This is a genomic window from Microvirga arsenatis (genome assembly GCF_009910705.1).
In the GTDB taxonomy this organism is placed as follows: domain Bacteria; phylum Pseudomonadota; class Alphaproteobacteria; order Rhizobiales; family Beijerinckiaceae; genus Microvirga; species Microvirga arsenatis.
On record NZ_JAAAXJ010000022.1, the window covers coordinates 1 to 42,698 of the forward strand.

Annotated in this window: 42 protein-coding genes and 1 tRNA gene; 29 read left to right on the forward strand and 14 right to left on the reverse strand. The window is 64.6% G+C overall.

What is annotated here, in order from left to right:
• Nucleotides 1–782 precede the first annotated feature (782 nt).
• The 3 genes from GR303_RS21615 (at nt 783) to GR303_RS21625 (ending at nt 3,402) form a co-directional block, all read left to right on the forward strand.
• Nucleotides 783–2,321, forward strand: coding sequence for a PAS domain-containing sensor histidine kinase (locus GR303_RS21615; RefSeq protein WP_161726157.1), 1,539 nt, complete (start codon nt 783–785; stop codon nt 2,319–2,321).
• Nucleotides 2,311–2,922 (forward strand): response regulator FixJ, encoded by a 612-nt coding sequence (gene fixJ / locus GR303_RS21620; RefSeq protein ID WP_161726156.1) that lies wholly within the window; start codon nt 2,311–2,313, stop codon nt 2,920–2,922. The genes GR303_RS21615 and fixJ overlap by 11 nt, the downstream gene beginning before the upstream one ends.
• A 96-nt stretch (nt 2,923–3,018) precedes the next feature.
• Nucleotides 3,019–3,402, forward strand: a complete 384-nt coding sequence (locus tag GR303_RS21625; protein WP_246205812.1) for a response regulator transcription factor — start codon at nt 3,019–3,021, stop codon at nt 3,400–3,402.
• A gap of 174 nt (nt 3,403–3,576) precedes the next feature.
• Here the strand turns inward: GR303_RS21625 and GR303_RS21630 are convergent, their stop codons facing one another.
• The 11 genes from GR303_RS21630 to GR303_RS21680 form a co-directional block, all read right to left on the reverse strand.
• Entirely contained in the window at nt 3,577–4,257 is a 681-nt protein-coding gene (locus tag GR303_RS21630; protein WP_161726155.1) for a helix-turn-helix domain-containing protein, read from the reverse strand.
• Between the two features lie 139 nt (nt 4,258–4,396).
• A complete protein-coding gene (locus tag GR303_RS21635; protein ID WP_161726154.1) occupies nt 4,397–5,512 on the reverse strand; it encodes a hypothetical protein in 1,116 nt (371 codons plus the stop codon).
• Entirely contained in the window at nt 5,509–5,658 is a 150-nt protein-coding gene (gene ccoS, locus GR303_RS21640) for a cbb3-type cytochrome oxidase assembly protein CcoS (RefSeq protein WP_161726153.1), read from the reverse strand. Before ccoS ends, GR303_RS21635 begins: the two co-directional genes overlap by 4 nt.
• Nucleotides 5,659–5,662: 4 nt before the next feature.
• Nucleotides 5,663–7,900 carry a heavy metal translocating P-type ATPase gene (locus GR303_RS21645; RefSeq protein WP_161726152.1) on the reverse strand — a complete coding sequence of 746 codons (2,238 nt, stop codon included), beginning with the start codon at nt 7,898–7,900 and terminating at the stop codon, nt 5,663–5,665.
• A 13-nt stretch (nt 7,901–7,913) separates the two neighbouring features.
• Entirely contained in the window at nt 7,914–8,411 is a 498-nt protein-coding gene (locus GR303_RS21650; protein WP_161726151.1) for a FixH family protein, read from the reverse strand.
• Nucleotides 8,412–8,415: 4 nt separating this feature from the next.
• Nucleotides 8,416–9,891, reverse strand: a complete 1,476-nt coding sequence (ccoG, locus tag GR303_RS21655) for a cytochrome c oxidase accessory protein CcoG (RefSeq protein WP_161726150.1) — start codon at nt 9,889–9,891, stop codon at nt 8,416–8,418.
• A gap of 133 nt (nt 9,892–10,024) precedes the next feature.
• Nucleotides 10,025–10,909 carry a cytochrome-c oxidase, cbb3-type subunit III gene (ccoP, locus tag GR303_RS21660; RefSeq protein ID WP_161726149.1) on the reverse strand — a complete coding sequence of 295 codons (885 nt, stop codon included), beginning with the start codon at nt 10,907–10,909 and terminating at the stop codon, nt 10,025–10,027.
• Nucleotides 10,910–10,912: 3 nt separating this feature from the next.
• Entirely contained in the window at nt 10,913–11,068 is a 156-nt protein-coding gene (locus GR303_RS21665) for a cbb3-type cytochrome c oxidase subunit 3 (RefSeq protein WP_161726148.1), read from the reverse strand.
• Between the two features lie 12 nt (nt 11,069–11,080).
• Nucleotides 11,081–11,815 (reverse strand): cytochrome-c oxidase, cbb3-type subunit II, encoded by a 735-nt coding sequence (ccoO, locus tag GR303_RS21670; protein WP_161726147.1) that lies wholly within the window; start codon nt 11,813–11,815, stop codon nt 11,081–11,083.
• A gap of 12 nt (nt 11,816–11,827) precedes the next feature.
• Nucleotides 11,828–13,462, reverse strand: a complete 1,635-nt coding sequence (gene ccoN, locus GR303_RS21675) for a cytochrome-c oxidase, cbb3-type subunit I (RefSeq protein ID WP_425487135.1) — start codon at nt 13,460–13,462, stop codon at nt 11,828–11,830.
• 329 nt (nt 13,463–13,791) lie between these two features.
• Complete coding sequence (locus tag GR303_RS21680) at nt 13,792–14,574, reverse strand: IclR family transcriptional regulator (RefSeq protein WP_161726145.1); 783 nt, start codon at nt 14,572–14,574, stop codon at nt 13,792–13,794.
• 178 nt (nt 14,575–14,752) lie between these two features.
• Between GR303_RS21680 and GR303_RS21685 the strand changes: the two genes are divergently transcribed.
• The 13 genes from GR303_RS21685 to GR303_RS21745 all read left to right on the forward strand — a co-directional run bounded on the left by GR303_RS21685 (nt 14,753) and on the right by GR303_RS21745 (nt 25,894).
• Complete coding sequence (locus tag GR303_RS21685) at nt 14,753–15,934, forward strand: ABC transporter substrate-binding protein (protein ID WP_161726144.1); 1,182 nt, start codon at nt 14,753–14,755, stop codon at nt 15,932–15,934.
• Nucleotides 15,935–16,016: 82 nt separating this feature from the next.
• Nucleotides 16,017–16,880: a branched-chain amino acid ABC transporter permease gene (locus GR303_RS21690; RefSeq protein WP_161726142.1), complete on the forward strand. Its 864-nt coding sequence runs from the start codon at nt 16,017–16,019 to the stop codon at nt 16,878–16,880.
• A gap of 28 nt (nt 16,881–16,908) precedes the next feature.
• The gene (locus GR303_RS21695) at nt 16,909–17,895 is read left to right on the forward strand and encodes a branched-chain amino acid ABC transporter permease (RefSeq protein ID WP_343038493.1); all 987 of its coding nucleotides are present in this window, start codon (nt 16,909–16,911) and stop codon (nt 17,893–17,895) included.
• Nucleotides 17,892–18,656, forward strand: coding sequence for an ABC transporter ATP-binding protein (locus GR303_RS21700; protein WP_161726139.1), 765 nt, complete (start codon nt 17,892–17,894; stop codon nt 18,654–18,656). The genes GR303_RS21695 and GR303_RS21700 overlap by 4 nt, the downstream gene beginning before the upstream one ends.
• Nucleotides 18,637–19,353, forward strand: coding sequence for an ABC transporter ATP-binding protein (locus tag GR303_RS21705; RefSeq protein WP_161726137.1), 717 nt, complete (start codon nt 18,637–18,639; stop codon nt 19,351–19,353). Before GR303_RS21700 ends, GR303_RS21705 begins: the two co-directional genes overlap by 20 nt.
• Nucleotides 19,354–19,361: 8 nt before the next feature.
• Complete coding sequence (gene pcaD, locus GR303_RS21710; protein WP_161726136.1) at nt 19,362–20,156, forward strand: 3-oxoadipate enol-lactonase; 795 nt, start codon at nt 19,362–19,364, stop codon at nt 20,154–20,156.
• On the forward strand, nt 20,149–20,556 hold the full coding sequence (pcaC, locus tag GR303_RS21715) for a 4-carboxymuconolactone decarboxylase (RefSeq protein WP_161726134.1): 408 nt from the start codon (nt 20,149–20,151) through the stop codon (nt 20,554–20,556). The genes pcaD and pcaC overlap by 8 nt, the downstream gene beginning before the upstream one ends.
• Before the next feature lie 47 nt (nt 20,557–20,603).
• Complete coding sequence (gene pcaH, locus GR303_RS21720) at nt 20,604–21,329, forward strand: protocatechuate 3,4-dioxygenase subunit beta (protein ID WP_161726132.1); 726 nt, start codon at nt 20,604–20,606, stop codon at nt 21,327–21,329.
• Nucleotides 21,329–21,955, forward strand: a complete 627-nt coding sequence (gene pcaG / locus GR303_RS21725) for a protocatechuate 3,4-dioxygenase subunit alpha (RefSeq protein WP_161726130.1) — start codon at nt 21,329–21,331, stop codon at nt 21,953–21,955. The genes pcaH and pcaG overlap by 1 nt, the downstream gene beginning before the upstream one ends.
• A gap of 21 nt (nt 21,956–21,976) precedes the next feature.
• Complete coding sequence (locus GR303_RS21730) at nt 21,977–22,822, forward strand: CoA transferase subunit A (protein ID WP_161726128.1); 846 nt, start codon at nt 21,977–21,979, stop codon at nt 22,820–22,822.
• A 1-nt stretch (nt 22,823) separates the two neighbouring features.
• Nucleotides 22,824–23,621: a CoA-transferase subunit beta gene (locus GR303_RS21735; RefSeq protein WP_161726126.1), complete on the forward strand. Its 798-nt coding sequence runs from the start codon at nt 22,824–22,826 to the stop codon at nt 23,619–23,621.
• Nucleotides 23,614–24,819, forward strand: coding sequence for a 3-oxoadipyl-CoA thiolase (gene pcaF, locus GR303_RS21740; protein WP_161726125.1), 1,206 nt, complete (start codon nt 23,614–23,616; stop codon nt 24,817–24,819). Before GR303_RS21735 ends, pcaF begins: the two co-directional genes overlap by 8 nt.
• Nucleotides 24,820–24,859: 40 nt before the next feature.
• A complete protein-coding gene (locus GR303_RS21745) occupies nt 24,860–25,894 on the forward strand; it encodes a 3-carboxy-cis,cis-muconate cycloisomerase (protein ID WP_343038492.1) in 1,035 nt (344 codons plus the stop codon).
• A gap of 9 nt (nt 25,895–25,903) precedes the next feature.
• Here the strand turns inward: GR303_RS21745 and GR303_RS24415 are convergent, their stop codons facing one another.
• Both GR303_RS24415 and GR303_RS21750 read right to left on the reverse strand, forming a co-directional pair.
• Nucleotides 25,904–26,071 (reverse strand): hypothetical protein, encoded by a 168-nt coding sequence (locus GR303_RS24415; RefSeq protein WP_201752183.1) that lies wholly within the window; start codon nt 26,069–26,071, stop codon nt 25,904–25,906.
• Between the two features lie 59 nt (nt 26,072–26,130).
• Nucleotides 26,131–27,066, reverse strand: coding sequence for a helix-turn-helix domain-containing protein (locus GR303_RS21750; protein ID WP_161747606.1), 936 nt, complete (start codon nt 27,064–27,066; stop codon nt 26,131–26,133).
• A 98-nt stretch (nt 27,067–27,164) separates the two neighbouring features.
• On the opposite strand from GR303_RS21750, the gene pobA reads away from it, so the two are divergent.
• The 4 genes from pobA to fhuF all read left to right on the forward strand — a co-directional run bounded on the left by pobA (nt 27,165) and on the right by fhuF (nt 32,600).
• Nucleotides 27,165–28,334 carry a 4-hydroxybenzoate 3-monooxygenase gene (gene pobA, locus GR303_RS21755; protein ID WP_161726120.1) on the forward strand — a complete coding sequence of 390 codons (1,170 nt, stop codon included), beginning with the start codon at nt 27,165–27,167 and terminating at the stop codon, nt 28,332–28,334.
• 161 nt (nt 28,335–28,495) lie between these two features.
• On the forward strand, nt 28,496–30,598 hold the full coding sequence (locus GR303_RS21760; protein WP_161726118.1) for a TonB-dependent siderophore receptor: 2,103 nt from the start codon (nt 28,496–28,498) through the stop codon (nt 30,596–30,598).
• Nucleotides 30,599–30,612: 14 nt separating this feature from the next.
• On the forward strand, nt 30,613–31,869 hold the full coding sequence (locus GR303_RS21765; protein ID WP_425487134.1) for an MFS transporter: 1,257 nt from the start codon (nt 30,613–30,615) through the stop codon (nt 31,867–31,869).
• Entirely contained in the window at nt 31,866–32,600 is a 735-nt protein-coding gene (fhuF, locus tag GR303_RS21770; RefSeq protein WP_161726114.1) for a siderophore-iron reductase FhuF, read from the forward strand. Before GR303_RS21765 ends, fhuF begins: the two co-directional genes overlap by 4 nt.
• A gap of 162 nt (nt 32,601–32,762) precedes the next feature.
• On the opposite strand, the gene GR303_RS21775 is transcribed toward fhuF, so the two are convergent.
• A tRNA-Ser gene (locus GR303_RS21775) sits at nt 32,763–32,852 on the reverse strand.
• Between the two features lie 600 nt (nt 32,853–33,452).
• Between GR303_RS21775 and GR303_RS21780 the strand changes: the two genes are divergently transcribed.
• The 9 genes from GR303_RS21780 to GR303_RS24955 all read left to right on the forward strand — a co-directional run bounded on the left by GR303_RS21780 (nt 33,453) and on the right by GR303_RS24955 (nt 42,543).
• On the forward strand, nt 33,453–34,379 hold the full coding sequence (locus GR303_RS21780) for a septal ring lytic transglycosylase RlpA family protein (protein WP_343038490.1): 927 nt from the start codon (nt 33,453–33,455) through the stop codon (nt 34,377–34,379).
• A 122-nt stretch (nt 34,380–34,501) separates the two neighbouring features.
• Entirely contained in the window at nt 34,502–35,713 is a 1,212-nt protein-coding gene (locus GR303_RS21785; RefSeq protein ID WP_161726111.1) for a D-alanyl-D-alanine carboxypeptidase family protein, read from the forward strand.
• Nucleotides 35,713–36,387 (forward strand): dTMP kinase, encoded by a 675-nt coding sequence (gene tmk / locus GR303_RS21790; RefSeq protein ID WP_161726109.1) that lies wholly within the window; start codon nt 35,713–35,715, stop codon nt 36,385–36,387. Before GR303_RS21785 ends, tmk begins: the two co-directional genes overlap by 1 nt.
• Nucleotides 36,377–37,441, forward strand: coding sequence for a DNA polymerase III subunit delta' (locus tag GR303_RS21795; RefSeq protein ID WP_161726107.1), 1,065 nt, complete (start codon nt 36,377–36,379; stop codon nt 37,439–37,441). Before tmk ends, GR303_RS21795 begins: the two co-directional genes overlap by 11 nt.
• A gap of 56 nt (nt 37,442–37,497) precedes the next feature.
• Nucleotides 37,498–39,048 (forward strand): methionine--tRNA ligase, encoded by a 1,551-nt coding sequence (gene metG, locus GR303_RS21800; RefSeq protein WP_161726105.1) that lies wholly within the window; start codon nt 37,498–37,500, stop codon nt 39,046–39,048.
• A gap of 47 nt (nt 39,049–39,095) precedes the next feature.
• A complete protein-coding gene (locus GR303_RS21805; protein ID WP_161726103.1) occupies nt 39,096–40,427 on the forward strand; it encodes a family 1 glycosylhydrolase in 1,332 nt (443 codons plus the stop codon).
• A 66-nt stretch (nt 40,428–40,493) separates the two neighbouring features.
• Nucleotides 40,494–41,303 carry a TatD family hydrolase gene (locus GR303_RS21810; RefSeq protein WP_161726101.1) on the forward strand — a complete coding sequence of 270 codons (810 nt, stop codon included), beginning with the start codon at nt 40,494–40,496 and terminating at the stop codon, nt 41,301–41,303.
• Entirely contained in the window at nt 41,300–42,100 is an 801-nt protein-coding gene (locus tag GR303_RS21815; protein ID WP_161726099.1) for an MBL fold metallo-hydrolase, read from the forward strand. The genes GR303_RS21810 and GR303_RS21815 overlap by 4 nt, the downstream gene beginning before the upstream one ends.
• Nucleotides 42,101–42,195: 95 nt before the next feature.
• On the forward strand, nt 42,196–42,543 hold the full coding sequence (locus tag GR303_RS24955; protein WP_246205808.1) for a hypothetical protein: 348 nt from the start codon (nt 42,196–42,198) through the stop codon (nt 42,541–42,543).
• Nucleotides 42,544–42,698 lie beyond the last annotated feature (155 nt).

Consider the following 42,698-nt stretch of genomic DNA (forward strand, 5'->3'; position numbering starts at 1 on the left):
CAAAGAGCAAAACCCATCCCAGCAGGGACGGAAAAGAACCTCAAACACCCCGGCCGTCCCGAGCGGACCAGCCAGAGCCCGAAGCTCCCCACAGCACAAGCTCAACAAAGAACCGCGCCGCCGATGAAGCCTATTTAGGCGAGGCCCGGGCTGCTGTCAACGGCCCTCGAAAAGAATTCTGAAGTTCTTTTCGAGACAATGCCCTGCCGGCACAAGTACAGACACAGTCATCCCGTCCGCAGAAACGATGCCGCTTCCGCGCCAAACCCGCCGCAAGGCCAAAACCCCGCAAGCCAATACCAGGCAAAACTCCAGAGGAGCAGGAGGTATGTTCGACAAACCTTCGAACCCCCGATGCTCATAGCATAGCCGGAGAAAGCCTCCGGCCGGACACCAACACGCAAGATCCAGCCGGAGTTTGCACCCCAGGCCAAACGATCCCGCCGTGTTGGAAAAACCCTCAGGCCCAAACAGCCCGAAGATCGCGCCGATATAAACAGTTCGCCGCAAGTTGCAAGAGGGAGCTGCATCGGACGAGGATCATGGAATGAATCGCCTCACCCAGTGTCCGGAGCGAACCCTAAGAGGGATATAATGACGTTCGCGAGACTTACAAGATGCCGTCTTTGCTTCCTGAACGAAGCGAAGCCTATGGGCTCCCCGCCATGCCACGACTGGTCAAAAGATGAAATCCGGGCCATGGAGAACTACATAAAGAGCATCGGACCGCTTGCTGGCATAGGGCCAAGGCTTTCTTCGCTGCATCCTGGAGTGAAACTTCATTGACACAAGCCGTTTCCGCAACCGATCCGCGGCAGCTGCAGCATCGAACCGCCGAAATCCTCCTGGATGCGGTGGCCGATACGGCTCTCCTTGTGCTCGACTCCAACGGCCGGATCGCGAGCTGGAGCCGAGGAGCCGAGCAGATCCATGGGTGGACTCGGGATGAAGTGCTCGGACGGTCGGCCGCCATTCTCTATTCCCTGAGTTCCGACGCGGAGGAAAGGCTGCAGCACGACCTGGATACCGTCCGCAGAAAGGGCCTGTACGAGACTCAGAGCCCACGCGCCCGCAAGGATGGTTCAACCTTCATGGCCCGGGTCACGATCAGCCCCATCGCCGACAGCGCGGCCGGCCAGAACGGTTTTGCCATGATCACGCGCGACATCACGGAATGGATCACAGCCGAGGAGGCCTTGAGGACGCGGGAGGCTCACCTCCGCTCCATCCTGGAGACGGTCCCGGATGCGATGGTGGTCATCGACGAGCAGGCCAGGATCCAGTCCTTCAGCGCGACCGCCGTTCGGCTCTTCGGCTACCAGCCCGAGGAGATCATCGGGGAGAACGTGAAGATCCTCATGCCGGCGCCCTACCGCGAGCAGCATGACAGCTACATGGCGCGCTATCAGAACACGGGGGAGCGGCGCATCATCGGGATCGGGCGCGTGGTGGTCGGCCAGCGCAAGGACGGCTCCACATTCCCGATGGAGCTGGCCGTCGGCGAAATGCGCTCGGGCGGCATCCGGTACTTCACCGGCTTCATCCGCGACCTGACCGAACGCCAACAGACGGAGACCCGCCTGCAGGAGCTCCAGTCGGAGCTCGTGCACATGTCGCGCTTCACGGCCCTCGGCGAAATGGCCTCGACGCTGGCTCACGAGATCAACCAGCCCCTGACGGCGATCACCAACTATCTTAAGGGATGCCGCCGAATCCTGGAGCGGATGGAGGGCGACACGGCTTCCATGCTGCGGGATGCGGTGAACGAGGCCGGCGAGCAGGCCCTGCGGGCGGGTCAGGTGATCCGCCATCTGCGCGAGTTCGTGGCGCGTGGGGAAAGCGAGCGGCACATCGAGAACCTGCCCAAGCTGATCGAGGAGGCAAGCGCGCTTTCCCTGGTCGGCGCGAAGGAGCAGGGGATCCGGGTGACCTTCCAGTTCGACCCGAATGCCCCATACGTTCTTGCGGACCGGATTCAGATCCAGCAGGTGCTGCTCAATCTCATCCGCAACGCAATTGAGGCCATGCAGGAGACCTCGCGCCGGGAGCTCAAGGTGGCCACGCGCCTCGTCGACGACGCTCATGTGGAGCTGTCCGTCGAAGATACGGGGCCGGGTCTGGCTCCCGAGGTTGCCGCTCAGCTCTTCCAGCCCTTCGTGACGACCAAGAAACACGGGATGGGCGTTGGGCTGTCGATCTGCCGGACCATCGTCGAGGCCCACGGCGGCAAGATCTGGGCGGACTCGAAGCAGGGCGAGGGAACCACCTTTCATTTCACGCTAAGGTCGATCAGAGGAGAGGAGATGGCGAATGCCGAGTGATGCTGCCGTGCACGTGGTGGATGATGACGTTGCAGTGCGCAAGTCACTAGCCTTTCTTCTGGCATCTGAGGGGATCCCGGTCCGCCTGCATGAATCCGCCTCTGCCTTCCTCGACGAGGAGATGAAGGGGGAGGCTGGCTGCATCGTCACGGACGTGCGGATGCCGGGGATCGACGGTATCGAGTTGATCCGCCGCCTCAAGGCCCGCGGCGTCACGCTGCCGGTGATCGTGATCACCGGACATGCCGATGTGCCCATGGCGGTCGAGGCCATGAAGGAGGGAGCTGTCGACTTCCTCGAGAAGCCTTTTGGGGACGAGGCTTTCATCGCAACGGTGCGCGATGCTCTCTCTCGCCATGAGAGAAACAGCCATCAGGGAGCGCAAATCGCCCAGATCCAGGCCCGCTTCGAGGCTCTCTCCGAGCGGGAGCGTCAGGTTCTCGACGGCCTCGTCGCCGGCAAGGCCAACAAGGTCATTGCCTATGATCTGGGGATCAGCCCGCGGACGGTGGAGATCTACCGGGCCAACGTCATGGCCAAGATGCAGGCCAAGAGCCTGTCGGAGCTGGTTCGCATGGCTCTGCTGATCGACGCCAGCTGAGTCCTTAAGGACTATTCCGGAGTAGGGCGCTGGCCTGCCCTGTGCATAATGCGCGGCATCAGCTGGGTGCACGGACGCCCACCGCCGTTGAGGATCATGCAGGCTCTCAAGATGTCGCAACTCGCGGGACCGGTTATCGTCGTGGATGACGATGATGCGGTTCGAAACTCCTTGAAGTTCGCCCTGGAGCTTGAGGGCCTGAGCGTGCGCCTGTTCAAGGACGGCGCCGAGCTTCTGGCCGTCCCCGACCTGCCTCGCGGCGGATGCTATGTCATCGACTACAACATGCCCGGCATGACCGGAATCGAGCTGGTTAGGAAGCTCCGGCAGCGACAGATCGACAGCCCTGCGATCCTCATCGCGTCCCAGGTCAACGAGGACCTGCACGGCCGCGCCGCCCGCTCGGGCTTTCGGAGCGTTCTCGAGAAGCCTCTCCATGACAGCGAACTGCTGGACAGCATCCAGGCGGCCCTCGCGTAAGGATTTCTCGCATCCGGCATCGAAGAGTGTGACCAATCCGCCTGTCCGGCGGCTGTTGTTGCGTTCATTCATAGGGGGTAGCAAAAAGCTGCTGGAACCTGCGGGTGTTGTCTCGCAGGTTCCAGCAGCTTTCTCTTCTCAGAACGAAGCCGTAGGGGGCTCCGCTCAGGCTCATCAAGCATTCAGATGCTCGAGGGCGGCCCGGTTGCTCAGCACCACATGGCGTGCGGAGGGAAGCTCGATCATGCCCTGGCGTTCCAACTGGGTGAAGGACCGGGAAACGGTCTCGATGGTGAGGCCCAGATGGTCCGCGATGTCGGAGCGGGACATGGGCAGGTCGAGGGCATCGCCCCCGCTCGTCCGCTCGGCCATGTCGAGAAGGAAGGTCGCGATCTTCTCCAGGGCCGACTTGCGGCCGAGCAACAGCATATGGTTCTGGGCACGCACCAGGGAGCGCATCATGCCCATGGTCATCTCCTGGGCCAGTTGGGAGTCGCTGCCCATGAGAGCGCCGAGATTGCTGCGCCGATAAGCGATGACCACGCAGTCGCCGACAGCCTCGGCGCAGAAGCGGTATTCCTCACCGGCCTCGATGCCGAAGATGTCGCCTGCCAGGTGGAAGGCATCGATCTGGCGGCGCCCGTCGCTCAGGAGCTTCGACGTGCGCACGACCCCGGAGAGAACCTTGTAGACGAAAGCTGCCCGGTCGCCCTCGGCGAAGATTTCCCCATCCTTGGCGTAAGAGTGGACGGCGCCGACCGCAGGAGCATCCGTGGACTTGCGGAACTGCGGGGCTTCCAACGTGAAGAGAGGAAGGGCCGAAGAATTGGCTTTGGTGAGGAGCGCGGACTGCATCGAACCCTCGTGTTCCTGAAGAAGTGACGATGGTTCATGGGTACTGCCGATCAGGCGGAGCTAACATTCAGGTCTGATACCTAAGGAGTTTTCCTGATGTCGTCGCAAGAGGATCCAGGGCTCGCCCCAGGCTGGTGAGCTAGGCGAAAGCGTGGGCTGTAAAGGCGCCCAGAACCGCCCCGATGAGCAGGGTCGCATCGTGGAGGCCGAGGAGGGTGCGTGGCGCAGGACCCCTGTCGTGAACCCAGAGCGTGGTGCCGAGCATCACGAGGGACCAACCCATCCCGACGAGAACGGCAGCGATGGAGAGCCCTGCAAGGGTGCCGGCCAGCCCAAAGATCATGGCTCCCACGGCCAGCAGGGCGCCGCCGGCTGCCGACAGGGGGATAGGCCTCGCCGCTCGGGGAGCAAGGGCCAGGGCCAGGGATGGGGTGTACATGGCGATGACATGCCATGCCACCGCACCCACAACGGCTTGAGATGGAGCGCAGCCGATCACGGCGATGGGAGTTGCGCCCATGAGGGCTGTCATCACGAACCAGCCGAGGGAGCCGACGAGGGTGGGCAGAAGGATCGAGCGCCAGCCCTGCAGGCGGCTGGGCTCGACCTCCTGAATCCGGCGCCTCTGGTACGGCAGGGCTGCGGTTGCGGCGAGGGAGGCCACGTGTGCCAGGGCCGCTGCAGCCGCCGTGCCGGCGAAGGTCCGCGGCACCGCTGCAGCTTCGGCCAGACTGGCAATGGTGGGGGCGAGCAGGCCGGCCAGGGTGGCGGCCCCGAAGACGACCAGAAGTGTGCTTGCTCCCCGGCTGCCCACCGGCACGGCGGCATGGCGGTAGAACAGGCTGAAGCCCCCGGCGATCCCGAGCCAGAAAGCGCCCAGGACGAGGGCGCTGAAGTGCAGGGATACCAGAGCCCAGACGAGAACCAGGCCGCCGGCGGCGCCGAGGCTGGCGCCGAGGGAGAAGGCCGCACGGCGGCCGAATGCGTCGAGGAGCAGGGATGCGGGAAGGCTGGCTAAGGCTGCACCCACATAGAAGGCGGCATAGGGCAGGGTGGCCATTCCCTGGCTGGGGGCCAGGGCCAAGCCTGCCAGGGGCAGGATGCTTAAGGTGAGCACCTGGGCGAGAACGGAGAAGGCGAAACCGGCCGCAAGGAAAGCCGTTCCTCGTCGATCTGGAGCTGTATCGCCCAGGGCTCCAGGCTCGCAGATGCATTCCAACTGCCCCGCCCGGGGCATCGCCGCCAGAGAGGTCATTTGCGAAGATCGTCATCCGACAGGACGCGCACCGCTGCGCCCTGCACGTCGTCGTATTGCCCATTCTTCAGCGACCACATGAAGGCGGCGAGGCCGGTGAGGCCCAGGAGCAGGGCAATGGGGACGAGATAGACCAGAACTTCCATGGGATCAGGCTCCTTGAGCTACCAGATCGATTTGCGCGGAGGCGGGCTCGCCTGCCGGGGCAGGCGCACGGCCGCGCGCCCGAAGGGCATTGAGGGTCACGAGGGTCGACGAACCCGACATGGCGAGCGCGGCAACGAGCGGAGTGACATGGCCGAAGAAGGCGAGGGGAACCGCGATCAGGTTGTAGACCAGCGCGATGCCCAGGTTCTGCCGCATCAGGTGGTGGGCGCGGCGGGAGATCTCGATCGTGTCCTGCACCGGCTGCAGCCGGTCACCGAGGAAGACCGCATCGGCCTGCGCTTGGGTCAGATCGGCGGCGCTGATCGGGGACAGGGACACATGGGCGGCAGCCAGGGCAGGGGCATCGTTGAGGCCGTCGCCGACCATCAGCACCTTGCGGCCTTCAGCCTTCAGAGCTTCGAGCGCCTCGATCTTGTCGGCCGGCCTGCAGCCGCCCCGCCACATCTCGACGCCGAGCGTGGCGGCGATGGGCGCTACGGCCTCGGGTCTGTCTCCGGAGAGGATGCGGCAGTCGAAGCCGCGCCCGCGCAGGGCCGACAGGACGGCGACCGCATCGGGTCGGAGGGCCTGGCGCACCATCAGCACGGCACGCTCCTCGCCCCAAGAGAAGGCGATCACGGAAGCCGTAGGATCCATCGCAGCCATCTCACGGGCCAGCTCCTCCGAGCGGCAGAAGGCCGGGCTGCCGAGGCGCATTTCCACGCCGTCCACCACGGCGCACACCCCTTGGCCGGGCTCCTCGGTCACGCCCTCGAAGGGACGGCGACTGCCTGCCAGCTGCGCCACCGCTGCGGCCAGCGGGTGATGGCTCGACAGGGCAAGGCGGCTCGCCGCCTTGAGGAGATCGGGGGCCACGCTGCCTGCATTGACCACGCTCATCGTCGGCAGGGTCAGGGTGCCGGTCTTGTCGAAGACGATGGTGTCCACCTTGGCCAGCCGCTCGAAGGCGTCTCCTGCATTCAGGAACACGCCGGAGCGGAAAAGGGCGCCGGAGGCGACCACCTGCACCACCGGCACGGCGAGCGCCAGCGCGCAGGGGCACGTGATGATGAGAACCGAGATCGCGGTGATCAGGGCATCGTGAACGGTGGAGCCGGAGGCGATCCAGGCGATGGCGGTCAGAGCCGCCGCCGTGTGAACGATCGGGGCATAAACCTTCGCGACGCGGTCTGCGAACTGCACATAGCGCGACTTGGCTGCTGCTGCGTTCTCCAGAAGCCGCTCGACCTCGTCCAGCAGGGTGCCCTTGCCCGCGGCAGTCACGTGCACGGTCAGGGTTCCGTTGTAGTTCATGCTGCCGGCATAGACCTGGTCCCCGTCCTTCACGGCGCGATGGGCCGTCTCGCCTGTCACGAGACTCTCGTCGACCTCGGAGGAGCCGGAGAGGACAGCGCCGTCGACCGCGATGCGCTCGCCGGGGCGGACGAGCACGCGGTCGCCGGCCTTCAGGGCCGCCGTCGGCAGCAGGACGACCTCGCCGCTCTCCTCAATCCTGTGCGCGACCTCGGCCCGGAACGAGGCGAGGTTGCTCGCGACGGAGCGGGTCTTGCGCCGCATGGCCTGGTCGAGATAGCGGCCGCAGAGCAGGAAGAAGAGCAGCATGACCACCGAGTCGAAATAGGTGTGCTCCGCGGAATTGACGGTCTCGACCACCGACATGCCGAGCGCGAGCAGGATGCCGATGACAATCGGCACGTCCATGTTGGTGCGACGGTTGCGCAGGGCGCCCATCGCGCTCTGGAAGAAGGGCTGCCCGGCATAGGCCACGGCCGGCAACGCGATGAGAGCGGCAAGCCAATGGAAGAAGTCCCGGGTCTCCGGGGTGATGTCGGTTACGTTGCCGGACCACACGGAGACCGCCAGGAGCATGATGTTCATGGAGGCGAAGCCCGCCACGGCCAGGCACTTCAGGAGCCACTTGGCGCGGCGGGTCTCCTCCTCCTCGACCAGCCGGGACTGGAAGGGATGCGCCCGGTATCCGAGCCGCTGCAACTCCTCGACCACGGCCGCAGGGGACAGATCTCTCTCCCGCCATTCGACGGCGAGACGGTGATGGGTGTAGTTCAGCCGCGCGTCCACGACGCCCGGCAATCGGCACAGCCCGCCCTCGATCTCGTCGATGCAGGCGGCACAGTCGATCCCCTCGACGGCAAGGTCGAGATGGGCCGTGCCGTCGTCCTGGCGCTTGACGTAGATGGAAAGGTCGAGGGTTTCGGGCATGGCACCGGATCCCTTAGAGCGAGATGCGGCTCTTGGAGCGGAAGACGGTTTCCGTCTCGCGCTTCAGGTCGATGACGAGGTCCCACTGGCCTTCCGGCATGGGGGTAAGGCACTTGAACTGACCAGGGGTCAGCTCGACCACCTGCAGAATGACATCGCGGCGCTTGTCGGTCGGGTGGGCGAGGCGCAGCTCCGGGGTGAGGCCCGCCAGCGCCTGGCCTTGGGCATCCCGCGCGGTGACGATCAGGCCAGGCATGTCTCCGCGCTGCAGGGAGGCTTCGACGGACCAGTGACGGGCGTCCTGCGCCTGGGCTGCGGCCACGTCGTTCTTGAAGGACAGACCGGCCTTGTAGGCGCTCTCCGTCTCGACGCCGCTGAAGCTCGAGAGGGCAACCCGAACCATGTAGAAGTTCATGGCGAAGACGATGCCGAAGAAGGCGATGAAGCAGATCAGGACGGTGCGCCCGGTGATCGGCCTGGGAGCCCGGCCTGCGGCGGCGTTGGTGGACATGGGACTACCTTTCAGGAGCCTTGAAATGGTCGCTCGTGCTGGCCTTGTCTCCATTGGAGAGATCGGTCAGGACGAAGTGGAGATCGGTGGAGGCCGAGGTCGGGTATGACGTGTCGGTGACGAGCACGCGGGCCTCCAGGGTCTGGTCCGGGCCGACGGTCACGATGGCGCGACCCTGCTGATCGAGCTCACCGCCGACGATGTCGATCTTGGCGTCGGCCAGGCCTTCCACCGTCAGGACATAGCGGCGCTCGTCGAGATGCTTGTTCGCGACGCGGATCGTGAACCCGTTGCGGATCGAGCCGTCGGAAAGGCGGACGAAGAGCGGATTACGGTCGTGCATCACGCTCAGATAGATGTTCTGCCGCAGGGCGAGCGACGTGACCATGATCGAGCCGACCACGGCGATGATGCCGGCGTAGAACAGGGTGCGGGGGCGCACGATGCGGCGCACCTCCGGACGGCCTTCCATCCGCGCCTTGACGTTCATGTCGGTGTCGTAGGCGATGAGTCCTTCCGGGCGGCCGATCTTCGTCATCACCGAGTTGCAGGCATCGATGCACAGGCCGCACTGAATGCAGTCGAGCTGCAGGCCCTTGCGGATGTCGACGCCGGTGGGGCAGACATTGACGCATTGATTGCAGTCGATGCAGTCACCGGCCGGCAACCCCTGCAGCTTCAGAGCCTCGTTCTTCTTCATAGAGCCGCGCGGCTCGCCCCGGTCGTAACGGTAGGTGACGTTCAGGGCATATTCGTCCGTGAGCGCGGCCTGAATCCGGGGCCACGGGCACATATAGGTGCAGACCTGCTCGCGCATCCATCCGGCAAGCGTGTAGGTCGTGAAGGTGAGAATGCCGATCCAGGTATAGGCTAGGAGAGGCGCCTGGAGCGTCGCCAGCTCGTAGACCAAGGTCGGCGCGTCGGCGAAATAGAGCACCCAGGCGCCGCCGGTCCACCAGGCGATCATCAGCCAGACGAAGTGCTTAAGGCTCTTTCGGGCGGCCGTCTGGAGGGTGAGCTTCTGCCGGTCGTTGCGCATCCGCTCGCGGCGGTCGCCCTCGATCCAGCGCTCCACCGCGTAGAACAGGTCCGTCCAGACGGTCTGCGGGCAGAGATAGCCGCACCAGATGCGCCCGGCGACCGCATTCATGAGGAATAGCGCCAGCGACGCGAGAACCAGGAGACCGGTGATGTAATAGACCTCCTGCGGCCAGATCTCGATGAAGAAGAAGTAGAAGCGGCCGTTCGCCAAGTCGACCAGGATGGCTTGGTCCGGCGCGTTGGGACCACGGTCCCAGCGGATGAAGGGCAGGAAGTAGTAGATGCCGAGAGTGACGGCGAGCAGGATCCATTTGATCGTGCGGAAGCGGCCCTTCACCGCCTGAGGGTAGATCTGCTTGCGAGGAACATAGAGCGGAGCCTCGTCGGCAGGGGCCGCGCTGGCTGCTCCAAGTGGATGGGAAAGGGGGGTGTCAGCCATCGAATCCGTTGCAAACCGCTTTGATAGGGTAGCGATGGAATACGACGGGGCTGGCCAAGACACCTTGATTCAAATCAAGCCGCGGCCGGAGGTTGCCCTCCGGCCGCCTGACGGGTCAGAACCCGGATTTTTCTCAGGGCCGCTGGTCGCCGCCCAGGGAATGGACATACAGCGTCAGGGCCTTGATGGTCGTGTCGTCCAAACGGCCGTGCCAGGCCGGCATCACGCCGCCGCGGCCATTGTGGAGACCTTCCATGATCGTCGCCTTGTCGGAGCCGAACAGCCAGATCTTGTCCGTCAGGTTCGGGGCGCCGAGTTCCTGCATGCCCTGGCCCTTGTCGCCGTGGCAGGCCGCGCAGTTGTCGGCATAAACCTTGGCGCCGGCCTTCAGGTCGGCCGACTTGCCGATCGGCAGGCCCGAGAGGGAGAGCACGTAGTCTGCCACGTGCGAGAGTTCCTCGCGCTTGAGCATACCGTCGCGACCGAAGGCCGGCATGGTGCCGGAATGGCCCTGGTCGCTGGTCGAGCGGGCCCCGAACCGGATCGTCTGTTCGACCTGCGCGAGGGAGCCGCCCCACAGCCAGTCGTCGTCGTTCAGGTTCGGGTAGCCCTTGGCGCCCGCGCCGCCGGCCCCATGGCAGGGAGCGCAGTTGTCGCCGAAGGCGGCCTTGCCCTGAGCCCGCGCGAAGGCGAACAGCTCGGGGCTCTGCTTGATCTCGTCGAGCGAGCTGGCGGCGAGCTTTGCCGTCATGCCCGAACGCTGCTGCTTGAGGGCGTTGAGATCAGCCACCACCGCCTCGCGCGAGTGCCATCCGAGAAAGCCCTTGGTGTAGGAGGACACCAGAGGGATGGCAGGATAGGCGATGGCGTAGAGGACCGCCCAGACGATGGTCAGGTAGAAGGTCCAAAGCCACCAGCGCGGCAGCGGATTGTTGAGCTCCTGAATATCGTCCCAGGTGTGCCCAGTGGTGGTGACGCCGGTGACGGCATCGACCTGTTCGTGAGTCTCATGGGCCATGGTTCAGTCCTCCTGGAGAGGCATGCGGGAGGCCGCATCGAAGCGGTCCTTCCGAGAGGGAGCGAGGGCGTAGATCAGCACGATCGCGAAAACGGCGACGAAGTAGATGAGCCCCCAGGTTTGGGCGAATTCAGCGAAGAACTTGTATGCGGCTGGCATGATCGTCTGTCCTCAGCGCACGTTGGCCTTGTTGTCGTAGAGCTTGAAGTCCACCTGCGTGCCGAGCATCTGCAGATAGGCAATCAGGGCGTCGGCCTCCGTGACCTTCTGCGGGTTTCCGTCGAAGTTGCGCGACTGAGCGTTCGGGTAGCGGCTGGCGAGATCGGCCGTGTTCGGATCGTCTGCGTTGGCCTGGGTGCGGATGTCGCTCTCCGCCTTCCTGACCATCTCCTCGGTGTAGGGAACGCCTAGGGTGGCCTGGACCTTCAGGTCCTGTGCGATGGCCTTCGCGTCGAGCTCGGTCTGCTCGAGCCAGGGATAGCTCGGCATGATCGAGCCTGGCACCACGGCGCGGGGATCCTTCAGGTGGTCCCGGTGCCAGTCGTCGGAATACTTGTTTCCGAGACGGGCGAGGTCCGGGCCGGTGCGCTTGGAGCCCCACTGGAACGGCCGGTCGTAGATGCTCTCGGCGGCCAGGGAGTAGTGACCGTAACGCTCCACCTCGTCACGGAGCGGGCGGACCATCTGGCTGTGGCAGTTGTAGCAGCCTTCCCGCACATAGATGTTGCGGCCGGCCAGCTCGAGGGGAGTGTAGGGCCTGATGCCTTCCACCTTCTCGATGGTGCTCTTCAGGTAGAAGAGGGGCACGATCTCCACGAGGCCGCCGATGGAAATGACGATCAGCACGCCGATGATGAGGATGATCGAGTTGGTCTCGAAGATTTTATGACGGGACCAGAGTGACATGGTCGGGTTCCTTTACTCTGCGGCGATCAGCGCGGGCCGGGTGACTTGCACTTCTTCCTCGGCCTCCTGACCGGCCGAGATCGTCTTCCAGACGTTCCAGGCCATGATCAGGGAACCGGCCACGAAGAGCGCGCCGCCGAGTGCACGGATGACGTAGAAGGGATGCATGGCCTCGACGGTCTCGATGAACGAGTACTCGAGGAAGCCGAGGCTGGTGTAGGCGCGCCACATGAGGCCCTGAAGGATGCCCGCAACCCACATCGACGAGATGTACAGGACGATGCCGAGCGTCGAGATCCAGAAGTGCCAGGAGACGGCCTTCATGGAGTACAGCTCCTTCTTGTTCCACAGCCACGGAACGAGGCAGTAGATCGCGCCGAAGGAGACGTAGGCCACCCAGCCCAGAGCGCCGGAATGCACGTGGCCGATGGTCCAGTCGGTATAGTGCGACAGGGAGTTCACGGCCTTCACGGACATGAGCGGGCCTTCGAAGGTCGACATGCCGTAGAAGGCGACCGACACGACCATCAGGCGCAGCACCGGATCCGTGCGGAGCTTGTCCCAGGCGCCGGAAAGGGTCATCAGGCCGTTGATCATGCCGCCCCAGGAGGGCATCCACAGCATGACCGAGAACACCATGCCGAGCGTCTGGGCCCAGTCGGGCAGGGCCGTGTAATGGAGGTGGTGGGGACCTGCCCAGATGTACATGAAGATCAGGGCCCAGAAGTGGATGATGGAGAGGCGGTAGGAATAGACCGGCCGCTCGGCCCGCTTCGGGATGAAGTAGTACATGATCGCGAGGAAGCCGGCGGTGAGGAAGAAGCCGACCGCGTTATGGCCGTACCACCACTGAACCAGGGCATCCTGCACCCCCGACCACACGATGTAGCTCTTGGGCGAGAACGGCGAGACGGGGATCGTCGCGTTGTTGCCCAGATGCAGGACCGCAATGGTCAGGATGAAGGCGAGATAGAACCAGTTTGCCACATAGATGTGGGGCTCCTTGCGGCGCATGACCGTGCCGAGGAAGACGAGGAAGTAGGCGACCCACACGACCGTCAGCCACAGGTCGGCATACCACTCGGGCTCGGCGTATTCCTTGCCCTGGGTGATGCCGAGCAGGTAGCCCGTGCCCGCGATGACGATGAAGAAGTTGTAGCCCAGCACCACGAACCAGGGTGCGATATCGCCGGCGAGGCGGGCGCGGCAGGTGCGCTGCACCACGTAGAACGACGAGGCGATCAGCACGTTGCCGCCGAAGGCGAAGATCACCGCCGAGGTGTGCAGCGGCCTCATGCGCCCGAAGGACAGCCAGGCGGTGTCGAGGTTGAGCGCCGGGAAGGCCAGCTGGGTCGCGATCAGCAGGCCGATCGCGAACCCGGCGATGCCCCAGATGACGGAGGCGACGGTCGCAAACTTGACCGGCCCCATGTTGTAGTTCGGCTTGCCGCCGATGGTGAGCGGAGGCAGCTGAGCGGGACGCTCATGATACCGGTTCACGATCGCGAACACGGACGCGACGCTGGCCGCTGCGAAGAGGTAGGCATGGAAGGCGTATTCAGGGGTATAGGCCTTCGCCGCGATGATGATGCTGAGGAGTGCCAGGCCGGCAAAGGCCAGGGCCGAGCCCGCTTCGCCGAAGGTCATTCCTTTTGAGGGTGCTGCCGCTTGAGCCATAGGCTTCAACCTTTTGGAGATTATCGGCAAAGCCTTGAGCTTTACCGTCAGCAGACTCGTTTATGTGCGACGCACCCAAGAGGCATTGATGCAGATCAAACGAGCGCTGCGCCCACCTGCCATCGTCGGCTGGCCGGGCAGAGCGGTCGACAGCTGCCTAGGGAAATTTACTTTTTCAATCAGTATGTTGCATGATCGTTGCAGCGGCTGCAGGGAGCAGTCGCTCGTGCTAAGGTCCCTATCGCTGCGGTGGGCGGAGCCGTCGCTCCGCCGAGCAGGGGTGAACCAAGGCGCAGAAGCTAGAGCGTATAGCGCAATGCGTCGCTGGCGGATCTGAGGGCAGGAAGGAAGCGCCCGGTCATCTCGTCGGCCGAAATCCGGCCCGCCTGAGCGCTGAGGTTGAGGGCGATGGTCACCTGACCGTTCTTCTGAACCACCGGCACGGCGATGGAGCGCAGCCCGAATTCGAGCTCCTCGTTGACGAGGGAATAGCCCTGGTTCCGGACGGATTCCAGAATTGCACGGAGCTTGGCCTTGTCGGTGACGGTCTTCGGAGTTCTGGGTTCGAGGTGGACCCGCCGAAGGTAGGCCTCCAATTCCTGCTCAGGCTGATAGGCCAGGATCGCACGGCCGAGCGAGGTGCAATAGGCCGGCAGGCGGCTGCCGACGCCCAGGCCGATAGACATGATCCGGCGCGTTGCGGAGCGGGCGATATAGACGATGTCGTCCCCGTCGAGGATCGCGGCCGAGCTCGACTCGCCCGTTTCCTCCGAGACTCGTTCCAGAAAAGGCTGCACCCGTGCCGGCAGGGAGGCGGAGGACAGATAGGCATAACCGAGCCTCAGAATGCGTGGGCTAAGACTGAAGTAGCGCCCGTCGAAATCCGCATAGTTCAGCTTGGTCAGCGTCAGGAGATAGCGTCTTGCCGCCGCCCGGCTGATGCCCGTCAGCCTCGCCACGTCGGAGAGGGTCAGACGCGGGCGGTTCGCATCGAAGGCCTCGATGACCAGCAGGCCTTTCTCGAGACTCGCAACGAAATCCCGATCCATGCTTGCCGCGTCGTCGCTCTGCTGATGCTGCATTCCGTTCTCCAGGAGAGGTGCGCTGAACTTTGGTAGCCTTGACACCATTGCCCTGAATCATACTTCATGTGCGATATATCTTTCAATGTTCGCAAAGCGCACACAGGCTAGACATTAGAACGAGAAGACCGCGATCCTTTCAAGCGAGATCGGGGCTGTTGAGAGGGAGGAGAAGGAAATGAAGGTTGCTAAGAAGATCCTGGGCGTCGCCGTGGGCGCCCTCCTGCTGGGCTCCGTCCCCGCCATGGCCGAGACGATCAAGGTCGGCATCATCGGTCCGTTCTCCGGACCCTTCGCCCTTCAGGGTAAGAACTTCCAGGCGGGCGTCGAAGCCTACATGGCGCTGAACGGGAAATCAGTGAAGGGCCATGAGATCGAGGTCATCTACCGCGACCTGCCGGCGGCCAATCCGGCTCAGTCCCGGGCCCTCGCGCAGGAGCTGATCGTCAAGGATAAGGTGCAGTATCTGGGCGGCGTCTACTTCACGCCCGATGCCATGGCCATCACCCCGCTGCTGAAGCAGGCGAACACGCCTCTCGTGATCTTCAATGCGGCGACCTCCGCCATCATGACCCAGTCGCCTTTCGTGGTGCGCACATCCTTCACGACGGCGCAGACCACGACTCCGCTGGGCAAGATTGCGGTCGAGCGCGGGGTGAAGAAGGTGATCTCGGCCGTGAGCGACTACGGGCCGGGCGTCGATGCGGAAAACGCCTTCAAGAAGGCCTTCGAGGCGGCGGGCGGAAAGGTGGTTGAAGCCGTCAGGATGCCGCTGAACACCACCGACTTCAGCCCGATCATGCAGCGCGTGCGCGATTCCGGCGCCGAAGCCGTGTTCGCCTTCCTGCCGTCAGGCCCCACCACCCTCGGGTTCGTGAAGGCCTACAACGAGACCGGCTTGAAACAGGCCGGCATCAAGTTCTTCGCTCCCGGCGACCTGACCCAGGAATCCGACCTGCCGGCGCTCGGCGACGCGGCCTTGGGCCTGCTCACGACCTTCCACTACTCCGTCTCCCACGATTCTCCCGAGAACAAGCGCTTCGTCGAGGCCGCGACCAAGGCCATCGGCAGTGTCGAGCAGCTCTCCTTCCCGGCCGTGGGCGCGTTCGACGGCATGCATGTCATCTACAAGATGATCGAGGCGACGGATGGCAAGCAGGACGCCCAGAAGGCCGTCGATGCGGTGAAGGGCATGGCCTGGACCAGCCCACGCGGTCCGGTGAGCATCGACGCCGAAACCCGCCACATTACGGAGAACATCTACCTGCGCGAGGTGGCGAAGGGTCCGGACGGCAAGACCTACAACAAGGAGATCCAGACCTTCCCGAACCAGAAGGATCCTGGTCTCGCCACCCAGTAGGGCAGGCACCCACCAGCCCGACAAGGCGCGGCTCTGCTGAGCCCGCCCTGCCTTCAGCAGGACCGATAGACCGGAAGCCCTGATGCAGACTGCCCTCAGCATAGCCATCGATGCCTTTGCCTATGGCATGGCGCTCTTCATCATCTGCATCGGCCTGTCCCTGACCATGGGCCTCATGCGGGTCGTGAACCTGGCGCATGGCGCCTTCGCCATGATTGCCGGCTACATCGCTTCCTATGCAGCGAGGGATCTTGGTCTCGGCTACGCCGTGGCGATCTTCCTGGCGATCATCGGGACCATTGTGATCTCGATCCCCCTGGAGAGGCTCCTCTACCGGCGGATCTACGGCAGCCCGGAACTCACGCAGGTGCTGATGACCATCGGCATCACCTTCTGCGTGATCGGCATCACCAACTACTTCTTCGGTCCGACCCTGAAGACCATTCCGCTTCCCGGAAGCCTGACGCAGCCCGTGGATGTCGGGTTCCGCACCATCGCCGGGCACAGGCTCTTCGTCGTGGCCTGCGGACTCGTGGTGGCGGGCGGCCTCTGGTTCCTGATCGAGAGGACCTCCTTCGGAATCAAGCTGCGGGCCACCGTCGACAATGCAGCCATGGCCGATGCCCTCGGCGTCCGGACGCAGGTGGTCTATGCGATCAGCTTCGCCATCGCCATCGGTCTCGCGGCGCTCGGCGGCGTGGTTGGCGCCGAGTTCCTGCCCATCGAGCCCTACTATGCCCTGCGCTACATGGTGACGTTCCTGGTCGTGGTATCCGTGGGCGGTGCCGGGTCGATCCTCGGTGCCGTGGTCGCCTGTCTCCTCCTCGGCGCCGTGGACACCACCGGGCGCTACCTGATGCCGGAATTTGGCAATTTCTTCTTCTATGCCGCCGTCATCGCCATCGTCTGCGTGTTCCCGCGCGGCTTCTTCGGAAGGGCTCAGTAAGGTGCAGGTCGCCGCTCAGACACCAGAGATCGCAACCTCCTCCTCAGCCGGCTACCGCTGGGCGCGCGATGCGGTCGGCGTGACGCTGATCCTCGCCGCAGGGCTGGCCGGCTACTGGCTGTTCCCGGACAATCTGGCGCTCCTGACCCGGGTCATCGCCGTCGCCCTTCTGGTGCTCTCCATCGACCTCGTCACCGGGTATGGCGGTGTTGCGACGCTGGGGCAGGCCGCGCTTTTCGGGGCCGGCGCCTACGCGGCCGGTATCGCCTGCGTGAACGGCGTGACTGAGCCCCTGACGCTGATCCTGATTGGTGCCGTGGCCGGGGCAGTGGCGGGGCTTTTCATGGGCACGATCATGCTGCGGGCCCATGGACTGGCGCAGCTGGTTCTCTCCATTGCGATCGTGCAGCTCTTCCACGAAGCGGCCAACAAGGCCTCCGCCTATACCGGAGGCAGCGACGGTCTCGCCGGGCTAATGGTGAGCCCGCTCTTCGGCGCCTTCGAGTTCGATCTCTGGGGCCGGACGGCCTATCTTTTCGGGCTCGCGCTTCTGATCGTCGTTTTCGCCTCCTTGAGGTTCATCGTATCGTCTCCCTTCGGAATGCTGTGCCGGGGCATCAAGGAGGATCCGGTCCGGATTCGAGCCATGGGGGCCTTCGTATTCCCGGTGCTCCTCAAGATGTTCGTGATTTCGGGTGCGGTTGCGGGTATCGGCGGTGCGCTGGCTGCGATATCGACGCAGGTGGTCGGCCTCGACAGCGTCAGTTTCGAGCTCTCCGCTAACGCTCTCGTGATGCTCGTGTTGGGCGGGCTCGGTACCCTTTATGGCGCCTTGGTTGGCACCGTGATCTTCATGGGGTTCGAGCATGTGGTCTCCGCCATCAATCCGTTCCATTGGATGACGATGGTCGGAGCGCTGCTGATCGGCGTGGTGCTGGCGGCTCCCGGCGGATTGAGCGGCCTTCTCGACAGGATGTCCGGAATCTCCCGGCGCAGAAAGGAGAAGCGGACATGAGCGAGTTGTTCCGCGTCGAAGGGCTCACCAAGAGCTTCGGCGGCCTCGCCGTGAGCCGCAACATCTCACTCGCGATGCAGGAGGGCGACAGGATCGCCCTGATCGGCCCGAACGGGGCAGGCAAGACCACCTTCGTCAATCTCGTGACAGGGCAGCTGCAGCCAAGTGCGGGCCAAGTCGTGCTCAATGGCGAGGATGTCACCCGGCTCGGGGCGGTTCAGCGGGTTCGAAGGGGGCTGGTGCGCACGTTTCAGGTGACGCGCCTCTTCTCGGACATGACGCCCGAGGAGCATGTCACCCTCACGGTTCTGCAGCGGGAGGGCAGGGCCACCCGTATCCTGAGCCGCTTCCACGGCAACTCGGAAGTCGCAGGCGAGGTAGAGACCATCCTGTCCACCCTGGGACTCCTGGAAGTCGCGCGGCGCAGGGTCCGCGAGATCGCCTACGGCCAGCAGCGGCTGCTCGAGATCGGTATCGCCTTGGCTCTCCGCCCGAAAGTCCTTCTGCTCGACGAGCCGGCTGCCGGCGTGCCGTCCAGCGAAACGCCGAGGATAGAGCACGCGCTCGAGCGGCTGCCGAAGACCCTGGCCGTGCTCATGATCGAGCACGACATGGACCTTGTCTTCCGCTTCGCGAGGCGCGTGGCGGTGCTGGCTGCCGGCGAGATCATCTTCCAGGGCCTTCCATCCGAGGTTGCGGCCAACGAGAAGGTCCGAGAAGCCTATCTGGGGAACTATGCCCATGCCCGCAGCGTCGCTTGAGATCCGCGGATTGAGCGCGGGCTACGGCCCGACCGTGGTGCTGGAGGACCTGTCCTTTTCGGTGCCTCCCGGCGCACGCCTGTCGATCCTGGGCCGCAACGGGATGGGCAAGACGACGCTGCTTTCCACGCTCATGGGGCTGACACGCCGCTATGCCGGCGAGATCCGTGTGGATGGCGCGGACGTTTCATCCCTCCGGAGTTCGGAGCGCGCCCGCAGGGGCATCGGCCTTGTGCCGCAGACCCGGGACATCTTCCGCTCCCTGACAGTGGAGGAGAACCTCATTGTCGGCGTGAAGGACCGACCGCGCAGCGTCATTCAGGAAGCCTACGACATGTTCCCCCGGCTCTACGAACGGCGCGGCAATCTCGGTTGGCAGCTGTCGGGCGGAGAGCAGCAGATGCTCTCCACCGCCCGCACGATCCTCGGACGCCCCTCGGTGCTCCTCCTCGACGAGCCCCTCGAGGGATTGGCGCCCGTCATCTGCGAAGAACTCATGGCAGCCTTCACCCGGCTGGCCTCCAGCGGCGAGATGACGATCCTGCTCGTGGAGCAGCGGCTGGAAAGCGCCCTCGATTTCGCGGAATCCGTCCTGATCCTGGAGCGCGGGCGCATTGCCTGGCAGGGAACGAGCGAGGCTCTTCGGGCCGACCACGCGCTCGTCGAGCAGTACATCGGCGTCGGCTCGCTTCACTGAGGTCAACAATGGCATTCGCACGCGCGAACGGAACAGTTCTGCACTACCGGACCGATGGAAAGTCCGGAGCTCCTGCCCTGGTGTTCATCAATTCCTTGGGGAGCGACTTCCGCATCTGGCAGGATGTGGTGGCGGCGCTCGCGAACAGGCTCCGCATCGTGCTCTACGACAAGCGCGGGCATGGCCTCTCGGACGCCCCGCTAGGCCCGTACACCATGGACGACCACGTGGACGATCTTCTGGCCCTGCTCGATCATCTCGGGATCGGCAGAACATCCTTGGTCGGGCTCTCGGTGGGCGGCATGATCGCGCAGCGCCTCGCCGTGCGGACGCCGGACCGGGTCCAGGCGCTGACTCTCTGCTGCACGGCGGCAAAGATCGGAACGCCGGAACTCTGGGCGGAACGCATTGCCGCCGTGGAGGCCGGCGGAATCGAGCCGATTGCCGACAACATCCTGCAGCGCTGGTTCACGCCCCGCTTCCGGGAAACCCGCCCGGACGAGGTCGCCGGCTGGCGCAACATGCTGGTCCGTACACCGGCCCGGGGATATGCTGGAACCTGCGCGGCGATACGGGATACGGACCTGACGGCGGATGCCGGGCGCATCGAGGCTCAGACGCTCTGCGTCGCCGGGGACCAGGACGGTTCCACCCCTGCCGACGTAGTGCGCCATACGGCAGGCCTCATTCCCGGTGCCCGTTTCGAGATGATCGACGGATCGGGGCATATTCCATGCGTCGAGAAGCCTGCCGTCCTGGCAGAACTCGTCGGCCGTCATCTTCAGGAGGCCAGGATTGTCTGACAACGAACGCAGCGAACGCTACAGGGCGGGAATGGCCGTCAGACGACAGGTGCTGGGTGACGCCCATGTGGACCGGGCGACGGCGCAGATGACGGAGTTCGACGCCGACTTCCAGACCTTCATCACCGAGGGGGCCTGGGGCTCGGTCTGGTCGCGTCCCGGACTCACGAAGCGGGAACGCTCCATCGTAACCATCGCGCTTCTCGCCGCCCTCGGCCAGGACGAGGAGGTCGCCATGCATGTGCGCGCCACGCGCAATACGGGGGCGACCAAGGAGGACATCAGGGAGGCGTTGCTGCACGTGGCTGTCTATGCGGGCGTTCCGGCCGCCAACCATGCCTTCAAGATCGTCAAGAAGACCTTTGCGGATATGGAAGCGGATCCCGCGTCTCGGGCATAGGGCAGGGAGCTCTGGCAGCGTCACGGAGTGCTGGAAGGGAAGGGAAGATGTCGGATCAAGGATCGTTCTATCAGCGGGACCGGAGCTGGCATCCTGCTGCCTTCACGCCGCAGTACAAGACTTCGGTGCTGCGCTCGCCGCAATACCCGCTCCTGTCGCTCGAGAACACGATCTCGGAAATGACGGGGCCCCGGTTCGGTCACAATAAGATCGGACCGCTCGACAACGACCTGATCCGCAACTACGCCAAGACCGGCGATCCCATCGGACAGCGAATCATCGTCTATGGCCGGGTGCTGGACGAGAACGCGCGCCCCGTGCCGGGGGCTCTCTTGGAGTTCTGGCAGGCCAATGCCGGCGGGCGCTACCGCCATAAGAAGGAAACGTATCTGGCCGCCCTCGACCCCAATTTCGGCGGCTGCGGGCGCACCATCACCGACGAGGAAGGTCGCTACTGGTTCCGCACCATCAAGCCCGGCGCCTATCCGTGGCCGAACGGAGTGAACGACTGGCGCCCGGCCCATATCCACTTCTCCATCTTCGGCCATGCCTTCGCCCAGCGCCTGATCACGCAGATGTACTTCGAGGGCGACCCGATGATCTGGCAGTGCCCCATCGTTTCGACCATTCCGGACAAGGCAGGCATCGAGATGCTGATCGCTTCGCTCGACCGCAACGCTACCCTGCCCATGGACTCGCTGGCCTACAAGTTCGACATCGTTCTGCGCGGACGCCGCTCGACCATGTTCGAGAACCGGATGGAGGGGAACTGATGTTCCAGAGGCTCAAGACCTTGAAGGAATCGCCCTCTCAAACGGCCGGGCCATATGTCCATATCGGAGCGACCCCGAACTGGGTCGAGATCACCGGCGTGTGGGAAGAGGATCTCGGTCTCGTTCTGATCGGCCCCGACACCAGAGGGGAGCGGATCATCATCAAGGGGCGGGTGTTCGACGGCAGCGGAACGCCGCTCAAGGACGCCCTGATCGAAATCTGGCAGGCGGATGCGGACGGGCTCTACAACAGCCCTGAGGAAAGGCGCGGCAAGGCCGATCCGAACTTCGTAGGCTGGGGCCGCCAGCCGACGGACGGGGTGACCGGCGAGTATCGCTTCGAGACGATCAAGCCCGGGCGCGTGCCTTACAAGGACGGGCGTCTCATGGCGCCTCACATCACGTTCTGGATCGTGGCACGGGGGATCAATATCGGGCTGCACACCCGCCTGTACTTCGGCGACGAGGAGGCGGCCAATGCGGAATGCCCGGTTCTCGCCCGCATCGAGCACAAGCACCGGGTCCAGACCCTGATCGCCGCCCGGAGCGAGGAGAAGGGGCTTCCGACCTATACCTTCGACATTCACCTCCAGGGTGAGAAGGAAACCGTGTTCTTCGACATCTGACAGCCGTTTCGAAAGCAGACCATGGCCAAGTTTCAGAGCCTCAAGGAGGCTGTTGCCGAAAACCTTCGCGATGGCGACACCGTCGCCTTCGAGGGGTTCACCCATCTCATCCCCCACGCCGCGGCCCATGAGGCGATCCGCCAGGGCATCAAGGACCTGACGCTGATCCGCATGACACCCGACATCATCTACGACCAGATGATCGGCATGGGACTCGCGAAGAAGGTGGTCTTTTCGTACGCCGGCAATCCCGGCGTCGGCCTCCTGCGCCGGATGCGCGATGCCATCGAGAATGGCTGGCCCCGGGCCATCGAGACGGAGGAGCACAGCCATGCGGCCATGGCCAATGCCTACGAGGCGGGCGCGGCCGGGCTGCCCTGCGCCATTTTCCGCGGCTATCGCGGAGCCGGGCTCAGGGAGGTCAACCCGAACATCAGAAGCGTCACCTGCCCCTTCACGGGCGAGGAACTTGCCGCCGTGCCGGCCCACCGGCCGGACGTAGCCTTCATCCACGCCCAGAAGGCCAACAGGCGCGGGGACGTGCTGATCGAGGGCATCGTCGGCGTGCAGAAGGAGGCGGTCCTGGCCTCGAAGCGCTCCGTGGTGACGGTCGAGGAGATCGTGGACGATTTCGACGACCTCCACCCCAATCTGTGCATCCTCCCGCATTGGACCGTCACCTCCATCGTCGAGGTGCCGGGCGGGGCGCATCCGTCCTATACCCATGGCTATTACGACCGCGACAACGCGGCCTATCTCGAATGGGACAGGGTCTCCGCCGACCGCGACCTCTTCACGGCGTGGATGAAGGAGAACGTGCTCGATGCGGGGCCCGAGATTTTCGCCGCTCGCGTGAAGGAGCTGTAAGATGACGTCCGTTTCCGACTTCACGCCCAACGAGATGATGACCATCGCTGCGGCCCGCGCCCTGTCCAACGACGACGTGTGCTTCGTGGGCATCGGGGCGCCCTCGGCGGCCTGCAACGTGGCGCGGCTTACCCATGCTCCCGACATCACCCTGATCTACGAGAGCGGCACCATCGGCACGGCGCCGAACGTGCTGCCCCTGTCCATCGGCGACGGCGAGCTGTGCGAGACGGCCGTCACGACCGTGTCCGTGCCGGAAATGTTCCGCTACTGGCTCCAGGGCGGGCGCATCTCCATCGGCTTCCTCGGCGCCGCCCAGCTCGACCGGTTCGGCAACATCAACACCACCGTGATCGGGGACTACCACAAGCCCAAGGTGCGTCTGCCGGGCGGGGGCGGCGCGCCCGAGATCGCCACCTCATGCCGGCAGGTCTTCATCACCATGAAGCAGGCGACCCGCGGCATGGTGGAAAAGATCGACTTCTACACCTCCTTCGGACACGGCGAGGGCGGCAACCATCGCGAGCGCCTCGGCATCCCGACCAAGGGGCCGACCCTCCTGATCACGGATCTGGCGATCTGGAAGCCCGATCCGGAAACCAAGGAATTCACCGTCGTCTCGATGCACAGGGGCGTGACAAAGGATATGGTACAGGATACCTGCGGCTGGAAGGTGCGCTTCTCGGGCCAGCTTGAGGAAACGCCGCCGCCGTCCGAGCTCGAACTGACGACGTTGCGCGAGCTGCAGGCCAGGACCGAGCGCGCGCATGGAGGCAAGAAGGGAAAACAGGATGCGTGAAGCTTTCATCTGCGCTTATGTCCGCACGCCGATCGGCCGCTATGGCGGCGCCCTGTCGGGCGTCCGCGCCGACGATCTCGCAGCCGTGCCTCTCAGAGCGCTCATGGAGCGCCTGCCGAACCTCGACTTCGAGGCGGTGGACGACGTGATCTATGGCTGCGCCAACCAGGCGGGCGAGGACAACCGCAACGTGGCGCGCATGGCCGTGCTGCTGGCGGGCCTGCCCGGCTCGATTCCCGGAACGACCATGAACCGCCTCTGCGGCTCGGGCATGGATGCGGTCATCGCCGCGGCGAGGGCCATCAAGGCGGGAGAGGCCGAGATCATGATCGCCGGCGGCGTGGAATCCATGTCGCGGGCGCCCTTCGTCATGCCCAAGGCCGACACCGCTTTCTCCCGCAACGCCGAGATCTTCGACACCACCATCGGCTGGCGCTTCATCAACCCCTTGATCAAGAGCCAGTACGGCGTCGATTCCATGCCGGAAACGGGGGAGAACGTGGCGGCCGAGTTTGGCGTCTCCCGGCAGGATCAGGATGCCTTCGCGCTGCGCTCGCAGAAGAAGGCGGCGGCCGCTCAGGCCAACGGGCGTTTGGCACAGGAGATCGTGCCCGTCACGATCCCGAAGCGGAAGGGCGACCCGGTGGTGGTCGACAAGGACGAGCATCCCCGCGGCGACACCACCCTGGAGCAGCTCGCCAAGCTGCCGACCCCGTTCCGCAAGGATGGTACCGTGACCGCCGGCAACGCCTCCGGCGTCAATGACGGCTCTGCTGCCCTGATCGTGGCCTCGGAAGAGGCCGTTCGGAAGTTCGGCCTTGAGCCCATCGCCCGCGTGGTCGGCGGGGCGACCGCCGGCGTGGCGCCGCGGATCATGGGCATCGGGCCTGCTCCCGCCACGAAGAAGCTCTGCGCCAGGCTGGACGTGAAACCCTCGGACTTCGATGTGGTGGAGCTCAACGAGGCCTTTGCCAGCCAGGGCATCGCGGTGCTGCGCGAACTGGGCATTCCGGAGGATGCCGAGCACGTCAATCCGAACGGCGGCGCCATCGCGCTCGGCCATCCGCTCGGCATGTCCGGGGCGCGCATCACCGGCACGGCCGCGCTGGAGCTCAAGCTGCGTGGCAAGCGTCGGGCGCTTGCCACCATGTGCGTCGGGGTGGGGCAGGGCATTTCCATTGCCCTGGAGTCTGTCTAAGCTTCGGCCGACCATGACTCAGGGGCTCCCACATCCGCTGTTGCAGGCTCTCGTCGGTGACGAGGAAGTGGGGGCGCTCTTTTCCAACGAAGCCGAACTTGCAGCCATGCTGCGGGTCGAGGCAGCCCTTGCCGAAGCCGAGGCAGGAGCCGGATTGATCAGCCATGAGGCGGCGCGCCGGATCGCCGAGAGCTGCCGCTCCTTCCGGCCCGATTGGGAGAAGCTCGCTTCCGGACTTTCGCGGGACGGGGTCATCATCCCGGAACTCGTGAGGCAGCTGCGCGTGGCCGTCGGGGAGGATCACGCCGGAGCCGTCCATCTGGGAGCGACCAGCCAGGACATCATCGACACCGCACTCGTCCTGCGCCTGAAGAGCGCGATCGAGATCCTCGGGCGCCGCCTGAGCCGGTTGATCCAGAGCCTTGCTGCCGTGCGGGCGCGCGACGGCTCGTTGCGCCTGATCGCGCATACGCGGATGCAGCAGGCGCTCCCGTTCACGGCAGCAGACAAGATCGAGACCTGGATCGCGCCGCTGGAGCGGCACCGCGAGGCCTTGCAGGCCTTTGCTCCCCGCCTTCTGGTCCTCCAGCTCGGCGGCCCCATCGGAACTCGCGGCGAGCTCAAGGGACACGGGGATGCCGTGGCCGGCGCCATGGCGGAGATCCTTGAACTCGGTGTCGCTGCTTCCTGGCATTCGCAGCGTGACCGCATCGGGGAGTTTGCCGCCTTGCTTTCGCTCCTCACGGGTACTCTCGGGAAGATGGGGCAGGATATCGCGCTGATGGCCCAGAACGAGGTGGGGGAGGTGCGCCTTGCAGGCGGGGGCGGATCCTCCGCCATGCCGCACAAGGCGAATCCCGTTCAGGCCGAAATCCTCGTGTCCCTCGCCCGGTTCAACGCCGGCCTGCTGGGAACGCTTCATCAGGCTCTGGTTCACGAGAACGAACGTTCGGGGGCAGCCTGGACGCTCGAATGGATGGTGCTGCCGCAGATGGCGGTTTCGGCAGGCGCCGCCCTGAACAGGGCAATCGCCCTTGTGGAGGCCCTGACCATCACGGGCCGCCAATCAGGCTGAATGCAGCCGTCACGTGTCCCCGACGATCGCCGTGATCCGGCCGGAGCCTCCGCAATCGGGGCAGGGTTTCTGCCCGATTTTGCCCGAGCCGCTGCAGGTGGGGCAGATGTTCTCGCCCGTCTGCTTGGTGCCCGGCACATCCTCGTCCCCTGGATTCTTCCGTTCATTGTCGGACATGGCGCACCTCCTGGAAGGGTAACGCCATGCATGATGCGAGGTTCTGCCGTCCTTCCGGTTCAGGCTATCGCATTCTGCTGCCGTGCCCTGAAGGCCAGAGGCGGAAGGCCGGTCTTCTGCTTGAAGAACCGGGCGAAATAGGCCGGATCCTCGAACCCGAGCAGGAGTGCGATCTCTTTCGCGCTCAAAGCCGTGAACGTCAGATAGCGCTTGGCTTCGAGAAGGAGCCGCTGGTGGACGACCCCGAGAGCTGTGTCGCCGAGCTGCTCGCGACAGATCCTGTTCAGATGGGGGGAGGTGAGGCCAAGCCGGGAGGCATAGAAGGCAATGGGACGGTGGCTTCGGAACTCCTTGTCCACCAGCTCCCGAAAGCGCAGGGCATGCAGATGCGCCCGCTGACCGGCCCCGGAGCCTGCCTCCGACCGGGTGCTCAGCAGACGGTGCAGGGTGATGAAGATCAGGAGCACGCGCGCCTGGAGCGCCTCGGATCCTCCGGCGCGGTGGTTGGCAAACTCTGCCGAAAGAGCGGCCAAGTCGGCTGCCAGGGTGCCGGCGGCCTCGTCATGGTCGTGCAGGGGAATGATCCGGACGGTGCGCAACAGATCCCGCATTCCGTCCATTGCGGGCATGACCTGGGTCAGGCGGCTTTCGAACAGGGTCAGCACGCTTCCCGTCACATCGGTCGAGAAGGCGTAGCCGTGGACGGCCATGGGAGGCATGGTCACGACGGAGGGGCCCGTCAGATTCCGGCTCTGCCCATCGACCAGCACGTCGGCCGCGCCGCCCGTGAGGTGCAGGATCTGAAACAGCTTCTCGTGCCGGTGGGGCTCAATCCTGTAATTGTGCAATCGGCTGCGGGCCTGGATGGTTTCGCAATGGGCCCAGTCTGCCGCTGCGCTGCCAGCGGCCTCCCCATAGAGTGCGTAGGTTGGGATGCCACCCGTGCTCACGTGAGCCTGACCTTTCGAAACGGGATAGATGTTCGAATTGTCCAATTCATTGCCTGCTTTGTCTATTGGCCGAAGGGCGGCCTGGCGACATCCTGTTCCGGAAGGCGTGTCATGGGCGCACGCCATCGGGAGGAGACGGGAGCATGCGGACCCAGGTTGCGATCATCGGGGCCGGCCCGGCCGGGCTTCTGCTCGGGCGCCTGCTGGAGAAAGCCGGGATCGATGCGGTCATCCTCGAACGCCGGAGCCAGGACTACGTGCTCGGGCGGATCCGTGCCGGCGTTCTCGAGCAGGGGACGGTGGAGCTGCTGGACAAAGCCGGTGTCGGCGGCAGGCTGCACGCCGAGGGGCTCGTTCATGACGGCGTGGAGTTCTGCTTCGACGGGGACAGGCACCGCTTCAACTTCCGCGAGCTGATCGGCCGCACTGTTACGGTGTACGGGCAGACGGAGGTCACGCGGGACCTGATGCAGGCCCGCGATGCTTCGGGAGCGACTACCATCTACGAAGCAGAGAACGTTTCGCTTCACGACTTCGACAGCGATGCCCCCACGGTACGCTATACGAAGAATGGCATCGAGCACGAACTCGCCTGCGACTTCATTGCGGGATGCGACGGCTACCACGGCGTCTCCCGCGCCAGCGTCCCCGAGGGCGCGTTGCGCACTTTCGAAAGGGTCTATCCCTTCGGCTGGCTTGGGATTCTCGTGGACAAGCCCCCCGTGGCGGATGAGTTGATCTATGCTCACCACGAGCGCGGCTTTGCCCTCTGTTCCATGCGCTCCCCGACCCGCAGCCGCTACTACGTCCAGGTGCCTCTCGGCGAGAGGATCGAGGATTGGTCCGACGATCGCTTCTGGGACGAGCTTCGCCGCAGGCTGGACGAGAGAGCGGCCGAAGCTCTGGTGACGGGTCCCTCGATCGAGAAGTCGATCACGCCTTTGCGGAGCTTCGTGGCCGAGCCTCTGCGGTTCGGACGCCTCTTCCTTGCCGGCGATGCGGCCCATATCGTTCCGCCTACCGGAGCCAAGGGCCTGAATCTTGCCGCAAGCGATGTGGGCGCCTTGGCTGAGGCGCTGATCGAACACTATGTCGAGCGGTCGGATGCTGGAATCGACGGGTACTCGGCGCGTGTCTTGTCCCGGATCTGGAAGGCGGAGCGGTTCTCGTGGTGGATGACCTCTATCCTTCACACCTTTCCTGACACAGATGCATTCGGCCGGCGCATCCAGCGGGCGGAGTTCGATTATCTCCGGGCATCGAGGGCGGCCGCATCTGCCCTGGCGGAGAATTACACGGGCCTTCCGTTGTAGTGTCCGTTCATGGCCCTAGCTGCGGCTTGAAGGCTTTTGACGACCAATTTGGAATGATTATAGAATAGATCCATTCTAGACTGCCAGTTTTTGATTAAAATAAGTAAAAACTATAGTATTTGACTCGCCTATATTGGTCTTGCTACGGCGGAACCATCGTCATGTTGATGAAAGTTCCAGCCGTGCATCTCCGTCTTGCGTTACTTGCATCCTCCGCTCTCATTCTTGTCCCGGGCGCAGCACTCGCCCAGGTGAACGAGGCGCGCACCATCCAACTGGATGAGGTCACCGTCGAAGGCCAGGGGGCAGGGCAGGAGGGAGCCATCACGGCCAACGGCTATGTGGCCACGGCAACGCGAAGCGCGACGAAGACGGATACGCCGGTTCTCGAAACGCCTCAGTCCGTGTCCGTCGTCACGCAGCAGCAGCTCGAGGATCGCAAGCCGCAATCCCTGCTCGACGCGGTGTCTTACACCCCCGGCGCGCGGGTCGGCAGCTATGGCTTCGATCCTCGCTACGACGCGTTCTCGATCCGGGGCATCGATGTCACCTATACCGGCGTGTTCCGGGACGGCTTGCGTCAGGTGAACAGCCCGAACGGCCTGTTCCGCCTTGAGCCCTACGGGCTTGAGGGCATATCGATCCTGAGGGGACCGGCCGCCTCGATCTATGGCGCGAGCAGCACCGGCGGCATCGTCGACCTGATCTCCAAGCGTCCGACGTTCCTCCCGTTCCGGGAGGTGGAAGTGCAGACGGGCTCCTATGGACGCCTGCAGGGCGCCTTCGATCTCTCGGGACCGGTTACGTCCGACAACACGCTGTTCTACCGGCTGACCGGCCTCGTCCGCGATGCGGGAACGGAGATCGATGCGGTGCGGGACGACCGCGCCTACATCGCTCCCGCTCTGACCTGGAAGCCGACGGATTCGACGACCCTCACGCTCCTCGGCGAGTACATGGATGCCACCACTGGCGGCACCGCGGCGTACATCAACAACTATGCCACTGATGCCGCAGGCAACCCCACCAGCCTCTCGGTCGGCGCAACCCGGGTCTTCGCCGGCGATCCCCGCTACAACGACTTCCGGCAGCAGCAGGGCCGGATTGGCTACGAGTTCGAGCACCGCTTCAACGACATGTTCACCCTGCGCCAGCGCACGCGCTTCTCGGCGCTCGGCACCAATCAGGAATACGTCTACGGAGGATCGGGCCTTACGCGCGAGAACAACTGGGGCATCGTCAGCGACACCCATCTGGAAACCCGCCTGAGGACCGGCGACGTCGATCACACGATCCTGTCCGGCCTCGACGTCAGCCGCTTGAGCTATGTATCCAAGCAGGGCTTCGGCGTCATTCCGATCGGAACCGATCCGGTGCTCAATTATCGAGAGGAGCAGACGCAGACCCTGACCGGGATCTACATTCAGGATCAGGTGAAGTGGCAGAACTGGCGCCTGACCCTCGGCGGTCGCCATGACTGGCTGACCAGCGAGTACAACACAGCAGGCTTCGAATACGACCGCGACGACACCAAGTTCACGGGCCGCGCCGCCCTCGGCTACGTGACGGATTTCGGATTGGCGCCATACGTGAGCTACGGCACGTCCTTCACGCCGAACCCCGGCACGATCCTGGGCGGCGGCGTGGCGGAGCCCACCACGGGCGAGCAGGTCGAGGTTGGCGTCAAATACGACCTGCCCGGCATGAATGCATCCCTGCGTGCGGCCGTCTTCGATCTCCGGCAGGACAATGCGGTGGTCTATCAGGTCGTGGATGCCACGAACCGTCAGGTTCAGCTCGATCTGCGCTCGCAGGGATTCGAGCTCGAGGGCGTCGCCTCCCTGGCGGAGGGACTCAGTGTCCAGGCCTCCTATACCTACACGGATGCCCGCATCCTCAAGCTGACTCCTGAAACGGAAGGAAAGCGCCTCACGAGCGTGCCCTACCACATGGCATCGCTGTGGCTCGACTACACGGTCCAGGAGGGGCCGGCCCGCGGCCTGGGTATCGCCGGCGGCGTTCGCTATGTAGGGTCCAGCTTCGGCGACAATCTCAATCGGCCGATCATCGAGAACGAGCCCCGCACCTATCTCGACGCGGCGCTGCGCTATTACCTGGAGAACATCGACCCGAGCCTGAAGGGGCTGCGTCTGCAGGTGAACGCTTCCAACCTGCTCGACGAGGACGGCCAGGTCTGCACGTCCAACTACTGCTACTTCGACGAGGGCCGCAAGGTCGTCGCGAGCCTGCGTTACCGCTGGTGAGCCCGGGGATGGCTGTGCGAGGGTTGGATTCGCCCGTTGCCATGGTTCTGGCCATCGGCGGGCTTTACGTCGGCCAGAGCGTCATCAGCGGCGTGACCTTCGGCGCGCTCCCGAGCGTGATGCGGGACCAGGGCCTCTCCCTGGACATGATCGGCCTCACCTATCTTGCGGTGCTGCCCTGGGTCCTGAAATTCCTCTGGGCCCCGGCGGTCGAGCGCTACAGGCTGCCAAGAGCGGGCGAGAGCCGTTCTCGCTCGATCGTGCTCGTCGGTGGTCTGGTATGCGCTGCCGGGCTCCTGCTCGGCGGCCTCGTGGGGGCGGGCAATCTGGCGGCGATCGTGGCGGTCATCCTGGTGGTGGCGCTTGCCGCCTCCACGGTCGACATCGCCTGCGACGGGCAGGCGGTGGAAAGCCTCTCCGTCAAGCACCACGGCTGGGGCAACGCCGCCCAAGTGGGAGGAGCCTATCTCGGCTCCGCCATCGGGGCCGGCCTGTTCCTGGTGCTCGTCGCCCATCTTGGCTGGACGCATGCCATGACTCTGATGGCTGCGCTCCTCGTGCTCCTGGGTCTGCCGTTCGTTCTGTCGCCCGCACCGCCTGCACCGGCCCACCGCCCGCACAGGCCTTCCCTGCGCTCGGCCCTTGCACGCCCGGAACTGCGCAGGGGGCTCGCCCTGTCTGCGCTGTATGCCGCCACGCAGAAGTGGGGGATGACCATGCTCGGGCCGTTCCTGGTCGACGCGGGTCTCGACCTCGCCTCGCTCGGCATCGTCAACGGGGCAGGAGGGATGGCCGTCGGCTTTGCATGCGCGCTCCTTGGCGGCGCGTGCGTTCGTCGATGGGGTTCGCGTCCTGTCATGATCCTGGCGCTGGCGGCGCAGGCCCTGGCGCTTGCAGCCCTTGCGGCCTCTGACTGGACAAAGGGGACGCCGCAGGAGTTCCTGGTCGCTCTGGCCCTGGTCAGCTCGTCCGGGATCATGGCCCTGGGTTTTGTTGCCCTCTATGCGCAGTTCATGGCGCTCTCCGATCCGCGCCAAGCCGGCATCGACTTTACCCTGCTGCAATCCATGGATGCTCTCGTCAGCATGATGGGCGGGCTTGGGGCCGGCTGGATCTCCCAGCATTACGGCTACGGGGCATGCTTCGGTCTGTCCGCAGCTCTCGCGTTCATGGCCATTCCGATCACCGCGCGGCTGAGCTCTCGCCCGAAACCGCTCTCGAGCCATGAGGAGCAGGGGGCCATGAGCGAGCTTGCGCCGATAAAGTCATGATCCCTTCCCTTGAACCCTGCTTCACGGGTGTTTTCACCCACTATAAGGATGCTCTTGCCCTTCCCGGCGAACATCCGTCGTCCGTACGAGGGCGGGAACTGCTCGACGCAAGCGTGCTGGACAGCCTCCTGTCCCGTTTCTCCGCGGTTCATCCGGGAGGCGACCGGCGCGCCCTGGTGTCCATGTGGGCGCAGTGGCACTTCGGCGCCCTCATCATCCCCACGACCCTTGCGGCCCTGGTGCTCGACCGCAACCTGCCTGTTGACCTGGACCGGATCTGCATCGCTGTGCACGAAGAAGGTCGAACCGCTGCGGTCATCCTGCCTGACGAGGGTGTTCCGCGGAAGGGAGACGATGCTGAACGGTTTGCATCCCTGTTCAGGGGGCACATCGAGCCGCTGATCCGCACTCTTGCGGCGCGGTTCAAGGTCTCGCCGCGCCTGTTGTGGAACAACGCGGCTGACGTCTTCGAATGGACCCTTCAGCAGGCGGCGGGGGCCGGAATGGCCAAGCCCGATGTTCTCGAAGAGGGGCGTTCGCTCCTCAACGACAGGCTCTGGGCCGGGGGCGCCCCGAACCCCATGTTCGGCCTGGTCCGCTACGTCCGTCAGGAAGAACAGGAAACCCGCCGCCGGAAGGTCTGCTGCCTGCGTTACCACCTGCCGGGCATCGCCTGCTGCGGCAGCATATGCCCTCTGCCGCCGCCGAGCCTGACTCCCGAGACCACATGAACAGAACTCGCCCGCCCAGAATGTTTCGGAGTCGCGGTTACAGCCGATGATGTATTTTCAGACTAACAAGAACCGCAGCCCCGAGCTTTCGGTATACGCACTGACGCCCGCGACGACCTCCGAGAGAGAATCCGCAAGCTCCCGCCTCTGCAAGGGTGCGGATGGCGGAGGGGGTGGGATTCGAACCCACGGTGGGCTTGCACCCACGGCGGTTTTCAAGACCGCTGCCTTAAACCACTCGGCCACCCCTCCGACGGGTCCTGCCGGAAGATCCTGTCTAAGGCCGTCACCCTTCAGGCGTCAACTCGGAGGCTTCGGCCACAAAAGCTTGGCCTGCCTCAAACTCATGGATTTTAGGGTGAGCCAGAGCTTGTTAACCACCTCCTCAGGAAAGCACGGCGTAATGCGGGTGTCGCAAGGCGGATCCGTCGATCTGCATTCCGCCTTGGTGTAAGTCATTGACGGCCCTGCAATATCGGTTTTGACGGGAAGCTGTCTGAGCTTTGCCACCGGGAGAAATGGGTTCGCACGAAGACAAAAGTCTAGCTCAGTTTCTCTCGCGTCATAGTTTAGAGTTTTTGCTTATCTAATTGATTCAAAAATAAATTTATTCGCTTGTTACAATGTAAAATTGGGTATACCTTTGCCATTGACAAGCGCGACCGTTTAACTTTCCTTTAACAACCAGAAAAGCACTGTGCCTGATGGCCGGCGCTCCCGGCTCAGGGTTGCGCACCGTGCGAACGAGAGGATGCGGGACGAATGCTTTGTGATCGCGCTGATGCGAAAACCGGGCTGAAGGCGGGGGGGCGTCTTTCCTCCACGCAACGGACTCTGCTCCGCGTCGCAGGTGTGACGGCCATTGCCCTTACGGCGGCGAACTGCTCCTCGAACGTGAGAGGCGGGATCGATCCGAAGTACGGGGTGGCTCCGAGCCCGAAGGTGGTGGCCGACGGCCAGCCGGTGCCCAAGGGTGGTGGCCGGCAGATGGTCGGCAAGCCCTATACGGTGGCCGGCCGAACCTACGTTCCGAATGAAACGCCGCGCCCGGTCGAGGGGCTCGCCTCCTGGTATGGGCCGAGCTTCCATGGCCGCCTGACGGCGAATGGCGAAGTGTTCGACCGCGATTCGATCGCCGCCGCCCATACCACGATGCCGCTCCCGAGCTATGCGCGCGTCACGAACCTGCAGAACGGCCATTCCATGATCGTTCGCGTGAACGACCGCGGACCTTTCCACGGCAACCGGGTGATCGACGTGTCGGAGCGCGCCGCCGCCGCCCTCGGCTTCCGCCAGGCGGGCACGGCCCGCGTGCGGGTCGAGTATGTCGGGCGTGCCTCCACCAACGGCAGCGACGACCGGATTCTCCTGGCGAGCCTGCGCACCGACGGCCAGCCTGCGACCCTGACGAACACCGGACCGACCATGATCGCCCAGGCGGGTCCGCAGCCGAACGCGCCGCGTCAGGCCATCGCCCTGCGCACCTACGAACCCGATACCGCGGTCTATGCCTCCAGGCCTGCAACAGCCCAGCCTTCGGCAGGGTCAGGGGCGGTGGCCGGCACCGTTCCGCTCCCGCCCGAGCGGCCCTTCGACCTCGGCACCATTCCCGGGGCTGCCAGCCCCGTGGCCCGGCTCAGCTCGGCGGCTCCCAATACGGGTGCGGCCTCCCGCCCGGTGCTCGCCGGCCTTTACGAAGCCCCGGCCTCGGCGCAGGGCGGCTTCCAGAAGACCGGCTCCGCCGTCCCGGCCGCCTCGTCGAAGTTCGTGCTCCGCTAGAGCACGGGCCCTCCTGCAGCTGCTGCAACATTACGCACAGCCGAGCGTGGCTGCACGTTGATTTGCGGTTGACGCGCCACAGATTCGGGGTCTCCTAAGGGAAGAGCCTGGAGTTGCTGATAATGCGTCGTTTCAAGGTCGCCCGGATCCTGGCGGCACTCGGTCTTGTGTGGGGTGGGATTCTGCTGGCCTCCGGTCTGCCGCAGGAGGCGAGGGCCCAGGGCTTCCAGACCTTGGCCCCGACAGCCATCCTGATCGACGCCGGCAGCCATGCCGTCCTGTTCGAGAAGAATGCCGACGAGCCGACGGCGCCGGCCAGCATGGCGAAGGTCATGACGGCCGAGGTTGTCTTCAACGAAATCAAGAACGGCCGCCTGAGCTTCGACAGCGAGTTCACGATCTCGGAGAATGCATGGCGCAAGGGCGGCGGAGGCTCCGGCGGGTCGTCCATGTTCGCGAAGGTGAACACCTCCATTCGGCTGGAGGATCTGCTGCGCGGGCTCATCGTGCAATCCGGCAACGATGCCGCCATCGCCATCGCCGAGGGCGTGGCCGGAACCGAGGAAAGCTTTGCCCGCCTCATGAACGAGCGCGCCAAGCAGATCGGCCTAACGAAATCCACCTTCCGGAACGCCACCGGCTATGGGCACCCCGAGCAGAAGGCTACGGTCCGGGACCTCGCAAAGCTCGCCATACACATCATCGAAACCTATCCGGATCTCTACAAGCTGTTCGGCGAGCGCGAGTTCACCTGGAACAAGATCCGGCAGCAGAACCGCAACCCCCTGCTGTTCATGGACATCGGGGCCGACGGCCTGAAGACCGGAAACATCGACGAGGCCGGCTATGGCCTCATCGGCTCCGCCGTCCAGAACGACCAGCGGCTCGTGGTGGTGGTCAACGGTCTCAAGACCGCCAAGGATCGCGCGGCGGAATCGCGGAAGCTCCTCGACTGGGGCTTCAGGGCCTTCGAGAGCCAGCAGCTCTTCGCCGAGGGGCAGGTGGTCGGCGAAGCCCAGGTCTTCGGCGGCACCCGCCGTTCGCTCCCGCTTGTGTCCAAGAAGCCCGTTCGTGTACTCGTACCCCGCGGGGAGGGCGAGCGCGTCACGGCGCGCATCGTCTATACCGGCCCGCTCAAGGCTCCGATCCAGAAGGGGGCCGAGGTGGCCCGGCTCCAGGTCAACCGTGGTGACATGCAGGCTCTCGAAATGCCGCTTTATGCCAGTGAGGACGTCCAGCAGGGTACATTGAGCCAGCGGGCGCTGGATGGGCTGTTGGAGTTCAGCACGGGCTGGGTTCGCCGGGCCTTCGCGAGTCTCTTCGAAAGAATTTGATGGCAGGCTGCTTCATCACGTTCGAAGGCGGGGAGGGCGCAGGCAAGTCGACCCAGATCGGCAGGCTCAAGAACCGGCTGCAGCAGCTCGATCACTCGACCCTCGTGACCCGCGAGCCGGGCGGATCCCCGCGGGCCGAGGAGATCCGGGCCTTTCTCCTGGGCGGTCACGCCAAGCATCTCGGGCCCTTCGCGGAGGCCCTCCTGTTTGCGGCCGCTCGCATCGACCACCTGGACAAGACCATCGTTCCGGCTCTGAAGAATGGCGTTCACGTGCTCTGCGACCGCTTTGCGGATTCGACCAGGGCCTATCAGGGTTCTGTGGGGAACATCGACAAGACCCTCATCGATCAGCTCGAGCGCGTGACGCTCCGGGGCGTGAAGCCCGATCTCACCTTCATTCTCGACTTGCCTGCCGAAGTGGGGCTGGCCCGGGCCAGGGCGCGCCAGGCCGGGAAAGGTGAGGGCGCGGATCGTTTCGAGGATGAGGACGTGTCGTTCCACCAGTCGCTCCGTCAGGCATACCTGTCCATCGCCCGGGCGGATCCCGGGCGATGCGTGGTGGTGAATGCGGATCAGGCGCCCGACGAAGTCGAGGCGGCAATCTGGGCTGCCTTGCGCGAGCGCCTTCCCCGGATCACCCAAAGCGCCGTGAGGCCCCTCGATGTCGCGTGAGCCCCAGGGGCTGCCCGAGCCCGATCAGCTCGAGGGGACGCCTCATCCCCGGGAGCAGTTTGCGTTCTTCGGCCACGAGGAAGGTGAGGGAGCCTTCCTGGAAGGGCTCCGCAGCGGCCGCCTCCATCATGCCTGGCTGATCGGAGGCGCCCAGGGCATCGGCAAGGCGACCTTGGCTTATCGCGTCGCGCGAGCGGTGCTCGATCCGCGGCGCAGCGCCGACAGGTCCGTCGCCAGCCTCGATGTGCCGCCAGACTCGCAGGTGGCGCGGCAGGTCGCGGCCCTGTCCCACCCCAACCTGTCCGTTCTGAGGAGGGCGCCGGCAACGGACAAGAAGGCAGCCTCCACGACCATTCCGGTCGAAGCCGTCCGGAGGGCGCTCTCCATGTTCGGGTCGACGGCGGCGGATGGCGGCTATCGCGTCTGCATCGTCGACAGCGCCGAGGATCTGACGGTGTCGAGCGCCAATGCCTTGCTCAAGGTGATCGAGGAGCCTCCTCCGCGCTCGCTGTTCCTCATCGTCAGCCATGCGCCTCAGAGGGTGCTTCCGACCATCCGTTCGCGTTGCCGGCGCCTGCTGCTGCGGCCGCTTGGGGAGCGGGACATCAAACGGGCCATTGCCTTCCTCGGAGCGCCCTGGTCCGACATCCCAGGCGACGTGGTCGATCAGGCTCTGCGCTATGGCGAGGGCTCGGTGCGCCGCACCCTCGAGCTGCTGGACGAGGAAAAAGTAGCCTTCATCGAGCAGGTCACGAAGCTCCTGAACACCTTGCCCGGAACCGACACGAAGCAGGTCCTGGCCCTCGCCGAGGCCCTTTCGAGACGGGATGCGGAGGACAGCTACGAACTGGCCCTGGACACCGTGCAGCGCTGGGTTTCCCAGCGGCTCCACGAGCGGGCAGGCCTCGGCGCCTCGCGCCTTGCACCTTTGGTGGAGGTGTGTGAGAAGATCGGCCGCGCGGCGCAGGAGATCGACGTGTTCAATCTCGACCGCCGGCCCTTCATCCTGACGATGTTCGACGACCTTGCCGACGCGGTGCGGCGAGCGGCCTGAAGTCTCCGCACTCTACAGGATTCAGGGCTTAAGATTTCAGGTTTTAGGAACCCGACATGGCCGAAAAGCAAAAATTCTACATCACCACGGCTATCTCGTATCCGAATGGGGCTCCCCATATCGGCCATGCCTACGAGGTCGTCGCCTCGGACGCGATCGCCCGCTTCAAGCGCATCGACGGCTATGACGTGTTCTTCATGACCGGCACGGACGAGCACGGCCTCAAGATCCAGCAGACGGCGGACAAGAGCGGCACCACGCCAAAAGCCTTCGTGGACGAGATGGCCGCCAAGTTCCGGGCCATGGCCGACCGGCTGAACTGCTCCTACGACCGCTTCATCCGCACCACCGACGCGGACCACCTGCCCTCGACGCAGGAGCTGTGGCGCCGGATGCAGGAGAAGGGGGACATCTACCTTTCCAAGTATTCCGGCTGGTACTCGGTCCGGGACGAGGCCTATTACGACGAAAGCGAGCTGACGAAGCAGCCCGACGGCAGCTGGCGTGCGCCGACAGGCACGCCTGTGGAATGGATCGAGGAGGAGAGCTACTTCTTCCGCCTCTCCGCCTACCAGGATCGCCTGCTCGCCCATTACGAGGCCAATCCCGACTTCATCAGCCCGGAGACCCGGCGCAACGAGATCACGAGCTTCGTTCGCTCGGGCCTGCAGGATCTCTCGATCAGCCGCACCACCTTCAACTGGGGCCTGCCGGTTCCTGGCGATCCGAAGCACGTGATGTATGTGTGGATCGACGCGCTGAACAACTATGTGACCGGCTGCGGCTTCCCGAACGAGAACGATCCGCGCTGGCGCTACTGGCCGGCGGACGTGCACATCATCGGCAAGGACATCGTGCGCTTCCACACGGTGTACTGGCCGGCCTTCCTCATGTCGGCGGAGCTGCCGCTGCCCAAGCGCGTTTTCGGCCACGGGTTCCTTCTCAACAAGGGCGAGAAGATGTCGAAGTCGGTCGGCAACGTGGTCGATCCCTTCGATCTGGCCGATACCTATGGCGTCGACCAGATCCGCTACTTCTTCATGCGGGAAGTTCCCTTCGGGCAGGACGGCAACTACTCCCACGAGGCCATCGTCAACCGCATCAATGCGGATCTGGCGAACGACCTCGGCAACCTGGCGCAGCGCTCGCTGTCCATGATCGCGAAGAATTGCGGGGCCGCCGTGCCGCAGCCGGGGGAGTTCACTCAGGCCGACCGGGACATGCTCTGGCTCGCCGATGCCCTGCCTGGAAAGGCAAGGGCTGCCATGAAGGACTTTGCGCTTCACACGACACTGTCGGAGATCTGGGCCGTTGTGGCGGAGGCCAACCGCTACTTCGCCTCCCAGGAGCCCTGGGTTCTGCGCAAGACCGACCCTGCCCGCATGAACACGGTGCTCTACGTTACCGCCGAGGTTCTGCGCGCCGTCGGAATCCTGGCCCAGCCCTTCGTGCCGGAGGCTGCGTCCAAGCTGCTCGATCTGCTGGCGGTGGCGCCGGAGGGCAGGGGCCTTGCGGCGGTCGGGCCCGAGCATCGCCTGGCCGCGGGGGTACCCCTTCCGCAACCGGCCCCGATTTTCCCGCGTTATGTCGAGGCGGAGGCGTCCTGACGCGTCCGCTTTGATCGGCCCGCAGGGGCCCTCAGCGGAAGCGGGCGATGTATACGACCTTCATGTTCGCCACCGGGATCGAGAACAGCATCCCGACCATCAACAATGGCCGCACCCGCATCGATCAGATGGAGAAGTGCGGCCATTACAGGCACTGGAGAACCGATTTCGACCTCTTGGAGGAGCTCGACATCCAGGTTCTCCGCTATGGGCCGCCGCTGCATACGGCGTTCCTGGGCCCTGGGCGGCATGACTGGTCCTTCGCGGACATGACATTCGCCGAGATTCGGCGGCGCAACATCATTCCCATCGTGGATCTCTGCCATTTCGGCGTGCCGGACTGGATCGGCAACTTCCAGAACCCGGACTTCCCGGCGCTGTTCGCGGAATACGCCGGCGCCTTCGCGCGCCGCTTTCCCTGGGTCCAGCTCTACACCCCCGTCAACGAGATGTTCATCTGCGCCCAGTTCTCGGCCGCCTATGGGTGGTGGAACGAGCAATTGCGCAGCGATCAAGCTTTCGTGACCGCCCTCAAGCATATCGTGAAGGCCAATGTGCTCGCCATGGAGCGGATCCTCGACGTCCGCCCCGATGCGCTGTTCATCCAGAGCGAGTCTTCAGAATATTTCCATGCCGAGAATCCTGCGGCCATCAAGCCGGCCGAGATCATGAACGCGCGGCGGTTCCTGTCCCTCGACCTGAACTACGGCCGGCGGGTCGATTCCGAGATGTACGAGTTCCTGATGGACAACGGCATGACCCGGGACGAGTACCATTTCTTCCTGAGCCGCTCGTCCCTGCGCCATCACTGCATCATGGGCAACGACTACTACGTCACCAACGAGCATCGGGTTAGGGCCGACGGCATGACCCGGGCCGCCGGGGACGTCTTCGGCTACGACGAGATCACCCGGCAATATTACGACCGCTACCGCTTGCCCGTCATGCACACCGAGACCAACCTCATGGAGGGGCCCACGGGCGAGGAGGCGGTCAACTGGCTCTGGAAGCAATGGGCCAACGTGCTCCGGGTCCGCAACACCGGCGTGCCCATCGTAGGCTTCACCTGGTACTCCCTCACCGATCAGATGGACTGGGACGTGGCTCTCAGGGAGGAGAACAACCGCGTCACGCCAGTCGGCCTCTACGATCTCGACCGCAACATCCGTCCCGTGGGGCGCTGCTACAAGCAGCTGATCCAGGACTGGTGCAACGTGCTCCCCGCCCAGAGCGTCTGCCTGACGGTGCCCGTCATCCGGCCGCACGACCTCGAGGAGAGCGCGGTCCGCCGTCATCAGGATCGCCTCCGGAAGATGCGCCGCAAGGAGGCGGGAGAGGACGACGAGCCGGCGGCAACCGCCCAGGGTGGGCATCGGTAGACGAAGGCGCTGATCGGCTTTATTCAGCGTGTGCCGTTGCCGCCGCAGAGGAGGGCGCCTTCACCCATGTTGGTCGACAGCCATTGCCATTTGGACTTCCCGGATTTCCAGAGCCGCCTGCCGGAGGTGCTGTCTGCTGCGGCGGCGGCCGGGGTCGGCCGGATGGTGACCATCTCGACCCATGTGGCGCGCTATGAGACCTATCGGAGCCTTGCCGAGGCTCATACGAGCGTCTTCTGCACCGTGGGCACCCATCCGCACAATGCGGCGCTCGAACCGGACGTTCCGGCCGAGCGGATCGTGGATCTCTCGAGGCATCCCCGGTGCGTAGCCATCGGCGAGGCGGGCCTCGACTACCACTACGACAAGAGCCCGCGCGACGTGCAGCAGCGCGTCTTCCGCACGCATATCGAGGCCGCGCGAGAAGCCGGGCTGCCCCTGGTCGTCCATGCCCGGAATGCGGACGAGGACATGATCCGGATCCTGTCGGACGAGATGGGGCGAGGGCGGTTCGATGCGGTTCTCCACTGCTTCTCGTCGGGCGAGAAGCTGGCCCAGGTCGGCGTCGAGCTGGGCCTCTACGTATCGTTCTCGGGCATCCTGACCTTTCGGAACTCCGAGGAGATCCGCCGGATCGCTGCATCGGTTCCCCACCATCGTCTGCTGGTGGAAACGGATGCGCCCTACCTCGCCCCGGTCCCGCACCGCGGCAAGACCAACGAGCCTGCCTTCGTGGCTCACACGGCCCGTGTGCTGGCGGAGGTCATCGGCGCGTCCCCTGAGGCCGTCGCCGAACTCACGACTGCCAATTTCTACCGGCTCTTCTCCAAGGCGGCGGCTGCCGATGCCGAAAACGGGCGGGCGCTCGCGTCATGACGTTGCGGGTGACCATCCTGGGCTGCGGATCTTCCGCCGGCGTGCCAAGGGTCGGAGTCGGCTGGGGCGCCTGCGACCCGACCAATCCGCGGAACCGGCGCCGGCGCTGCTCGGCGCTGGTGGAGCGGATCGGCCCGGACGGTGCTGCCACGACCGTTCTGGTCGATACCGGCCCGGACGTGCGCGATCAGCTGCTGGAAGCCAATGTCCGCCGTCTGGACGCGGTTCTCTACACCCACGAGCATGCCGACCATATTCACGGGATCGACGACCTGCGGCCGCTCGCCATCGTCCAGCGCCAGCGCATCCCGGTCTACGCCGACAGGATGACGAGCGAACTGCTCCTGATGCGCTTCGGCTACTGCTTCGAAACGCCGGCCGGCAGCAGCTACCCGCCGATCCTGAAGATGCATCACCTGCAGCCAGGCACCACGACCATGGTTTCCGGCCCAGGAGGAGCCGTGGAGGCCGTGCCGTTCCGGATGGTCCACGGCGACATCGATGCACTGGGGTTCCGCTTCGGGAGCATCGCCTATGCGCCTGATGTGAGCCTGGTGCCGGAGGAGAGCCTGCCGTATCTGGAAGGGCTCGATGTGCTGATCCTCGACGCCTTGCGCTACACGCCGCACCCGACGCATTTCTCGGTGTCGGAGGCGCTCGACCTGATCGGGCGGGTCAGGCCGAAGCGCGCCATCCTGACGAACCTGCATACGGACCTGGACTATGAGGCGCTGCGCCGCGAGCTGCCGCCGCATATCGAGCCGGCTTATGACGGCCTGCAGATAGAAACCCGCTGATGCTGCGGCGGTAAAGATGGTGGAGCGGGCCCCGTGAGGACAGGCAGTTCAGACCTCGCCAAACTGCCTTCAAAGGTTTTATGCCTGGGTGACCCATGAGCCACGCGCCATCAGCAGATCGATATCCGCGCACGCCGGATGGGCGCTATTTCGTCGTTCGGGGTCGATTGTGGCGCCTGAGCAATCCGGATCTCGAGCCTGAGGAGCGGGAGCGCTTGGTTCGGGAGCTGATGGCAGCGCGCCGTGCCATCCGCAGCGTCAAGGACGATCCAGAGGCTTTGGCCATAGTCCGCGCTCGGGTCGATGCCGGAAAGCGGGCTCTCGGGGAACGTGGCCCGGTGTGGTGGAGAGACGGCGCGCCCGATTACAATCGGCAGCTGGTCCGGAACACTCCGTATGCTGAATGGTATGCTTCGCTCGCCACGAGGCCACCGACCGACTGATCCAGAGCCCCTGCGGGGAGAGATTTAAGTTCCATTTAGCTCTAGTCCCTAACAGGATCCTCAACTGTAGCAGTGATTTAGCTGTCGTGGACATGTCAAGAACGACAGCAGGATGTGAGTGCCTACGGCATGCTCGCCGTCAAGAACGGGCCTTC

Coding starts and splice junctions, on each gene's coding strand:
- fixJ (WP_161726156.1), top strand. CDS start 2,311: ATGCCGAGTGATGCTGCCGTGCACGTGGTGGATGATGACGTTGCAGTG.
- GR303_RS21625 (WP_246205812.1), top strand. CDS start 3,019: ATGCAGGCTCTCAAGATGTCGCAACTCGCGGGACCGGTTATCGTCGTG.
- GR303_RS21630 (WP_161726155.1), bottom strand. CDS start 4,257: ATGCAGTCCGCGCTCCTCACCAAAGCCAATTCTTCGGCCCTTCCTCTC.
- GR303_RS21635 (WP_161726154.1), bottom strand. CDS start 5,512: ATGACCTCTCTGGCGGCGATGCCCCGGGCGGGGCAGTTGGAATGCATC.
- ccoS (WP_161726153.1), bottom strand. CDS start 5,658: ATGGAAGTTCTGGTCTATCTCGTCCCCATTGCCCTGCTCCTGGGCCTC.
- GR303_RS21645 (WP_161726152.1), bottom strand. CDS start 7,900: ATGCCCGAAACCCTCGACCTTTCCATCTACGTCAAGCGCCAGGACGAC.
- GR303_RS21650 (WP_161726151.1), bottom strand. CDS start 8,411: ATGTCCACCAACGCCGCCGCAGGCCGGGCTCCCAGGCCGATCACCGGG.
- ccoG (WP_161726150.1), bottom strand. CDS start 9,891: ATGGCTGACACCCCCCTTTCCCATCCACTTGGAGCAGCCAGCGCGGCC.
- ccoP (WP_161726149.1), bottom strand. CDS start 10,909: ATGGCCCATGAGACTCACGAACAGGTCGATGCCGTCACCGGCGTCACC.
- GR303_RS21665 (WP_161726148.1), bottom strand. CDS start 11,068: ATGCCAGCCGCATACAAGTTCTTCGCTGAATTCGCCCAAACCTGGGGG.
- ccoO (WP_161726147.1), bottom strand. CDS start 11,815: ATGTCACTCTGGTCCCGTCATAAAATCTTCGAGACCAACTCGATCATC.
- ccoN (WP_425487135.1), bottom strand. CDS start 13,462: ATGACCTTCGGCGAAGCGGGCTCGGCCCTGGCCTTTGCCGGCCTGGCA.
- GR303_RS21680 (WP_161726145.1), bottom strand. CDS start 14,574: ATGCAGCATCAGCAGAGCGACGACGCGGCAAGCATGGATCGGGATTTC.
- GR303_RS21685 (WP_161726144.1), top strand. CDS start 14,753: ATGAAGGTTGCTAAGAAGATCCTGGGCGTCGCCGTGGGCGCCCTCCTG.
- GR303_RS21690 (WP_161726142.1), top strand. CDS start 16,017: ATGCAGACTGCCCTCAGCATAGCCATCGATGCCTTTGCCTATGGCATG.
- GR303_RS21700 (WP_161726139.1), top strand. CDS start 17,892: ATGAGCGAGTTGTTCCGCGTCGAAGGGCTCACCAAGAGCTTCGGCGGC.
- GR303_RS21705 (WP_161726137.1), top strand. CDS start 18,637: ATGCCCGCAGCGTCGCTTGAGATCCGCGGATTGAGCGCGGGCTACGGC.
- pcaD (WP_161726136.1), top strand. CDS start 19,362: ATGGCATTCGCACGCGCGAACGGAACAGTTCTGCACTACCGGACCGAT.
- pcaH (WP_161726132.1), top strand. CDS start 20,604: ATGTCGGATCAAGGATCGTTCTATCAGCGGGACCGGAGCTGGCATCCT.
- pcaG (WP_161726130.1), top strand. CDS start 21,329: ATGTTCCAGAGGCTCAAGACCTTGAAGGAATCGCCCTCTCAAACGGCC.
- GR303_RS21730 (WP_161726128.1), top strand. CDS start 21,977: ATGGCCAAGTTTCAGAGCCTCAAGGAGGCTGTTGCCGAAAACCTTCGC.
- GR303_RS21735 (WP_161726126.1), top strand. CDS start 22,824: ATGACGTCCGTTTCCGACTTCACGCCCAACGAGATGATGACCATCGCT.
- pcaF (WP_161726125.1), top strand. CDS start 23,614: ATGCGTGAAGCTTTCATCTGCGCTTATGTCCGCACGCCGATCGGCCGC.
- GR303_RS24415 (WP_201752183.1), bottom strand. CDS start 26,071: ATGTCCGACAATGAACGGAAGAATCCAGGGGACGAGGATGTGCCGGGC.
- pobA (WP_161726120.1), top strand. CDS start 27,165: ATGCGGACCCAGGTTGCGATCATCGGGGCCGGCCCGGCCGGGCTTCTG.
- GR303_RS21760 (WP_161726118.1), top strand. CDS start 28,496: ATGTTGATGAAAGTTCCAGCCGTGCATCTCCGTCTTGCGTTACTTGCA.
- fhuF (WP_161726114.1), top strand. CDS start 31,866: ATGATCCCTTCCCTTGAACCCTGCTTCACGGGTGTTTTCACCCACTAT.
- GR303_RS21785 (WP_161726111.1), top strand. CDS start 34,502: ATGCGTCGTTTCAAGGTCGCCCGGATCCTGGCGGCACTCGGTCTTGTG.
- tmk (WP_161726109.1), top strand. CDS start 35,713: ATGGCAGGCTGCTTCATCACGTTCGAAGGCGGGGAGGGCGCAGGCAAG.
- GR303_RS21795 (WP_161726107.1), top strand. CDS start 36,377: ATGTCGCGTGAGCCCCAGGGGCTGCCCGAGCCCGATCAGCTCGAGGGG.
- metG (WP_161726105.1), top strand. CDS start 37,498: ATGGCCGAAAAGCAAAAATTCTACATCACCACGGCTATCTCGTATCCG.
- GR303_RS21805 (WP_161726103.1), top strand. CDS start 39,096: ATGTATACGACCTTCATGTTCGCCACCGGGATCGAGAACAGCATCCCG.
- GR303_RS21810 (WP_161726101.1), top strand. CDS start 40,494: ATGTTGGTCGACAGCCATTGCCATTTGGACTTCCCGGATTTCCAGAGC.
- GR303_RS21815 (WP_161726099.1), top strand. CDS start 41,300: ATGACGTTGCGGGTGACCATCCTGGGCTGCGGATCTTCCGCCGGCGTG.
- GR303_RS24955 (WP_246205808.1), top strand. CDS start 42,196: ATGAGCCACGCGCCATCAGCAGATCGATATCCGCGCACGCCGGATGGG.